Genomic DNA, 56260 nt, shown 5'->3' on the forward strand with positions numbered 1-56260 from the left:
AGCCCTGCCACCTACGAATCAACCCACGCCACCCACCAACAGGTAGCGTGAACCAACCTCACACCAACCCTGTCCGTCGAACCGGGTCAACGCCAACAGGGCCGCATCTTCCGTGACGCATGGATTGCCGGAGTGACGAAGCACTACCCCGGCGAGCCCAAGCCCGGGTACGTCGCACCGTGGGAAGAGACACCCGACTGGGAGCGGGAGAGCGCGGCAGCCGTGTACGAGCAGGTGCGGGCGTTCGTCGAGGTCTCTGAAGGAAACACAAGCAAGCTCACGCGAGAGCAGAAGGGCCGGTTCGTGGCGCTGTGCTGGATCGCGCAGATCCACCGTCACATCCCCGACCCCAAAGCCAGCTACGTAGCTGACTGGGACGACCTGCCAGCCTGGCAGCGGGAGACTGACGCAGACATCTTTGAACGGATCGAAGACGTCAACTGACACCCGCTGGCATCTGTGCAGGCCGTGTTGCCTTCAAACGCTGTCTGAACTGCTCGTCGAGGCTAGTTCATGACAGCTCGACGGTGCCGTCCGGGTGGACCCACCAGACGTCGATCTGCGCGGCGCTGAGTGACGCGGCAACTTCGCCATATAGGTCTCGATAGCGTTGAAACTCGGGGAGCGCGATGGCGCTCTGCCAGTCGGGCTCCTTGCCGCGGAGTCGCATAGCGGCCAGGACTGCTGCTGCGAACCAATGACCGGCCTGCGTGCTTGGACTCGTGCGCTTGATCTCATGGGCGCGCCTGGAGTCGGCGTAGCTGCGACTGGGAAAGCCCTTCACCTCGATCCCGACAGTTCCACCGTCCCCCCTCGCGATTACGTCGATGCCATGTTCCCGCGCGGCGGTGTTAGCGACCGAGAGGATGCGCCAGCCTCTATGGGCCAACGCGGTGACGACTGCGGCCTGAACGTTGGCCTCGGTGTGCCACTCTTCATCGGGGCTGGCAACCGTCGTTGGCTCCTCTGGGCCAGGCGTTCCGACGTCTTGGTTGGAGATAGCGTCGGTGGCCGATCCGCGCGGCTCGATCTCGCCCCGGAGCTCGAACCCCAAGGCAGCCAGATGTCGCCGCGCTGTATGGGAGATGAACTCGGACCGTGGCACGCCCACAGCCGCTTCGAAGGCCTGGACTGCCGGGAACCAGATGTTCTTGACGCGAACAGCGTGTTTGTGGATGGCCTCGGGCGCGGCGTCGGCCAGCCGAGCCTCTACCTGGGCTCGAGAGAGCTCGTAGCGCCGCCCGTTCAGAGTGAAGCGAATCGGCGCGTCGTCGAGACGACTCATGAGCCAAAACTACGACACGCGATGCGCGGCCACGAGCATGACGAATCCTCCAGCCCTGTCGACGGCGGGGCGAACGACAGCACTTGCTGACGTGTCAACTCCGGTCGAACCTTGACCCAGCTGTTCGGGTGAAGGTTGACAACCCATCCGGTTTGGTGTGGGCGGACGTCGCGGCTGGGAGGCGAGGTGATGCCAATGGGGATCGCCGCCCTGCATTTGGCTGGCGCCCCGGGACCCGGGGCAAACTGTCGGAGTATCACCAGTAGTCTTAGCCGATCTAGATTGAGGCTCGAGCAGAGGTGGTGCGCCGTGATCAACGTCGCGACGCGACGACGTTCGAACCCGAGTCCCCTCCGATACCCGGGCGGCAAGGCCTCTCTGGCAGGCTTCTTCGAGGAGGTGATACGTGCGCTTGCGCTGAACAAGCCCACATACATCGAGCCCTATGCGGGCGGCGCCGGAGCCGGCCTTGAGCTGTTGTACCGGGGCGTCGTTGGGCATCTGGTGATCAACGACTTGGACTACGCCGTCTACTCGCTGTGGGATTCCATGCTCAACCGGCACGAGGAGTTCCTGGACCGCTTCGACTCTGTGCCGTTGACGGTCGCTGAGTGGAAGCGGCAGCGCGAGATTTTTCGGCGCCGCGACGAGCCCGGACTCGACAAGCTCGACCTTGGATTTGCAACCTTCTATCTGAATCGGACGAATCGCTCGGGCGTCCTTCGCGGAGGGATCATTGGCGGCCTTGAGCAGGAAGGTGTGTACAAGCTGGACGCACGCTTCAACAAGGACACGCTGAGGCATAGGATCACGGCGGTCGGGAAGCATCGCTCGAAGATCTCGGTGACCCATCAAGACGGGGCTGTCCGCTTACGTCACTGGTTGGCGAAGGAGAACGTCTTCGCCTACGTCGATCCGCCGTACTACGAGAAGGGCAGTGCGCTCTATCTCAACTCGTTCAACGATGATCAACACCGCGACCTGGCATCGTGGCTCAACGCCCTGGCCGACGCCAACTGGGTGCTCACCTACGACAGGGCCAACTTCATCAAGGCTCTGTACAGCGACAGGACGTCACTCGACTTCAACCTCCATTACTCGGCGCACCGGCGCGAGGTGGCGAGTGAGTTCATGGTCGTCTCGAATGCCGTAGCCAGGGCCCTGGGTCAGCAGTGAGAGTTCGCCACGCGTGCGCTGTGCGTGCGCTCGGCTACGCCTGAAGTCGCAGTCTCACCTGGCGCCTGGGAACGGGCCGCGCTGGATGATCTGGCTGCGCGGCGGCAAGCCGAGCAGGCGTTGTCCCAGCGCTCGCAACACTGACTGACCCACCCCGAGAGGCAGCGAGGCTGCGGAGTGCGCCAGTGCCACGGGGATCACGGCGTTCTCGTAGAGCCGGGTCTGCACGTGATCCAAGACCTCGCAGACGACACGGAGCGTCGGATAGTTAGCGATGTTCTCGCCAGCGGCGTCACCGTAGGGCGCCACGCCAGGCTTGGGCGGGACGGTGATTACCAGCGGATTGCCGTTGGTCGTTCGATAGATGAAGCGTCGCCCGTAGAACTCGTCAGTCCCGTACTGGTGTTGGGGCGGACGACCGGTGATGCGGTTGATGTACGCGCGCGACAGGAACATTACGTTCCCTGGCGGGATAAGGTGTGAGATCAGGTGGGCGTGTTCGACGAATCGCCCGCTCTTCTCCACCCCGACCACGAGCGGAAACGGAGCGCGCTCGTGCTCATCACAATGTGTGGCAAAGTCGGCGAGATAGTCTTGGAATCTTCGCTTGAGCGGCGCCACCACGCCATGGAGACCGAGTGGGCCGTCCGTGATGAACATCGTTCGTGCCAACGCATCAAGTCCGTGCTGTTTCTCGTTGAATAGGACCTGCATGTAACCGAGGGATGTCAACCGTTCGGCAACGAGCATCAAGCGGGTTAAGGGAGACTGATTGGAGCCCTCGGGTGTGTATTCTTCATGGGTTCGCAGAACGTCCCCTAAGTAGACGTGAGCGCCACAGACCGGGCACGACGTGCCCCGCTTGGGCACTTGGATCGCGCCGCCGGGGAGCTGCTCGTCCTTGGCGTCGCACGTCGGGCACCGTCGCAAAGGTGCGGTCGATGCCGCCGCGTCCGGACTGCCATGGAGGGCTAGCAGCATGTCGGCGAGCGTGAGTTGGGAATCCTCGTCGAACTTGGTTACCGCTAACAGGCGATCGAGCTCCTGCCGCCATGTGTCGACTCCGCTCATGCCGGCGATGGCCAGACCAGAGCCCGGCAAAGCTCCGTCGAAGGCAGCGTGTTGGTGGGCTGCGCGCAGTGCACGCGGGTTGACGAAGTCGCCAGCTCCAGCCTCGTGGAGTTTGTCGAGGTCGATGAACGACGCGGCGACGCGAACATAGCCGACCTTGATCGTGGGGTGCTCGCGTGTGGCCTCCACCTCTGCGTCTGATCCATCGACCGTGATGGCGAAACGAACGTCACGGGAGAGATCTCCGTTTGTCAGGTCCGCCATCGGAGTGCACAACGAGGTGACGAGATTCTCGTCCTCCGGAGATGCCTGCGTCACCTCCCACCTGGCGAACGCGTCGTGGACGGCTTGGCTGTTGACAACGGGAACGTGACCGAGACGTGATGCCCGTTCTGATGGATACGGCACGACTACTAGATCTCCTCGGCGGAGATTCGCGGGAGTCCCGCGGCCTCCCGCGCCTTGTTGATCATCCCGTGATCGAACATGGCCACCTGGACGGGAACGATGTACTTCCCCGAGTACGTCTTCATCCGTACGAAGCCCTGGTCCTCGACTCGCCGGATGCTCTCGGCCCACGTCTTGAAGTCGTAGTAGTGCGACAGCTCCCTCGTCTCGAGGTCCGAGTTGAGGTGTGCCACCAGCCAGTTCGAGGTGTTAGAGAGGATGCGCTGGTCGACGCTCGAGACTTCCTGAGTCGCATACACCAGACCGATCTGGTACTTCGCAGCCTCCTTGGACAGTCGAACCCAGGGGTTTCCGGCGACATCCTTGGCACCCCGCTCGAACAGGTTGTGTGCCTCCTCCACGATGATCTGGAACGGAACAGGGTCATGATCGGAACGGAAGCGCTCGTTCGCACGCGAGAGCAGGAAGTTGACGATGTTCTCCGAGATGATCTTGGCAACGTCGCCAGAACCGTGTGCCAAGTCGATGATGGCGACACGACCCTCCTGCATGTCGTCCCAGATCTGCTTCTCGACCCGCTCGATCGAGGTCGGCGTGTGGAAGTCTCTCAGCTGCCGGATCACGGCCTTTCCACTGGCGCGGTTGTTGAAGTCGGCAATGAACTTGAATGGCGTGTCCCCACCGTTCGACCGCTGGTTCCAACTTCCGTTGTTCGCCATCATGAGCATGACGCGCCGAGCAGCCTCCGGCGTGGTGGCAACGTAGTTGGATCCCTTCGTCTTCACCAGACCGGGATGCGCGGCTTCGAAGGAGTCGAAAAGAGGCTTGGTCCATCCGAACTCAACGCCGGTTGGCGCGAACGAAGCGGCAGTGATACCGCACTCGGCGATCAGCCCATATAGGCTCACGACAGCCTTGGTCCAGGTGACCCAATCCCCGGGGTCGGCGACCTTGTCTGGCTCGGACCAGTTGATCGAGGTGAACGCCTTCACATAGGCGTAACTGCCGTACTCGTCATTGACCGCAGTATTGACGAAGTCCACAACCGCATCGAAGTTCGCACGGTCGTAGAAGTTCATGGCGAGGGGGCGAATCTGGGGATCTGTTCCGCTGGCGCCCATCCGATAGATCCGCACGTGCTGCTGGTCACCGAGCAGGCGCAATCCGGTCTTGTCCTGCTTGTTGACGTTCGCGTACTCGCCTTGGGGATCGAAGATGAGCTGTCCGATCTTGGTTCTAGTAGCCGCCGCGTGCGTCGCAATGGCTGTCACCAGTGTCTTGATCGTGTTTGATTTGCCGGTTCGGGTCATGCCGAATACGGCAGTCTTTCTCGCCACGAAGTCGTCGATATGAACCTGCACATCAGCTGCGTCCACACCTGCGGCTCGCGCTCTCCGCCGCGTCGAGGCGAAGCGGACGACGCCGAGAGTTAGTAGGTCATCGCCCTTCGGCTCCGGATATGACGCCAGCCAGGAGAGGACCCTCTGCGAAGGAAGGAACACCTGGTAACGAGCAGACGACACCACATTGTCGATGTCTGAGCCGAACTCGATGTCGGTCGCGTTGGGCTCGGTGTAGAACGTGCCGATGACCTCGCAGTCGAACGCCGACTGCTGCAGCTCGTTTCGGGTCAGCTCGTCAGTGACGTCATCGAAGTCCTTCCCCGAATCTCCTGCATCACGCACGACCGCAAGCCGGGTCTGCACGAGGTCGGACTCATTTGGCAACGCTTCGGTCCCCCGCACCCGTAGCAAGATGAGCTCTTCATCATCCAACGCAAAACCTTCGGTGGTCTGCTTGCCTGCGGCTGCTAACAAGAACGCTCCGTGCGGCACTCCACCAGCCTGAGTCTTGCGCCAGTCATCCGTAAGGACGATCGCTCTGCTGTAGTCGAGGCGAAAAATGCCTCCAACAGCCGGGCAGCCGTCGTTGATGAGGGACGCAAGTGGGGTCGCCGCACGTGACGACTGGATGATCGCTGAACTCAGACTCATTCTTGACCGCACTTTCTGTGGCGCTGACCCAACCCAACATCGAACAGAGGCTACTGATGACCTCCGACATTTTCCGGCTACCGACCTGACGCCGATCGTCGCGCCCGACGATCCTCTGCCGGCACGTCCCGGCAGAGCTCCGCAAGGTCGCACTTAGAACACTTCTCCTCCCAGACTGGGAGGCGAGGGAGATCGTTCTCGCGAAGCGCGTCGCCAGCCGCCTTGATACGACTGCGGACGGCAGTGAGCAATGGGTCCTCAACCAGTTCGCGGATGGTTTTGCCCTGCTCGTCCAGGTTCAGGACCTCGATGAGATCGGCACGCTCGCCTGTCAGCTCCTGGTAGCCGACGGCGTACACGTGGAGCTGATCCCGGGTGACATCCTCGTCCTGAGCCCGTGCAGTGGACTTGAAGTCGACGATCGCCACCTCGTCACTGTCGAGGCGACGGACGAGGTCGATGCGGCCATCGACGGTGATGCCCGGCGCGACGTGGACCTGGATCTGCTTCTCGCTGTGGATCGTTCGCTCCAGGTCGGCGGCGTGCTCCGTCAGGTAGCGCTCGACCGACTTGATGGCCGCGGCGCGTAGCGTTGCCTTCAGCGCTGGATACGCGTACGGAGCATGAAGGTGTCGATCGACGAGGTCCTCGGCCGCGGTCGGCCCGACGACATCCCCGTCCAGGGCGCGTTTATGCGCTTCGGCCAGCGCGTCGTGCAGACCCTTTCCGTAGCCGAGTGCCTCATGGAGCGGCGGATTGAAGCCGTAGAGGAAGCGCAGCTTGAATTGATACGGGCATTCGAAGAGATACTTGAGTTCGGAGAACGAGAGGGTGACGTTGGGCAGCTCCTGCTTAGCGTGTGGCGCGAGCGTCGGCGTCGGAACTCCAGGCTCGCGGGTCAGGAACCAGGACTGCCGGGCGCAGTGGTCGAAGAACTGCGACCGCCTGCCATACAGCCGATTTCCCGGCACCGGGGAGTAGGACACGAAAAGGTACTTCTGAGCGCGTGTCACCGCGACATAGAACAGGCGTGTCTCGTCCTCGACAGTTCCCCGGTAGCGATCAGGGCTCGCGACCGCGGTTTCCGGGATGACATGAAAGAGACCGAGCCCGCCTTGCCGCTTCGCTGGAAAGCGATTGTTCCGAAGGCATGGTACGAACACCACCGGCCACTGCATGCCCTTGGCTTGGTGGACCGTCGAGATGATCACCGCATCGGGCGCCGCGTAGCCGACATCTGCGTCGGCGTCGGCGTAATAGTCGGGTGCCTGGTGCTCCAGCCAGTCGGCGAACGACCTGTACTTGTGTGCCGGGTCGGTGTTGAAGTAGATCACTTCGAAGTCCGAGATCGCCTGGCTGAACTTGCCGAGCTGATAGAAGACCAGCTCGGCGCGGGCGGGATCCCCGGGGACGGTGTCTTCGCGGAGCGTCAGCGCTTCGAGGAATTCCAGGTACAAGCGTTGGATGTTATATACGCCCCACCTCTCGCCGCGGTCGAAGTCGCGACCCTCGTCGAGCACGCGCATCGCGGCCGCCCAGTCTCCACCGGTCGGGAGCAACGAGGCGTCGTCGAACAGGGTCCGGAGCGCCGCTCCGTCGATCTCGCTCACGATGTAGCGGAAGACGCCGACGATCGCCTGGATCTCGGGGCTGTCGAACAACCGGTTGAGGCCTTTGATCACGAACGGAATGGCCCGGCGGCGCATCTCGTCCACCAGCGGTCCTGCGTCACGGGCCACCGAACGGAACAGCACCGCGCAGTCCGACCACGACAGGCCGCGCGGATCCCCGCTCGGCCCATCGGCGAACGCAACACCACGCATCGCCTGGATCCGGTCACAGATCCACGATGCCTCCGCATCTGGGTCGGCGAACTCGAGAGCCAGGAGGTCGCCGCGAGCGAACTTCTGATGGCCGGAAGCAACCATCGCCTTCGAGAGCCTTTCCCCGAACGGGATGAGCTCGGCCACCGAGCGACCGACCTCCACGACGCCCTCGCTTGACCGGAAGTTGTCGTCGAGGGTGACCTGCTGGACGCCGGAGTAGCGATCCTTGAAGGTCAGGATGTTGCTGACCTCACTTCCGCGCCACTGATAGATGGTCTGATCGTCATCCCCGACGACACATAGATTGGCGTCGAACTGCACGAGCCCGCGGATGAGACGTTCCTGGAGCGGGTTGACGTCCTGGTACTCGTCGACGACGACGTAGCGGATCTCGTCACGGATGTGACGCCGGACGAGCTCAGCCTCGGCATCTTCATCGGGATCGCCCTCAAGCAGCTGCACTGCGAGATTGATCATCTCGGTGAAGTCGAAGTACGCGTTGTCGTACAGCAACTTCATGTAGTCCCAGTGGGACCTCAGCACGCCGGCCGGGACCTGCCCCTCGTCGATGGTGTCTTCCCGCAGCACGCTCGTTGCTTGCATGTAGAGCTTCGAGTGGAGGAATCGTCGGAGGTGAGGTGTCCCCGGCGACAGGGTGGGGCACTCCGTCAGTCCGGACTTCCTGCTGTTGCGGTCGATGAACAACCGGGTCGTTATGTCAGTCAGCACAGAGAACTTGAAGGTCTCCGGCACGAGGCGTTGGACCAGATCGAGCGCGTAGCCATGCATCGTGCCGACGTACATCTCGGCGATACCCTGGGTGCTCACACCTTCGGCTTCGAGCACCGTGTGAATGCGCTCCTTGAGCTCTGCCGCCGCCTTTTCAGTGAACGTGAACGCGATGACGTTCCGCGGCTCGACTCCCGACTGCTTGAGGATCTCGGCGACGCGCTGCGAGATGACTTGCGTTTTGCCCGAACCCGCGCACGCGATGATCTGCAGGGGCTCGTCCAGACATGCGATAGCCGCTGCCTGAGCACTGGTGTAGGCCGTCACGTTGCCCCCTTGGCAGCGAGATGGGCAGCAGCGGACTCCTTCGCCGCCTGAACCTTGTCCACGCGCTCGTTCAGCTGCTCGGCGAGCCACACGAGGTCATCGGCTTCCCCCGCCTTCATGATCTTCGGTAGCTCCTCGAGCGCGCGCTGTTTCCAGGCGTCGCTGAACTCGTAGTGCCATGAACCAGCACAGCGCCGCTTTGCCGTCACAGCCTCCGGTTCCCCGAGCATCCCAACGATCTTCTCTGAGACGCTCTGGGGAATCAGATCCTCGATCTCCACAGCGTGACCGTGGGCGCACTTCCCTGTCCAAGTGCCGAGGCTCAGGATCTCCCGAGTCTTCGACCAGCCGAAGTCTTCGAGCTGGCTCTGGGCGCGTTTGCCGTTTTCGTCAAAGTCGAGCATCGCGACAACCGGCAGTTCAGTTGCCGAGCGGGCAAGGACCGCCTGGACGATGATCCTTTTGGCGCCCCCTGCCTCGATGACATGAATGCCCTCCATCAGCTCGGAGCGGCCCGCTGCAGCGCAGGCTGCGCGGATGAACTCAGCGTCTGTATAGCCCTCGGTGATGATCACTCCCCTGCAGTCCCCAGGGATAGCGAGTGAGCGGTCGAGCACAGTGGCCATACCCGCGTCTCGGTACAGGGACCCAAGGACGTGGGCATGGCTGCTATCACCGACGGCGCTTCGGATGCGTCTTGTAGCACCGTCCGCGTTCTTGCCCACCTCAGTGACCAGTGCCTCCCGGTCGCGTGAGATCACGTACGGCGAGTGGGTCGTGACGAGCAATGTGACGTCGATCCGCTTGGCCAACGTCCCCAACTCGTCACGAATGGCCTCCTGCGCTCCGGGATGGAGGAACGCCTCCGGCTCCTCGACCGCGAGCACCAGCGAGCGCCTACTCTGCTCTGCAAGGTACTGGAGCATTGCGACGAGAACCCCGCCGCGCAGACCGGTTCCCTTGTCGGAGAGCCCTGTCGTGATCACGTCGCCCAGGCGAACCTCCACGGAGGAGAGCGTTCGTTCCACGGTGGGGACATCGGGCACGAGTTCGGCGAGAGTCACTTCGGGGAAGATCACTGACACTCGTTCGCGCACCTGCGTGCGCAGCGGCTCCAACAGCTTCGTCTGTAGGTGTTCCAGGTACTTGCTCCGTGCCTCCTCCGCCGCGGCCAGCGCGTCGCCGAGGTGATCGCCAATTACCAGCTGCAAGATTTCGCGGAACTTGCCCCGAAGCAGAGACTCCAGATCCTCACCGCTGTGGATTACGGCGAAGCGAACGACGCTTCGCAACTGCTCTTCGAGCTTCTTGTGTTCCTCGCTGTCCGCGGGAAGTGATGCCGCTCCGGCGCCTCTTGCGCCGAATGTTGTCTGACGAACTCCCCCGGCAAACGACGCGACAATCCGGACCTCACGATTGTCGGCGTAGGTCTTGCCGGCCTTCCCCTTCTTGACGGCAAGCTCATACTTCTTCGCCCGTCGGAGCAAGGTGGACTCCGTCGCAGTGGTGCCGACATGGAACGTGAGGGTGATTCGCGTGACGCGCGGTTGGCCGACGCCCACGGTCGACGCGGGCCGATCGCGGTCGGCTACATACTCGGCATCGGGGTCAAGCACCAACTCAATCGCCCTGATCAGATTCGACTTGCCGCTGTTGTTCGGACCGACCAGGTAGTTCACGCCGGAGGTCAGGTCGAACTCGTGCTCACCAAAGAAGCTGCGAAAGTCCTTGATCCGGACATGTGTCAGCTTCATACTTCGAAGACCTTCATGACCTCGTCGCCGTAGTCGTTGATGACCTTCACCGCGATCTTGTTGCCGTCAGCCGGGGCCGGGAACGGGCGCGAGACAGTCTGGTACATCGACTCCCAGGCGTCTGGATCGATGTCCGACTTCAGCGCCGTCTTCAGCCGCTTGTACGGGTCGTTCCCGCCAGTGAAGTAACAGTGCCGGACGAAGAACGACTCGCCGTTGTAATCGGTGTCGATCATCCACAGCGCGATCTGGCTGGTGTCGTTGCTCCGTACCTCACCAGTCGTTGGATCGTAGATGTCTACGCCCTTCAGGTCGACGACGTAGCCGCCGGCAGTCTTCGAGATGTCGATGTCGGGCTCACCGAAGACTGTGAAGAGGTTGCCGGCCCCGGTCTTCTTGAGCTCCTCACCCATGAGCAGGTCGGCGTTCATCCGCACCATCAAGACTGGAAGCTTGCCGAGCAGGCGTGCGCCTTGGACCTGGGCGAAGCCCTCGTCGGTCGCCTCAACAGTCACGCCGTCGGTCTCAGTGACGTTCGTGACGTTGGGATCAAAGGCAAAGCCGAGGATGCAGAGCAAGTCGACGTTGTCGGCCTGGATCGCCTCCTTGGCCGCGTTCTTCACGTACGTCGCACTCACGGTTCCGTACTGCGGGCCGACGGCGATGCCGATCCTGGACGGCTTGGCGTGCTCGCCCGTCGGAACCTGTTCACCGATGGCCTGAACGTACGAGCCGGCATAGGTCTCGAACGCCGCGAACTTGATCCGCTCCGCCTTGGTGCCGTTCTGGATACCGGCCTTCGCCAGGTTATCCAGGATCGACTGCTCGAAGTTCGGAGAGTCTGCGTCCTTGGCCGCTTCGGTCTCCGACGTCGGCTCTCCCCAGTCCTTGAAGGTGAGCGCCCTGTGCGGGCTGAGCGACTCCACCGTGAACGGCCCAGCTACCCGCACCTTCTTGGAATCCTCGAACGGCTTGTCATATAGCAGTTCGAAGTCGGCATAGCGCTTGATCGCCGCCGTGATCTCCTCCCGTGTCATCCCGTCACTGATATCGGGATTATTCGCGATGGCTTTTAGCGTCACACGCTGGATACGATCACAAACGAACCCGTGTCGAATATCGCCGCTGTATGACGCGCAGGGAAGCGCATGCACCGAGAGTTCCTGCTCCTTTCTGGCGCCCTCAATCGAATCGGCCAGCAGGTACCACGGGTAGCGAGCCGCCATGATTCGTTGGCGCGCAAGCGCCAGCGCCACGCGAGACGTGTCGATCGTGATCCAGCGCCTTCCCCATTGCTCGGCAACATATGCCGTGGTTCCGCTGCCACAGGTCGGATCGAGCACCAGATCACCCGGATCAGTGCACAGCTGGATGCAGCGCTCGATCGCCCTGGTTCCCGTTTGAACGACATAGATCTTTGGATCTCCAAAGCCACTCTGACGGGTGTCGTCCCAGATATCACTGATCGGCTTGTAAGGAAAGTCATCGAGATAGCGCAGGAACGTTAGGCTGTTACCCACGCCTAGCAGCCTGCCGGCAACTGCGAGTCGGTTCATGCCCGTCAAGTCAGTTCGGAACGTACCCCCGCGAGGCGTGTAGGTCTTCCCCTGGTATTCATAAGCTCGGAGGTCGGCACCCTGGGCGGGACGCTGGTTTGTCAACGGGTTCGGGCGATACGCCCGAGCGCCGGGAGGTAGGGGCTCCAACTCAGACGCCTCTGCCTTGGTCATTGAACGACGGGTGCCATCAGCCAACTCCACGTAGCGGAGGTTCTGGTCATCGGCCACGGTGCGCGTCGTGTACTGCACCCGATACTTGATCTCGTCCTTGCTGCGGGCAAACCACAGGATCACGTCATACGTGTTGTCCAGAAGCTGACCACCCTTGCCCGTGGTCTTTCGAAAAACAACCTGGCTCACAAAGTTTGCGGAGCCGAATACCTCGTCCATTAGCGCGCGGACGAGGTGAACATTCTCGTCGCCGATCTGCACGAAACACGATCCCGATTGCGTCAGCAAGTCTCGGGCAACAATCAACCGCTCTCGCAGGTAGGACAAATAGGAATGAATGCCCAATTCCCATGTGTCGCGGAATGCCTTTATCTGCTCCGCCTCGCGAGCTGCGTCAACAAGATTCCCGTCACGCACGTCGCGCTTGCGTGCTGAGACCTGCCAGTTGGAACCAAACTTTATGCCATAGGGCGGATCGATGTAGATCATCTGGACCTTGCCGCGGAGCTTCTCGCGTTCGGCGAGAGATGCCATCACTTGGAGGCTGTCGCCGAGGATCATGCGGTTGGACCAATTCGCGTCGTGCTCGTAGAACTCGATCTGCTGGAGGTCGTCCAGCCCATCGAACATGTCGAAGAGCGTGAGCTCTGGCTCGTCCTCGACGCGTTCGGCGGTCCGACGGAGGTTCTCGATCAGGACCCGGGGGTCGATCTTCTCCTGGATGTAGATCGGGGGCGCGTCGGTGACGAGTTCGTCGTCGTATCCGGCCACATCCTCAGCAGGTGGATACTTGCCCCGCCACACCAGCTGCGGGTCGAGCGACTCGTCACGTGCGTAGCGCACCTGCCGGACCTCTTCGAGGACGGCACTCTCGTGGAAATCGACCGTGTCGGCGGTCGGGATGTTGGCCCGCTTCTCGTCGTGAGTGATCGAGTTGACCGGGGTCGGGCCCTTGGAGGTGTTACGCGCCACGAGCGCTCCCATCACTGCCGGTCTCGTTGAAGTCGAGAAGGTCGGGGTCGCCGATGATCGGCGCGTCGTCGTACAGGGCCTGGATCGACTCAGCGATACGGACCTTGAAGCTGTTGGGGTCAGTCATCTCGATGTAGCCCCAGCGACCGAACCCGCCGTGGTTGTTGACCGACGTGCACCAGGAGTCCCGGGCCGTGGTCGCCTTCTGCTGGGTCGGCCCGGGGCTCTTCTGGCTTCCGGACACCTCGATGATCAGCGTCCGCTCGAGATCGGATTCATCGTGCTTGATCAACCGAACGAGGAAGTCTGGGAGGTAGGAGTGGCTTCGCCCCTTGTGCACATACGGGATGTTGAAGCCGAGGTGGTCGTTCTTGACGTAGGAGCGCACGTTCTTGTTCAGCTCGAGTTCGCTCGCCAGAAGCTGCTCCCAGGTGTTGCCGTCCTTGCCGTCGAGGGTGACGTGCGATACCTCCGACTTCTCGGCCGTGACCACGCGCTTCCGGGTGACGAAGTCAACGTCGCCCGTTGAACCCTGTGGGTCGAACCGATTGATCATCGGGCGCAGTCGCTCTCGCCGGTTCCCGACGTGCCGGGTGATGGCATTCCAGACCTGCTCAGCCGCGAGAACCCGCGCCTCGGTGATCGTCATGAGGTAGCCCAGGCTGTAGTCGCCTTTGATCTCCACGCGCTGCTCGATCCAATCCTGGCAAATATTGACCAGCTTCGGGAAGAGCCACGGACGTTTGTCGCCAGCTGTAGTGAACTGCTCGTCGAGGATGCGCTTGGCGAGTTCGAACGCGACCTGCTGCGGCCGGTATGCAGTCGGATCACCTTCCTCGAGCTCACGCTTGCCGACGACACCGCCCATTTCGACCCACGTCGGGACGGTGTTCGGACCGATCTCGAACAACGGTGCGTTGTCCAGATCGAGCCAGATGTCCTCGTCGGGAAGCTCCACGCGGTAGCCGTCGAGCTTCGGGAACGTAATACGCAGCTCCTCTCGACCTCCGAGGGCTCGCACCTCGATCGACGGCTTGGGCGGAGTCGGGTCGACGATCGGCTTGTCGCTGGAGATGAATTGAAACGGAATGCCGTAGACGTTGGCATACTCTGGCTCGAAGTAGCCGACGTCGTTGGTCGCGTAGTTTCGGCGGCGCAGTCCGCGGCCGACGACCTGTTCGCAGAGCAGCTGGCTGCCGAAGGCTCGAACACCGAGGATGTGGGTGACCGTGTTGGCGTCCCAGCCCTCGGTGAGCATCGACACGCTGACGACGCAGCGGACGTCGGCCCCGAGCTTGCCCTTCTTGCCGACGGTGTTCATGACTTCCCGAAGCAGGTCCTGGTCCGTGAGCTTGTCAGTATCTGCGCCTGGGTTGCGCTGGCGATACTCGGCCTTGAACTTGGCGATCTCGAGTCCGGCCGCATTCTTGAAATCGTCCCTGAGCGCCTCGCCTGACTCCAGCTGAGCCGAGTCGACCAGGATGCTAAACGGCCGCGCGATCGGCTGGCCGTCGACAATATTGCTGAACAGGGCGAGCTTTCCTGGTTTGTGGGCGATGACCTCGCCGTCCTCGACGATCGCCTCGCCGGCGATCCAGTCGTAGACCAGTTTGCTCACCACCGTGTTCGGGCAGACGACGATGAAGACCGGGGGCGTCTCACCGTACGGCTTGAGAACCGTCTCCCAGTGCTCGTACGCCTTCACGTAGCTGCGGTAGAGGCTGCGCAGAGCGCCTTCGAGTTCCTTGGGCGGCAGCCAGTCCTTGACTTTGTCCTTTGCGGCACGTTTGGGCAGCCCCTGCCAGACGTATTCCCACAGCCGCAGATACGTGACGAGGTCCTCGTCCGCATCGTCGTCAACCGGGGTCCGCGGGACCTTGACGATGCCGGCCTCGATCGCGTCCATGAGCGAGAAGTCGCTGACGGTCCATGGGAAAATGTAGCCCTCGTTGTAGCCACTGCCAGAGAGATAGAACGGCGTCGCGGACAGGTCCCAGATCTGCTTGATGCCGACGTGCTTGGCGATCGCCTGGAGGCCGGAGAACCAGACACCAGCCTCCTCGTTCTCGTCGTTCTGCTCCTTGGCCCGCTTCTCGCCCGCCTGGATGGGGCGCGCGAGGTAGCAATGATGCGCCTCGTCATTGAGGACCATGATCTGCTGCTTGTCTGCACCGAGGTCGCGGAGCACTCGGCTCACCATTGCCTGCCGCGTCTCCTTGAACGGGTCGTCGGCGCGATCGCCCTTGAGCAGCAAGCGTGTGTTCTTGGCGACGCCCTTGATCTCCTTGGCATCTTTGAGAAGGAACGAGTGGTAGTTCGTGATCACGATCCGCGCGCTGTCGAGGCCGCCCTTGAGGTCCGCAGGTACCAGGTCGCGCAGATCGTAGTAGTTCTCCGTGTCCTCAGGCAGTAGAACCCGGAGACGGTCGCGAATGGTAATCCCCGGGGCGACGATAAGGAACCGGTTGGTGAACCGCGCGTCTCGCGGGGCGTACTGCTTATTAAGCGTCTGCCAGGCGATGAGCATCGCCATGACGATGGTTTTTCCCGAGCCGGTGGCCATCTTGAGCGCGGCCCGCGGCAGGCCTCCGTTGTGCGCCTCGTTCTCCGGCTCGAGCCGCTTGCGCCAGTCAGCGTAAGGCGCGCGTCGGCCCGCGACCTCGGTCAGGAAGATGGCTGTTTCGGCCGCCTCACGCTGGGCGAAGATGACGCGGTTGTCGCGAGTCGGATCAGCCCAGTGCTGGAGCAACTTCCGGCTGATCGGGGTGACCCCGGCATACTGCCCGTCACGGCGCCATTTCTCGACGTCTCGACGGACGTCGTTGATCAGGCTGTTCTTCTCACGACGCTCATGCGTGGCGTCAAAGTCGAACCCCTCCTGCTGCGACCCGTCGCCGCCCTTCTTACCCTTCTTGCTGACCGCGATCGGGACGAAGGACTCACTCGGACGCCTACCATTCTTGACCTGGCCGGTCGGCCCCTGAGGGCCGATGACATAGTGGCGATCGGGCTGCTCGTAGGGCGAATTGAGTATCGGGTTATCGATCGTCCCCGTCATGCGTGCTTCGCCTTGCTTGCTCCCACATGTGGCACCCTAGCTAACGCCAGCCGCGCACCGCTCTGCTGGACGGCACCCTGTGTCATTTTGTTCCCTCCCGTCAGGCCTCATCGGTACTAGGTAGCGCAACGTTACAGATCAAGCTCGGTCGTCGTACAGACGGTGTTCGCGGTCGTACCTGCGAATGTCGGTCTGGGGGCTCCGTGCCGTCCTGGAGGGACTGCGAAGCATGCCGTCCTATCCTGCGTGGCAGGGCCTGCTCCGGGGTTTTGACTCGGCAATCGCACAGCGGTTCGAACTTCGGCAGCGGACCCGCCCCTCTGTGACGCTCACGCCGCGACGCGCCGGTGTGAACAGGTGTTTCCCGACCACACGGGGATGCCTCTCGGGTTCAGACTCTGACCGCCACACTCGGAGCTCGGCAAATCCCGGCCTGACCCGACTTCAGGTCGGGGACGGCGATGGATTAGACCAACGATCTGTTCAGTCGTGGTTCTCCGCGCTTACTAGGCAGAATCCACGGGAGACACTGGTGGAGGAGCGTCACTGATGCGCAGCCTGGTCGGGTGAGTCCGCAGGTAACGGGTAGGTTTGGCAATTGATGACAAACGATGAGCGCATTTTTGTCAGAGTCCGCGGGTTGTGGGTTCGAGTCCCACGGGGCCTACAAGTTTTCTGATGAGTCCGGGTCTTCCTTGACGGGTTGGCTCGGGTTCTTGGTTTACGTGGCTGCGGTAGATGCTTGATGGGGCTTCGGTTGTTCTTGGCAGTGACTCAGGTTGATCGAGGTGAGCGTGCGGGAGCAGCGGTGCCAGGCAGCGGTTGTGGTGTTGTCCGATGGCTGGTCGGTGGGCGAGGTTGCCGAGGAGTGGGGTGTGTCGCGTCAGTCGGTGAATGGCTGGCTGCGGCGGTAGGGAGACGAAGGACTCGCGGGTTTGGTGGCGCGGGTGCGGCGGCTGTCGGTCTGTGCGCATCAGTTCGGCGGAGTCGTCGAGGTGAAGGTCTTGGAGTTGCGCTGGGTGGGTTCCGGCTGGGGCTTGCGTCGGATTCTGTACGACTTGCAACACGACTGGGGATCGCCGGCGCGGACGGTTCGGCTGGTGTGGTGGTGCCTGGTGGTCGGGGATTCAGCGGGCTCTGGTCCGGGGCGGGATGCTGGAAGCAGGTGGTTCTTCCGGAACGTACGCCGAGCCTATGGCCGATGTTCACAGAGCCGTTGGGATGCCGATTTCGGGGTGTTGTCCGTACGTCAATCGGTCGGGGCGATCCAGGTCCCGTAATGTTGGGTGGGCTTGAAGCCGCAGCTCTGGGACTGTGAGTCGACGGCCGTTATCGCAGGGGCCGAGTTCAGGCTCTGGGAGTTCGTATCGCGACCCGATCTAAGCGCTCTGCCAGCGCCGTTTGACTCGGTGCGGGCTCAGGCTGAATGGTCCAGAGTCGTGCGGGGACGAGCCGGTCACCCATGGCGGACGATGACGAAGGGGGCTGACGCCCTGACGATAGGCACCTGACAGAGTGTCGTCGGTCCTGCGTCGAGCGCGTGTGGCGCGACTGGGTGTCGTGATCGGACAGGGGCATGACTGAGCGGCGCGAGGTCTACGAAACGCTCGATCTGGCGTTGCGGGTCGGCGAGGTCCTCCTATCGTCCGGGGCCGGGGCAGCAGATGTGACGGCTGCCATGCTGGCGGTGACAGAGGCCTGCGGTGTGCGGCACGTGATTGCGGACGTGACGTTCGTGGAGCTCAGCCTCCGCCACCAACCGAGCAGTAGGGAGCCTGCCGCGGATCAGGTCCGTCGGGTGACCCAGCGGCCGATCGACTACGGGCACCTCACGCAGGTCGACGAGACGGTGAACCGTCTCGTGGCCGGCGATGTCACCCGAAGCGAAGCTCGCGACCAGGTCGCACGGATCCTCTCCACAGGCCACCGTCGGCGTCGCGGTGCTGTGACCATCGCCTGGGGCGTGATGGGAACCGGCGTCGCACTGACCCTGGGCAGCAGCCCCGTGGTGTGCCTACTCGCGTTCCTGACAGCCTGTGCGATCGATGGAACCCAGTTGCTGCTGCCCTTGCACCGGATCCCGTCGTTCTACCAGCATGCGGCGGGTGGCTTCCTGGCGACGCTCATCGCGGTCATCGCCTCGACCAGTGTGCTGGACGTGAACCCGTCTCGCGTCGTCACCACCGGGATCGTCATGCTGCTGGCAGGAGTCGGCATCATGGGTGCCACCCAGGACGCCTTGACCGGCTTCCCGGTCACGGCCAGCGCCCGGTTGATCGACGCCGTGCTGAACACGGCGGGCATCATCGCCGGGGTGGGTGCTGGGCTTACCGTCGGCGACATGCTCGGAGTAGGCCTGACCACCTTCACGCCCGGTGCGGCTGGCCTGGCGGAGGACGGGGTCACCTTGTTCGGCGCGGCTTTGGCTGCCGCGGCCTTCGCCTTCGCGTCGTATGCACCGCTGCGCTCCCTGGTAGCGGTGGCAATGGTCGCGGCCCTCGGACAGGGAACTCTGCTGGCCGTCGACAGCTCCGGGGCCGGGCGGACCTGGGGTTCGGCGGTCGCTGCTGTCACGGTCGGCGCGGTCTGCTACCTCGTTGCAGGTCGCTTCCGGGTCCCGCCGCTCGTTGTGGTGGTTCCAGCGATCGTGCCGCTCCTGCCAGGACTCGACATCTACCGGGGGCTCGCCCTCCTTGCGGAGGGCAAGGACGGTGTCCTTGAGTTGGCCTCCGCGTTAGCCATCGCGCTCGCTCTGGCGGCTGGGGTGATTCTCGGTCAGTACCTTGCGCGGCCGCTCAAGAGTGAGGCGCGTCGACTCGAGACCCGGCTCGCGGGGCCACGCATGGTTGGCCCGTTCCGAGGTCGCGGTGCCAGCGACACGTAGCCCCCATCCCGCTGGGGTCTTGCTCCTCGCCAGCTGCATGACGACGTAATCGGCAGCTCGCATTCCTAGGTCTTCCGGCGAGAGGGTCAAGAGCGCTTGGGATTCAGTAACTGTCAATCCGACACGAACAGGTGAGGGCCGAGTCGGTGTGGGAGGCAGGCCGCGGCAGGCTGACTCTTCACACTGTTGCCGGCCGCATCGAGCCGGGCCGCGAAGATCCCCCCAGCCCACTCTTGCCGGGCGACACCATGACGATTCCGCCGTCGATGCCGCCCTTGCCGGGCAACCCGATGGTGTACCGCTCCTCGCCGGAGGTCTCGTACAGCCGGCCGTCGTCGCCCAGCGCTCCGTCATGATTCCTGCCCTCGGTTAAAATGATCTACTCGGCCGCGTCCGCTCTACGCCGCCAGGGCGAGGATGGACAGCGGTCACCGATGCTGGGATTCAAGTAGGGATCAGGCATATCGGAGGAGTAGGCCGATGCGCGGGAGGATGTCGGACTCGTCGAGCAGGGATTGCTGGGTGGACGAGTACTTGTCCGTGCAGGGCCGCACGGTCCGCTGCCGCCGCAGCCTGGAGGCGGGTGGACTGCCGATCGTGCATATCCATGGCTTCGGCATTTCGGGCAGCTATCTCATGCCGACAGCCCGCCTGCTTGTAGACCAGTGGGTCAACGTGGTGCCCGATCTGCCTGGCTACGGGCGCAGCGAGCGGCATGATCATGTGCTCGACATCCCGGACCTGGCCCGTGCGCTGATCGCCATCCTCGACCGGCTGCGTGTCGATCAAGCCGTGCTGGTGGGTAATTCGATGGGCTGTCCGATCGGCCTGGAGGTCGCACACGCGGCGCCGGACAGGGTGCACAGCCTGATCCTGGTCTCTCCTGCGGGCGGCCTGCAGAATCAGCCGCTCACGCGTGCCATCGGCCAACTCTGTCTCGACGTAGTGCGGGAGAGCCCGAGGATGATCCCGGTCGCGCTGCCTGACTATCTGCGGTTCGGACCGATCAATGGCCTCCGGCTGTTTCATCAGCTCACTCGCTTCCCATCCTTGGAACGGCTGCTCCACACACCGGTTCCGACCCTTGCTGTACTGGGCGGACGAGACCCCCTCATGCCACCCGCACATCGAGTACGAGAGGTTGGCCAGGCCGCAGCCGGTCATGTCACGGTGGTCCAGATCGACCAAGCAGCGCATGCCGTCAACTTCAGTCACTCCAGCGAACTCGCGTACGTGATTACCGCCTGGCTGAACGACCAAGACATCTTCGCCAACGCAGAGTGCCCGGCGGGCATCCGGCTGCTTCACATGCGACGCGACGACTAACCACCGGCCCTCGCGAACCTGTTCCACTCCTACCGGCCCGCGCCGTCAGGTCAGTGATGGATGCGCCCTGCTGAGCGAGGCGTAGTGCTGGAGGAACAGGGCTTCGGTTAGGGACATGGATTCTAGTTCGGTGGGGGAGAGGCTTTCGTTGGGGGCGTGGATTAGGGCTTGGGGTTCTTCGACGCCGATCAGGATTAGTTCGGCTTGAGGGTAGGTTTCCTGGAAGACGTTGCAGAGGGGGATTGAGCCGCCCTGGCCGAGGCTTGTCATCGGGCGGCCGTAGGCCTCCTGCATGGCGGTGGCCATTGCGCGGTACGCCGGGCCGTCCGTGGCGGCCTCGAACGGGGCGCCGGCGGCTTCGATGTCCACGGTGACGTGCACGCCCCAGGGGGCGGCGGTGGTCAGGTGGTCGACGAGGGCGCGCTGGGCGACCTCAGGCGGCAAGCCGGGCGGGATTCGCAGGTTCAAGCGTGCGGCGGCCTTGGGTACGACGGCGGCGGCCGAGCCGACCACTGGTGGGCAGTCGATGCCCAGGATGGTTACCGCCGGCCGGGCCCACAGCATGTCGGACACACTGCCGTCTCCGAGCAGCGAGACTCCGTCCAGGACCCCGGCGTCCGCGGTGAACTGGTCTGTCGGGTACGGCGCGCCCGACCAGGCGCGGGTGTTGTCCAGCCCGGTGATCGTGGTGTTCCCCTTCGCGTCGCGCAGTGAGGACAGCATCGACACCAGGGCGGCAAGGGCATCGGGCGCGGGACCGCCGAACATCCCGGAGTGGATCTCGGAGGCGAGCGCCTCGACGGTGACGACGACGTTGACCATTCCGCGAAGGCTCACGGTGGCGGCCGGGTGGCCGACCGCGGCGTTGCCGGTGTCGCAGACCAGGATCGCGTCGGCACGGAGGAGGTCTGCGTGTTCCGGAACGAACGCCTCGAGGCCGCCGGTCCCCTGCTCCTCGGAACCCTCGACCACCAACTTCAAGTCGACCGGGAGGTCGTCGCCGAGAGCCCGCAACGCTGCCAGGTGCATCACGATGTTGCCCTTGCAGTCTGCTGCGCCACGGCCGTACCAGCGGCCATCGACCTCGGTCAGTTCGAACGGGGGCGTGCGCCAGGCAGCGTCGTCGAGCGGAGGCTGTACGTCGTAATGGGCGTACAGCAACACGGTCCGGGCCCCCGAAGAAGAGCACTTCCTGGAACCGACGACGGCCATGCTGCCGTCCGCGGTCTCTTCGAGATGGGCGTCGGCGAACCCGATGCCCGCGAACTTCTCCAGGACCCACTGCGCGGCGCGCTCGCATTCAGAAGCGGGATACTGGCGGGGGTCGGCCACTGATCGGATCGCGACGAGCTCGGCGAGTTCGTCGCGTGCCATCGGCATCAGCTCCGCGATGCGCTGCCGGAGGTCCGCCATCTCAGGTGCCTGCCACGTCGTCGGTCTTGAGGTCGTCGACGAACTGCTGGAAGTCGTTCAGCTCGTCGGGACAGTAGATCTTGATGATCAGCAACTGACCGCGAACGATGGCGCTGTCCGCGATCACCGGCCGGATCCCCGGCCCGGCGGCGCCGTTCGTCAGCAAGGACAGGAAGGTTCCCTTGCTGAGCGCCTCGTTCGGGTTGGCGCAGGTTGCTCCGCCGTCGTTCCCGAGCACGCGGACGATCTGGTCCCGATCGGGGGTGCGGGCGCCGGCGGCCGCGAGCGCGGCGATCAGCTGGTCGGCCTTCTGGGTGGCCTCGTTGGTCTGCTTCTGGGAGTGGAAGGTGAGCAGCCCCACGATCAGCAGGACGCCAAGGACGATACAGGCCGTGACGTAGATCCACGTCCGTTCGCGTCGGGGCTGATTCTCAACAGGTGTGGTCATGACGGCGGCACCGCCTCAGGCTCAGGCTGTCTCCAGGAAGGCTTGCGGAACCGGTAGAACAGGAAAGGAACGAGCAGGCCCAGACCGAGGGCGCCGCCGGCGACGATCAGCAGGTACAGCCAGGTGTTGCCGGACTCGAACTGCGAGGGCGGGATGAACCCGACCAGCAGCGCGGCGAGCGAGGCCGCGAACCCGATGCCGCACAACCCGACGAGCATCGGCGCACGGTAGCCACGGGCATGGTCGGGGTCCTTGCGTCGCAGCTGGACCGCGGCCACGAACATCAGCAGGTACATGATCAGATACACCTGCGTGGTGATCACCGAGAAGACCCAGTACGCGCTCGACACATTCGGGATGAGCGCATACGCGAGGCCGATCACGGTGGTGATCAGGCCCTGGACGACCAGGATGTTCTGCTGGACGCCGTTCTTGTTGAGTCGCTGGAGGTACGGCGGGAGGTATCCCTCCTGGCGGGAGATCATCAGCAGGCCCTTGGAGGGTCCGGCCAGCCAGGTCAGCATGCCGCCGAGGGACGCGGTGACCAGCATGATCCCGACGATCGGGGTCAGCCATTGCCAGCCGAAGTTGGCAAACACCGCGTCGAAGGCCTGCATGACGCCGGCGGTGAGGGAGAGCTCCTTGGCGGGGACGATCCAGCTGATCGCCAGCGCGGGGAGGATGAAGATCGCGAGGACCAGGCCCATGGCCAGGAAGATCGCCTTCGGGAACTCCTTCGGCGGGTTCTTCAGCGAGGACACGTGGACCGCGTTCATCTCCATACCGGAGTACGACAGGAAGTTGTTGACGATCAGCACGAGACTCGACAGACCGGCCCAGGCTGGGAAGATGTTGTCCGACGTCATCGGTGCGGCCGACGGGTTTCCCTGGCCGAGGAAGACAATGCCGAGCGTGACCAGGACAACGCCCGGGATCAAGGTCCCGATGATCAGACCGCCGCTGGCCAGACCGGCGACGCCCTTGGTACCGCGCGAGGAGACCCAGACGCCGGACCAGTAGACGACGATGATGACCGCCGCGGTCCAGACGCCACTGCTGGCGAGGTCGGGATTGAACACGTATGCGAGGGTGCTGGCAACGAATCCGAGCAGGCTCGGATAGTAGAAGATCGTCATCGCGAACTGGCACCACACAGCCAGGAAGCCCATCGGCTTCGAGACGCCTTCCGAGACCCAGTGGTAAACGCCGCCGTTCCAGCCGGACGCCAGTTCCGCCGACACCAGCGAGGTGGGCAACAGGAACACGATCGCCGGCAGCAGATAAAGGAAGACGCACGCCAGGCCGTAAACCGCCATCGTCGGTGCCGCCCGAAGGCTGGCCACCGAGCTCGTCGTCATCATCCCCAGTGCGACCCACGAGATCCACTGCGTACTGGCAGCGCGTGTGCGTCCGGCGGCAACGGTTTCGGCACCGTCGGCAGGTACGTCCGCTGCGCTCATGACATTCCTCGAGGTCGTGCTCGTGTGTCCATAAGAGAGCCTCCGGCTCGGGCCTCAGTCAGTTGGCATCTGACGACAGTCTGGAACCGGCCGGTTTGCCCGAGCCTCATCCATGCGGGATGAACTGCCGGGGGGCTTCGCATCAGTCGTTCGAGCAGGCCTCTACTGAACGATTCGAAGGTCGCGCTCGGTGTTGTTGAGCCGACGGCCGCCGGTCCCGGTGACGGTCACGATGTCCTCGATCCGGACCCCGAACTCGCCGGCCAGGTAGATACCGGGCTCGACCGAGAAGCACATCCCGGGCACCAGCGGCTGCTCCTCACCCTCGATCATGTACGGCGGTTCGTGGGTCGTCGTACCGATGCCGTGTCCGGTGCGATGGATGAACCGCTCGCCGTAGCCCGCGTCGGTGATCACCTTCCGCGCGGCCCGGTCGATCTCCTGACAGGCGACGCCGGGCCGGACTGCCTCCACGCCTGCCTGCTGGGCCGATCGCACGATCTCGTGCACCTCACGGGCCTCGGCGGACGGCTCGCCCACACAGACCGTGCGGCTGGTGTCCGACCCGTAGCCGTACATCAGCCCGCCGAAGTCGAGGACCACCATGTCTCCGGCCTCGATGACGCGGTCACCGGCTTCGTGGTGAGGGTTGGCGCCGTTGGGGCCCGAGCCGACCACGGTGAAGTCGACCTGCTCGTGCCCGAACTCCCGCAGCAGCCGCGCCAGATCGGCCGCGACGTCGGTCTCCTTCCGGCCGCTGAACCGGACTCCGACGATCTGCTCGTACGTCGCATCCGCCGCGGCACCCGCCGCGTCCAGCCGGGCGAGTTCGTCGGCGTCCTTGACCGCCCGGAGCATCGGCAGGCTCCGCGTGAGCGAGCGGTACGAGCAGCCCGGCACCGCCTCCTGCAACCCGAGCAGGTGCATCGCCCATGCAGAGTCGGCGATGCCCATGATGCCGGTCTTGCCGAGGTAGCGGGCGGCCCTCGCGAACGGGTCCTCTCCGTCGGCCCAGTCCACGATCGTGAGGCCTGGCGCGCCGACAGCCCCTTCGGCGTCCGGCCGCTCGAGGGTCGGGACCAGCAGCGTCGGCTCCTGGCCCGGGGTCAGGAAGAGAATCGTCAGCCGCTCGGTGATGGCGGTGGGCTGGTATCCGGTGAGCCAAACCAAGTCGGGCCCGGGCGTGATGAGGAGCCCGTCCAGCCCCGCGGCATCGGCGTCGGCCGTGACGCGTCGCATCCGGGCCGAGTAGTCCTCGGCCGTGAACGGAACCGGTGCTGTTGTCATCTGTTCCTCCTGCGATGCCTTCAGGTCTGCTCTGGGTTGAGGCGTCCAGCTGATGCCGAGGTCGGCAGGGTGTGGGTGTGGGCGGCCGCTGCTGCGGCGGCGTCGTACAACGTTCCGGTCGCCGCGCGGTGCCGTCCGATCACGAACGCCATCAGTACGCCGAGGAAACTGAAGATCGCCATCATCCAGGCGGCCGCGGCCAGGCCCGAGGCCAGCGCATCACCGTGCGGCTTGCCGTCGGCGGTCTGGTTGCCGATCACCGTGCTGTAGATGGTGGCGGCCAGCGCGGTCGCCACCGCGGCTCCGACGTACCGGGCCATGTTGGAAACACCGGAGGCTCCGCCTACCTCTTTCTCCGGCACCGATGCCGTTGCCGCCGCCGAGGCGGGACCGTTGGACATTCCCATGCCCACTGCGATGGCGATCAGCGGCAGCAGGAACGCGGAGTACCTCCACGAAGCGCCGACGAAACCCACGATCACGAATCCGAGCGTGGTGAGGGCGAACCCGGCGCCGATCGTCTGCCGGCCGCCGAACTTCGCCGCCAGTCGTGGTACGAACGGCGCCACGGCGACGAGACCGACCGTTGCCGGCAGCGTCGCCAGCCCGGCCTGGAGCGGGCTGAAGTCCAGGGCGGCGGGATCCTGGAAGTACAGGCTGAGCAGGTACATCAGCCCGTTGATCGTGCCCGCACCGATCAGAATCGCAATCGTCGAGCCCACCAGGACGCGGTTGCGCAGCAGTGACAGGTCCAGCATCGGTACGGCGACCCGTCCCTCGACTGCGACGAACGCGTATCCGGCGGCGATCGAGATCGCGAAGCAGCCCATTGTTGCCCAGGACAACCATCCCCAGTCGCTGCTCTTGGTGACGCCGAGGATCAGCGGTGTCAGCGTCAGCGCGATCAGCACGGTGCCCGCGTAGTCGATGGTCCTCGGTCGATCGTGGTCCCTCGACTCGCTCACCGTCGCCGCGGTCAGCACCATGCAGAGAACTGCCACACCGGCATCGATCCAGAACAACCCCTGCCACCCGCTGACCTCGACGAGTACGCCGCCGGCCAACGGACCGGCGGCCGCGCCGACGGCCGCCGCGGCGCCCCACAGCGACACCGCCCGCAGTTGCGCAGCGCCTTCGTTGGCTACCGTGAGCAGGCTCAGGCCGCACGCGAGAATGGTCGCCCCGGCAGCGCCCTGGATGACGCGTCCTGCGATCACCATCCCGCCGGACCCGGCGAGCGCGATCATCACGCACGACGCCACGAACAGCAGCAGGCCCAACTGGAAGATCCGCCTGCGGCCGAAGACGTCACCCAACGAGCCCGAGGTGACGATCACGGCGGCACCTACCAGCGAATAGCCGGTGACCGCCCACTGCAGCGTCTGGACCGAAGTGCCGGTGTCCTCCGAGATGGCGGGAAGAAGAATGCTGACCGCCGACGTGTTCGCGTTGACCACAAGCGTCGAGATGCACGTCGCCGCGAGTACCCCGCCGGCCCGCCTACTGACTCGTGCGGCGTCGCCCATGCGCTTCCTCCCGTTCCCGACCAGGCCGATCGAGGCAACGGTAGGGCGGCCACCGCCCGCCAGCCTCACCTCCTGCGGACGAGTCGTGGCTACCGAACTGAGTCGACCAGAGCGGCGCCGAAGACCCAGGAGGAGGTCTGGGTGATGAAGTCGTTCGGGAATCCGAGGGGTGCTGCGGAGGTCTCGTTCAGTCGGGCGATGGCCTCGGGTGGGAGAACGAGGTCGGCGGCGGTGAGGTTGTCGCGGAGTTGGTCGGTGGTGCGGGCTCCGATGATGGGGTGGATTGATTGGGAGCGGCTCATCGTCCACGAGATCGCTACCTGGGAAGGCGTTGTGTCGAGTTCGTTGGCGACCTCTTGGACGACTCGGGCGACGGCGTGGTCCTTGGTTGACGGGGATTCTGCGGCCAGCCGGCCCCCGGAGGCCGGGGTCGAGAGGGTGTATTTGCCGGACAGTACGCCGCCTGCGAGCGGACTCCACGCGGTGATGCCAAGCCCGAGCGACTCGGCCATCGGCAGGAGCTCTCGTTCGATGTCGCGCTGGAGCAGGCTGTACGGGACCTGCAGCCCGACGAACGGGCTCCAGCCGCGCCACTCGGCCAAGGTATTGGCGCGGGCCACGACCCAGGCCGGTGCATCGGAGATTCCGACGTACAGGACCTTCCCGGCCTGTACTGCGTCGTCGAGCGCTCGCATGGTCTCCTCGAGCGGCGTGTGCTGGTCCCACATGTGCACCCAGTACACGTCTAGGTAATCGGTGCGCAGCCGGCGCAGGCTGGTTTCCAGCGAGGCACGGAGGTTCTTGCGATGGTTGCCGGCGGCATTGGGATCGGTGCGATCGCGGGAGACCGTGTACTTCGTTCCGAGCACGAACGACTCACGACGGCCGGACAGCAGTTCGCCGAGGAACTCCTCGCTGGCTCCGTCGCGGTAGTTGATGGCGGTGTCGACCATGTTGCCGCCGGCTTCGGCGTACAGATCCAGCATCCGTCTGCACTCCGTGATCGGTGCACCAACGCCGCCCTGTTCTCCGAATGTCATCGCGCCCAGGATCAGTTCGGAGACCCGGAGCCCGCTGGTACCGAAGGTGCGATATCTCATGAGCTCGCCGATCCACTGAACAGTTCGGCGGCGCGGGCCGCGATCTCCGCCGGCGACACGTCCTCGATGTGTTGATCCAACGCCCAGCGGTGCCCGGACGGGTCCAGGAACTGGCCGGTTCGGTCTCCCCAGAAGGCGTCGTGGACCGGCTCGACGACTGTGGCTCCCGCCTGCAGCGCACGGGCCCACGCGGAGTCGACGTCGGGGACCTGTACGTGCAGTGCGGCCGGCGTACCGCCGAGCGCTCCCGGCGTGCGCTGGCCCCGGTCGGGCATTTCTCCCGCCACTGCGAGGACGGTGTTGCCGAGGACGAGTTCCACGGTCAGCGTCCGGCCGTCGGGGAGGGTGAGGCGGCTCGTCTCTTGTGCGCCCAAGGCGTCGGCGTACCAGGAGGCGGCCTGGTCCGGGTCATTGACGACCAAATGAATCGCTAACTGAGTCACGCTTTGACCATACAATGTGTATGGTCAAAGCGTCCATACATAGTGTCCGGACACTATGATGGGTGGCATGGCTTCCGGACGCACCGTGCGCTCTGCCCGTCGATCCGCTGCAGCTCCGGCCTCGGCGGAGCTGCAGGAGCGGATCTTGTCCGCGACGCGCGAGCTGCTGCGGGAGTCGCGCTTCGACAGCCTCAGCGTGGCCGACATCCTCGACGCCGCCAGCGTGTCCCGGGCCAGCTTCTACTTCTACTTCCCGAGCAAACAGGCGGTGCTCGCCGACCTGGTGCGCGAGGCGGTGGCGCAGGGACAGCAGGCCGCTCGCCCCTGGACCGACCGGGAGCAAGATCCGGTATCTGCGCTTCGGGCCGGTGTGACCGATGGCGCCCGGCTCTGGCGCGACAACGCCGGCGTTCTGATGGCGATCGTCGAGAGTTGGGGATCCGACGAACAGCTCCGCGAGCTATGGCTCGAGCAGATGAACCTGTTCACCGAGGCCGCCACCGCACGCATCGAATCCGACCCTCATGCAGGCCCGCGACTCGGCGCCTCGCGTACGCGCGCCGTCGCCGCATCCCTGACCTGGATGGGCGAACGCCTCTACTACCTCGCCGCAGCCGGCGTCCCGCCGTTCGACGACGAGAAAGTTCTCATCGACATCCTCACCACCGCCTGGACCTCGATCCTGTACGGCGATCCGCCGCAGGAGCTCCCACCCCCGCGAAAGCCCGACTAGCTAGCGCCAGAAGTTCCAGCCGTCAGGGGCCTTGGGGAGGTCGGGCGGCGGGCTCCAGCCCGGGAGCGGTCGCCATCCTGGTGGAGCGGGTGGCCAGTTCGGCGGAGGTTGGAAGCGGTATCGCTTGTCTCGAAGCTGCCAGAACACTGACCAGCCGGCCGAGGCCACAGCCAGCACCAGGAGCACCGCGCCGCCTGCGGCAAAGGGTTGTGGGTTCGGGCCCACAGTCGACCGCGTCCGGAACGCAGGGATCAGACGGAACCCCCAGCATCATCACGCCAAAGAATCCGAGCAGTCCGAAGACGCCGGATACACACCAGCCAACCGTGATGAGGATCGTGTGAGCGGGCGCATCGGAGAAGCCATGAAACACCCGTGGGTCCGGAGGCGCTGGCCAACTCACGCCATCATTACAGCCCCCGTACGCCGCCATCCGCCCCACTCCGCCACCCGTCGGCACCCAACTGTGACCTCCAAACCAAACACCCGCACACGCCAAGCCAACATCGTGCTGCGGCGGCGTGTATCGCTCGTAGACGGTTCGAGTCTTCTTGGTCAGGTTCTGGCGTAACGGGGCTTGGGACCTGAGGATAGGTCCGGGGGTGGGGAGAGATGACTCGACGTCTCGGTCGGTTGCTGGTTGGTGCGACTGTTGGTTCGTTGGTGGCTTCGCTGCTGGGGGTGGTGCCGAGTGCCCAGGCTGCGGGGTTCGCTGCGGGGAACATCGTCGTAACTCGGGTCGGGGACGGGAGCGGTGCGTTGTCCAGCGCGGCTGCTCCGGTGTTCTTGGACGAGTACACGCCGGCGGGCACGCTGGTGCAGACGATTCCGATGCCGACCGGATCGAGTGGTGCCAACCATCGGCTCACGATGAGCGGGTCGGCGACTTCTGAGGGCGCGCTGGCGCTGTCGGCCGACGGGAAGTACCTCACGTTGGGCGGTTATGACGCCGATCCGGGTACGGCGAGTGTGGTGGGCACGCCGACGACCACAGTCAGCCGGGTCGTGGGGAGGGTGGCAGGCGATGGCGCGGTGGACACCACGACCGCGATCACCGACACCTTCAGCGGCGCCAATGTGCGCGGGGCGGTGAGTGACGACGGCAGTCGCTTCTGGGTGGTCGGGTCGAACGGCGGGGTGCGGCTGGCCCCGCTGGGTAGTTCGGGAGCTACGACCCAGATCAACAGTGCCGCTCCGGTTAACCTGCGCGTGGCCGGGATCGCCGGCGGCCAACTGCTGGTATCCACGGGCAGCGGAACCACAGGGGTGTACGCGGTCGGCAGCGGATTGCCGGTGACCGGCGGCCAGACCCCGACGATTACCACGGCTGCACCGAGCCCGTACGGGTTCGTCGCGCTCGACAGGGACCCAGGTGTGCCCGGAGTGGACACGCTGTACGTCGCCGACGACTCGGCCAGTCCAGGAGGCGGAGTCCTCAAGTTCTCCTTCGATGGCACCGCCTGGACCGCGGAAGGCTCGTTCCGGCCGGCCGGCAGCGGAGTGCGCGGCCTCACTGGCTCACGGACTTCTACTGGCGTGACCCTGTTCGCGACGACCACCACCAACGCGCTGGTCAAGGTGGACGACACGGCTGCCTACACCGCGACGATCAGTGCCACCGCGACGACGCTGGTCACGGCGGCCACGAACACCGCGTTGCGTGGAGTAGCGTTCGCGCCCGCCGGCTCGGGTACGACGGCACCGGCGATCACAACCCAGCCGCAGGACACGACGGTGACCACCGGCGGTACGGCGACCCTGACTGTCGCCGCCTCCGGGACAGGACCTCTTTCGTACCAGTGGTTCCAGGGCGTCGCGCCGGACACCGCCAACCCGGTAGGGACCGGCGCGTCGTTCACCACCCCGGCACTCGCCACGACCACGCAGTACTGGGTGCGCGTCAGCGGACCGGGTGGACAGGTGGACAGCAGAACCGCAACGGTGACGGTAGGTGCGGCCTGCTCGGCTAGTGCGGTGACTATCGGGTCGGTGCAGGGCACGACGGATATCAGCCCGGTCGCAGGGGCGACCGTGACGATCCGCGGCACCGTGGTCGCCGACTACGAAGGTGCCTCACCAGCACTGCGGGGCTTCTACCTCCAGGACGCCGGTGACAACAACGCGTCCACCTCGGACGGGATCTTCGTCTTCGACAACGGCTCCAACCTGGTGGCCAACGGGGACACCGTGCAGGTGACCGGTCCGGTTTCGGAGTTCCAGGGCCAGACACAGGTCACTGCTGCGGCGACCGGCGTCGAAGAGTGCGGGACGAGCGGCACCGTGACGCCGACCGATGTGACGCTGCCCAGGGCAAGCGCAACCGATCTCGAGCCGTACGAAGGCATGCTGGTGCGCTTCCACCAGACGCTGACCGTCACCGAGCACTTCCAGCTCGGCCGGTTCGGTCAGGTCGTGGTGTCGTCCGGTGGGCGGCTGCGTCAGCCGACTGCCGACATCCGCGCCACCGACCAGGCCGCCGTGCAGGCCGCGCAGAACGCCAACAACCTCAACCAGTTGATCATCGATGACGCCACCCAGGCGCAGAACCCCGATCCCATCGTCTTCGGACGGGGTGGGCAGCCGCTGTCGGCAGCCAACACGTTGCGCGGTGGGGACACGGTCACCGACCCGGTCGGCGTGCTGACCTACACCTGGGCCGGCAACGCTGCCAGCGGCAACGCCTACCGGCTGCGCCCGATCGGCTCCCTGTCCGGTACGGCGGTGTTCAACGCCGTGAACGAGCGGCCAACGGCGCCGCCCGCGGTCTCCGGTGGGATCCAGGTGGCCAGCGCGAACCTGCTGAACTTCTTCAACACGTTCACCGGCTGCCACCTCGGCACGCAGGGTGGGACGACCGACTGCCGGGGCGCCCAGGACAACACCGAGTACCAGCGGCAGTTGGCCAAGGAGGTCGCGTCGATCCGTTTCCTCGGCGCCGAGGTCGTCGGTTACATGGAGATGGAGAACGACGGCTACGGGACGGACAGCGCAGTACAGGCGCTGGTCGACGCGCTCAACGCCGCTGACGGCCCGGGCCAGTGGGCGTTCGTCAACCCGGACGCGGCGACCGGAGTCGTCGATGTGGCCGGCAGCGACGCGATCAAGGCCGGGCTGCTGTACCGGACGGCAGCAGTGCAACCCGTCGCCGGTGCCACGTTCGTCGACAACAATCCGTTGTTCGAGCGGAATCCCGTGGCGCAGACCTTCCAGACCTCGAACGGTTCGAGGTTCACGGTCGTCGCCAACCACTTCAAGTCCAAGGGTTCCTGCCCCACCTCGGGTCCGGACACCGACCAGGGTGACGGGCAGAGCTGCTGGAATGCGCACCGCACACTGCAGGCCCAGGAACTGGCGTCCTGGATCGGCAGCACGGTCGTGCCCGGTGCGGGCGACCCCGACGTACTGATCGTCGGCGACCTCAACTCGTACGCCGGTGAGGACCCGATCGCCGCGCTCGAGGCGGCCGGCTATGTCAACGAGGTCAAGGCGTTCCAGGGCCAGGAGGCGTATTCCTACGCGTTCGACGGGCAATGGGGCTACCTCGACTACGCGCTCGCGTCACCGTCGCTCGTCGGCCAGGTGACCGGTGCCGGCGACGCGCACCACAACGCCGACGAGCCGTCGGTGCTGGACTACAACACGGACTTCAAGACGGCAGGTCAAGTCCAGTCGCTCTACGCTCCGGATCGCTTCCGCACCAGCGATCACGACCCGGTTCTCGTCGGGCTGAACCTCGGTACGCCCGCGACGATCAGCGGCACCCCGCCTGCGGGCACGGTCGGCTCGCCGTACTCCTTCGCGTTCACCGCCACCGGCGCCGTGAGCCTGGCGTCCGGTTCGCTGCCACCCGGCCTGGCCCTGGCTTCGGACGGTCAGATCAGCGGTACGCCGACGCAGGCCGGCACGTTCGCGTTCAGCGTCCGGGCCACCAATGAATTCGGTACGTCGGCCGACCTCGCCGCCACCATCACCGTGGCAGCGGCCGCGACCACGACGACCGTCACGTCGTCGGCCAACCCGGCCACGATCGGCGCGGCGATCCGGTTCACAGCAACGGTTTCCGGGGCGCCGACGGGTGGCACGGTGCAGTTCAAGGTGGACGGTGTCGCGCTCGGATCCCCGGTCGCGGTCGTGAACGGGGTCGCGACCAGCGCCCCGACCAGCACGCTTGGGCTCGGCGCGCACGCGGTCACCGCGAGCTTCTCCGGTACAGATTCCTACCTGGCGAGCAGCGGGTCCCTCAGCCAGCTCGTGCAGTACGGCGTACGCGTGCTGTCGCCGACCTCCGGTGGCAGCGTGAAGGCCGGCACGATCGTCCCGATCCGGTTCCAGCTCGTCGACGCGGCCGGGCGGCCGATCCCGCTCCTGACCGCGCTGCAGCTGCTGGTCAGCGGAAGAATCACGGTGTCGGCCGCCGGCGCGCAGTCGTTCCCGCGAACCGTCCCGGTCTACAACCCGCTCGACAGCACGTTCCTGCTGCCGTGGAAGACCGCCAAACGCAACCTGGGCACGGTGACCATCAGCATCACGATCACCTACCCCGGAGCCCCGAACCAGGTGGTGACGATCCCGATCAAGCTGACGTAGGGGCCGAGATGGCAGTGCAGTGGGTGTTGGCCGCGGCCTCGTTCTTCGCGGGGCTCGCGGCGGGGTTCCTAGGCGGGTTGTGTTTGATCTTGCGCCCGGTGCAGGCCGAGATGGGCGGCCGTGAGTTTCGTCGTCTCGAACGTCTGGAAAACCCCGCAGTACAAGGTGATCCTGGCGTGGGACCCCGACGCGCTGCCTGCCAGCTGGAAGGCGGACAGGCAGCGCTACTTCACCATCAACTGGATTCAGCTGGTGACGACGTGGTCAGCCTTCATCCTGTTCCTCATCGCTCTCCTTGAATTGCCACGCTGACCTGGACGGGGTCGAAGGCTATGTAGCCGGTGAAGTCGCCGCCTACGCGTTCGATGGCGGAGTGCTTCGGGGCGGGGTAGGTCCAGGCCGCGTCGGAGAGGGTGCGGCCTGGGGTTGTGACGTCGAAGTACTCGGCGTGGCCCTTCCAGGGGCAGACGTAGGGCTTGGTGGAGGGGCGGAGTACGCCGATGGTGAGTGCGGCCTGGGGGAAGTAGTGGTTGCCCTCGATGACGACGACCTCGTTGGCAGGGGCCTCTGCCAGCAGAGTTCCGTCCGCGGTTGCCTTGATGTCCATGCTCACGGGCGGACCCGGATGATCGTCTTGCCCCTGGTTCGTTCGGTCGGGTTGAAGGCGGCGACGGCGTCGTCGAGGGTGGCGACGGTGCCGATGTTCGTCTTCAGGCGTCCGTCGCGCACGCGCTGGACGATCTCGATCAGCTGGGCGCGGTCGGCCTCGACCACGAAGTCGATCGCCAGACCGTCATCGGGCCGCGACTCGGGTGGCCCGACGACGGTCACCAAGGTTCCGCCGGGGCGGACCAGCGCCGCGGACTGCTTCTGGATGTCGCCGCCGATGACGTCGAACACCAGGTCGACCCCGCCGACGTCCGCGAGCGAGTCGTTGCCGAGGTCAACAAACTCCTGTACGCCGAAGTCCAGCGCGGCGTTGCGGTCCGCGGCGCGCCCGGTGCCGATCACGTACGCGCCGAACTCGCGCGCGAGCTGCGTCACGATCGACCCGACCGCGCCGGCCGCGCCGTGGACGAGCACGCTCTGACCCGACTCGAGCCGGCCGTGCTGGAACAGCCCCTGCCACGCCGTCAGCCCCGAGATCGGCAGGCTCGCTCCGACCGTGAAGTCGACGTCGCCCGGTAGCGGGGCGAGGTTGCGGGCCTCGATCGCGACGTACTCCGCCATCGTGCCGTCGCGATGCCAGTCCGCGAGGCCGAAGACCCGCTGCCCGACGGACAGACCCGTCGTACCGTAACCGAGGGAGTGGACGACGCCGGCCAGCTCGTGCCCGACGATCGACGGCCTGCGGTCGCGGTCGGCGCGATCGGTCCAGGTCGACGGCCACGTCGCCTCGGTCGGTACGTAGCCCGACGCGTGAATCTCGACGACGACGTCGTTGATCGCCGCCGGCGGCTCCGGACGCTCGGTCAGCGTCATCCCGGCTGTCCCCGCGGCCTCATCCGTCACAACGATCGCCCTCATCACGCACCTCCGGGTAGTTATTGGACCAATTCGTCCACAGTAGTACTGGATGGCTGTGGCGACAAACAGCCGGCCGGATCAGTTCTCGCGGGGAGCCCGCTCCGGGACCGCCGCGCCGCCCGGATGGTCGGGGTCGACGATGGTCTTGTACGACGGGTGGTCGGCGATGTAGTCGGCGATGAACGGGCAGAAGTTCGTCAGCCGCCGTCCGGTGGCAACGATGTCGTCGAGCGCGGTCTGGACCAGCTGGTTCGCAATGCCCTCGCCGCGGTGGGCCTCGTCGACCTCGGTGTGCGTCAGTACGACGCGGTCCTGGCGGAGCCGGTATCCGACCCGGCCGACGACCTCGTCGTCGAGGACGGCCTCGAAGGCGCCGTCGGTGGTGTTGTTCCTGATCTGCAGCGCTGTGTTCAACGTGCCGTGCCTTCCCTGCGTCGATGGTCCGTAATGGACTATATAGTCCAACACAAGCTGACGCTGCGCCATTCGGAGAGACCGGCGCGGTCCGAAAAGGTACCGTGGGATCGTGACTCGACCGGGAAGCGCGACCGTAGCTCCGCCTCGCCAGTTGACGGCGCGCGGCCTGGCGACCCGGGCGCGAATCGTCGACGCGGCGGCGGACCTGATGTACGTGAAAGGCGTGAATGCCACGACGCTCGACGATGTCCGGGCGGCGAGCAGCACGAGCAAGTCGCAGCTCTACCAGCACTTCGCCGACAAGGACGAATTGGTCCGGGCGGTCGTCTCGCGCCGCGCCGGCCAGGTCCTCGAGCGCGAGCAGGGATACCTGGAGCGGCTGCGGTCGTTCCGCGGCCTGCAGCGCTGGCGGGACGCTTTGGTCCAACGTAACGCGCTCCAGAACGGCGCGTACGGGTGCGCGCTCGGCTCGATGGCAAGCGAGCTGTCGGATCAGGACGACGAGGCCCGCCAGACGCTGGCAGAGGCATTCGCGGAGTGGACCGGCTTGATCGCTGCCGGCCTTCGGCGGATGCAGGACGCCGGCTCGCTGAGTAGCGCAGCGGACCCCGAGAGGCTCGCCGTGGGCCTGATGGCGGCGTTGCAGGGCGGCTATCTTCTCGCCGAGACCCAGCACGACATCACGCCGATGGAGACCGCGCTCGACATGGCGCTCGACCACATCCGGTCGTTCCTCACCACGTGAACTCAGCGGCTGGCGAAGGTGTCGATGCGGTCCAGGGCCATGTCCAACGCGTCGGCCATGGGCTGCGGGTCGTGCGCGTTCTGAGCGAGCATGTATCCGCCTTGAAGAGCGGCCAGTAGCCCGGTTCCGAGCTTGTGCGGGTCGGCGTCGACGGTGAGTACGCCGAGATCGCGCAGGCGTTCGAGCGTCTCGATCAGCAGCTGATGCCACCTCTCGAACGCGGCTGCCAGTGCTGTGCGGGATCGCTCGTCGTCGTCGGGTAGCTGCGCGCACAGCGCGCCGAGCGCGCATCCGTACGAGCCGTCCGGCCGCGTGTTCGCCTGGACGAGCGCGTCGCGCCAGCGCCGCAACCCGCCGAGAGTCGTCACACTTGCCAGCAGGCCCTCCTCCCTGGTGAGCACCAGCTGCGACTGGGCCTCGATCACACCGTGGATCGCGGTCATCACACCCGCCGCGGCTGCGCGAGGAGATCGCCGTACGACGGGTTCTTCTCGACGAACCGGGTGACGACCGGGCAGTAGTTCATCACCTTCGAGTACTTCGTGCGGATGTCGTCGAGCGCACCGCCGACGAGCGCCCACGAGAGTCCCCGTCCGCGGTATGTCGGCTCGATCACTGTGTGCGTGATCGACAGCTTCGAGCCGATCACGTGGTACACGAGGAGCCCCGCCTGCCGGCCGTCGACGAGGAGCTCGTAGTACTCGTCGTCCGCGTGGTGAACCACGGTGATCGATGGCTCCTGCGGCGGCGCGTCGTCGGCGGCCCGGTCGATGGTCAGGAGGTCCGCCAAAGGCGCTTCCCAGCCTGCGCCGAACGCCTCAGCGGGAAGCTCGGCCTGCCAGGTGAGGCCTGAGCCGGCCTGATTGCGGAAGTGAAGGACCAGACGCCAGTCGCCCTCGGTGGGGTCTGCGTGTACCTCCACTCGCACGCTGCTCGGAAGCGAGTTGAGCGTCAGCGGACGCGTCTCCAACGGCAAAACCGTGCGCCCTGGTACGCCGGACCCGCCCTCCGGCAGGGTGTCGCCGGGATCTGTCGTACTCCGGCTCGCCAGCGTCACGTCGAATCCGTTCAGCAGCCGCGCGGTGACGCTGACGCTGATCCCCGCGCCGCCCCCGCCATCCCCGCCGGACACCGTCAGCTCGCCGTCGGCGAGAGAGAAACCCGTTCCATCGGGCCGAACAACCTGATCACTCATCACTACGTCCTCGTGCCGCTCGTGTCCACGTATGGACCATATGGTCCAATGTATCGCGCGGCTCGCGAGGACACCAACGCGGGTTGTCGGTGGGCTCAGGGAGGCTGGATCTGACGAGTCGCCGGTGCGGAGGAGGAGTGATGGGTGCGGAGTTTCAGTTGGTGGTCGACTGTGCCGACGCCGATCTGATGGCGAGGTTCTGGGCCCGGGCGTTGCGGTACGAGTTTGCGCCGGCGCCGGCCGGTTTCGCTACCTGGAACGACTTCTATCGGCGGTTGGGAGTGCCGGAGGAGGAGCTCGGTGACGGGGCGGATCGGATCAGCGACCCGGACGGAAAGGGGCCGGATATCTGGTTCCACGTCGTGCCGGAGGGGAAAGTGGTCAAGAACCGGTGGCACCTCGACATCCACGCCAGCGGTGAGTGGTCGGACCCCATCGAGGCGCGGATTCAGCGTGTTGATGCCGAGGTGGCCAGGCTGGCGGAGCTGGGTGCGACCATCACCGGGGCGTTCGAGGAAGGGCTCGACCACTACGCGGTCGGGATGAAGGACCCGGAAGGCAACGAGTTCGACATCAACTGACCGCTCAATTCGGCCAGCTGGGGTTACGGCCGAGGTAGGCGACGATGCGGTCCAGGGTGTTGTCGCCGGTCCAGGGGATGTCGGCGGCGAACGGCGTGCCGGGGGCGCGACGGACGTCGCCGGTGGGGACGATCTGCGCGACTGTGGCCGCGGCTTCCAGCGTCGCGGGCTCGAATGTCACCGTCTTGCCGATGGATTTTGCGACGTCCCAGCTGTGGACGATGTAGTCGATGAAGTGGAAGCTGACGGCCTGCGCTCCCGGAAACGCTGCGTCCGGTCCGAACTCGGCCAGCGGGAACGTGCGCTCGGGGACGCCGGGCTGGGCGAACGCGTCGAGCACGTGTTCAGCGGACTCGACGTACGCCTTGACCGGGTCGTCGCCGAGGTCGCGGAGCTTCCAGGTCGACGGCTCGGACTCGCCCCGGGAGGCGGCGGCGAAACCGTAGTGCTGGGTGGCCATATGGGCGAGCAGACCGTACAGCGTCCAGGCGCGGCACGGGGTCGGCTTGGACAGATCGGCGTCGGTGACGGTGGCAACCAGCTCGATGCTGGTCCGGACGGCTTCGGCATCTAATGCGACGTAGTCAACGATAGGCATGCGCATATCGTAAGCCCGCGCATATGATTGCGCCAGTGCTACCTTTTCAGCTATGGCAACCGAGCGCCCCGATCTGGCTGCGATGCTGTACCCGCTGGTGCGGGAACTGATCGCGCTCGAGCTGCCGGTGCTCGCCGCACACGACGTCTCCATGTGGGGCTATTCGGTCCTCACAGCTCTCGACGACACTCCGGTCCGTACCCAGGCCGCCCTGGCCGAGGCGATCGGTGCGGACAAGTCCCGCATCATCGGCACACTCGACGAGCTGCAGAAGGCCGGCCTGATCGAGCGCACTCCGGACCCCGACGACCGCCGAGTCCGCCTGCTGTCCATCACCGCCGAGGGCCGCCGCGTCCGCCGGGCCGTCCGCCGGGGTATCCAGGCCAAGGAGACACAGGTGCTCGACACCCTCCTGGTTCCCGACCGCAAGGCCTTCATCCGCATCCTGCAGCAACTTCACGCCTCACGCTGACGATGGAGGCGGTTCCCTCGCCCGGGTGATCCGCGAGCGGCCGTGGCTCAACAGACTGGCTGCATGAGACGAGCGGTGGTCGCGTGGGCGGTGGCGTACGGCGGTCTGCGGGTCTGGTTCGCGACCGGCCACGCACCGACCTGGAAGCTGCCCGGCAACGATCTGCTCATCCCGCATTGGGTCGCCGTCGCCGGCTGCGTCGTCACAGCCCTGGTTGCTGTCACCATCCGTCCAGGGCGCTTGTTCTGGGTCCTGGCCGCCGGCTGGGTTGCCGCGGCGGCCTTCATCCTGCTCGACGTCGTCGCTGCCGTCCTGCCGGGCCTCGGCATCCCGTTCGACCCACTCGGCATGCTCTGCCGCCTCGGAGCAATCCTGGGCGCCGCACTACTGGCGCTCACGGCGAGAGCCCATCAAACAAGCCGGAAACCGCTGCCGCCCTGGATCGCGACCACAGGCGCCTGCCTCGCGACAACAGGCTGCCTGACGAGACTCGCGGCGCAGGCAGCAGTCGGCTTCGGCACAACGCCGTACGGCGGCAACCTCTCGCTGGTCCTCTTCGAAGGCGGCTTCCTGCTCGTCGGCACGCTCCTCCCGTTCCTGCTGGTCCATCCGCTCGGCCGCCGCTTCCCGCGCTGGATGCTGCTGACACCCGGATACGCACTCGGCGTCGGCATGACGGCGTACTTCGGGGTCGGTCTGCTCCAGATGATCGTCAACGTCGTCCAGGGCAGACCGGCGTACGACGATGTCGGGTTGCCGGAGGCGTTCTTCTGGGTGGCGGTGCCGGCGTACGTCGTCTGGGGCGTCGGCCTCACCCTCGCCGCCCGCGGGTACCAGTTCGCGACCGCGAAGACAACCGATCCGAAGCGTGATCTTCAAATCACCCACGGTTGAACCGGATGGCCCGCGCAATCGTTCCAACCAGGTGCGGGCCTGGCCAGGTTGTGCAGAATGGTGGCGAGTGAGTGATGTCCGACAGAGCAGGAGCGCCGATGGCCGACGACCGGGCGGCGCTGCTGCGTGAGCTGCACGACGTGCATGCTCCCGCGCTGTGGCGGTTCGTCGTCCGGCTGACCGGGGACGACCGGCTGGCCGAGGACGTCGTCCAGGAGACTCTGCTCCGGGCGTGGCGCCGGCCGAACATCCTGGCCGAGGACGAGGCGGGGGCCCGGGCCTGGCTGTTCACGGTGGCGCGCAACCTCGTCATCGACGACCGGCGCAGCGCGCGGGTCAGCCGCGAGGTTGCCAGCGACGACCTTCCGGAGAAGCCGAGCGCCGACCACGCCAACGCAGTACTCGACGCATGGCTGGTGGCGGAATCGCTGGCACAGTTGTCCGAAGAGCATCGGCAGGTCATCGTCCGCGCGTACTACGGCCGCCGTACGGTCACCGACATCGCCGAAGAGCTGGACATCCCGTCGGGCACGGTGAAGTCGCGGCTGCACTACGGGCTGCGCGCGCTCAAGCTCGCGCTGCAGGAGAAGGGGGTGACCAGTCAGTGAGCGACCCGTACCGGGAGTGGGACTCGGCGTACCTGCTCGGGGCGTTGTCGGCGAAGGACCGCCGCGCGTACGAGGAACACCTGCGGACCTGTGCCGAGTGCTCGGCGGAGGTGGCATCGCTGGCCGGCGTCCCCGGCGTACTCGCGGCTCTTCCGGCCGAGCGGGCGCTGGCCACAGTCACGGCCGAGCCGCCGAACTTGTTGCCGGGTCTGGTCCGCAACGTCCAGCGCGATCGGCGCAAGCAACGCATCCGGCTCGGCGCGTTGATCGCCGGTGTCGGGGTCGCGGCCGCCGCGATCGGTGCAGTCGTCGCGATCCCGCTGACCAACGACGAGCCGCAGGGCGACTACGTCGTACTCGCGCAGACCGTGAGCAGCAAGCTGTCCGCGGACGCCCGGCTCGTGCCGGAGCGCTGGGGTACGACGATCGAGATCAGCTGCCGGTACGACGAACTCGCGACGCCGAGCGAACGCGCCCGCGGGTACGAGCTGTACGTCACCGACGCGACCGGCAAGGCGTCGCTGATCGCGAGCTGGACGTCGTCGCCCGGTACGACGGTGAAACCGGCCGCCACGACCAAGCTGCAGCGCGGTGAGATCAAGGCGCTGGACATCCGCAGCTCGGAAACCGGCCGGATTCTGCTGGCCGTGCACTTCTGAGTCGGTTCCGGACACGAATGATCACGCGCTGTCGGGGCACCTGAAGGTCACGAACGGTTGTCGCTCGAGAGGCTGCCGATCCAGACCCCGGTGTTCAGGGACGTGCACCGGGGTCGCGGCATGGCCGCGCCCGGTGTGACCTGGTTGGAAGAAAGTTCCGCGGAACCTGTAACACTCACCCCGTTATCGGCGATACACCCTGTGTAACGCCACTGAGGTTCCCGTCCCAGGTCAACCGCCCGAAGGGCCTGGGGCGGGATCCTCTCGTTCGTCTGAGGCGCCACGGCGGCGTTATGCACACGTTGGCCCCCGGTGATGCTCACCCGGGGGCCAACGTGTGTGTTCCCTCCCTAGGACACTGTCTGCGTGCCTTCCGACTCCGGCAACGCGATCCGGTCCGCCGGCAGGCGTTCCGTCCGCTCGTTACCGTCGTCGCCCTCGTACTGCACCAGGGCGGTCCATCCCGACTCCTCATGGTCGCGGCCGATCAGCCAGCCGCGATGCCACTGGTCGTCAACACGCACGACCACATGGCTGGGCAGAGGGAGACGGGACACCAGCTCGGTGCCGGGCTCGAACTCAGTCATGGCCGAAGGCTAAGTGCTATCGACGCTGAGCGCTTCCTGAAAGCGTGTTCCCTCATACACTTCTCAGACTCCGGACGACAGTCCAAACGCTTGTACGGCGCCGTTCACCTTCAGCGCACGCCCGCCCGGGATGTGACGAACCCAACCCTGCTGCAACGCGTGTGAACACAACGCCGCGCCCACCGCGCCGGCCAGATGCGGCCGGCGTTCGGTCACGTCCAGGCAGGATCTCAACGCCGGGCGCCCGCGTCGTACCTCGACCTCGACGCCGAGATTCTCCAACCAGGCTTCGCCTTCCGGCGTCAGCGCGATCCCGTCCGACCAGTCGATCAGGCCGCGCTCGGTCATCGCATCGGCCAGGGCGACGCCGAGTTTGCCGGCCAGGTGGTCGTAGCACGTCCTAGCTCGCGCGAACGCGTCCCGCTTGCTGACCGCCGACAGGCTGTTGGCAACCTCGGTACGTCGTGGCGCCAGCGCCGCGAGTCCCTCGAGCAACTCGGCCGTGTCCGGTCCGGCGAGCTTCACGTACCGGTGCCGCCCCTGCCGTACCTCGGTCAGCAGACCGCCGCCGACCAGCAGGTTGAGATGCTCGCTGATCGTCGGCCGCGACACCTTGGCCAGCTTCGCCAGCTCGGTCGCCGTCCAGGCCCGCCCGTCGAGCAAGGCCAGGCAGACCGTCGCCCGCGTCCCGTCGGCAAGCATCCGCGCCCAACCGGCCAGCTCCTCACCTTCGGCACTCATACCGTCCATCATGCCTCGGCAACAGTTAGGCGGCCGCCGAATCGTCCGGTGCCTACCGTCGATTCACATGACCCATCTGACCATCGAACCTTCCATCCTGTACGTCGGAACGCCCGTTGCCCTGCTCAGCACGGTGAACGAGGACGGGACCGTGAACCTCGCGCCGATGTCGTCCGCGTGGGCGCTCGGGGACGTCGTGGTGCTGGGGATCGGCATGACCGGTCAGACCGCGATCAACCTGCGCTCCCGCCCGGACGTGGTGATCAACTTCCCGTCGCCTGCGCAGTGGGAGGCCGTCGAGCGAATCGCCGGGCTGACCGGCCGCAATCCGGTGCCCGAACACAAGCAGGCGCGCTTCCGCTTCGAACGCGAGAAGTTCGCCGCTGCCGGGCTGACTCCGGTCGCGGCAGAGCTCGTCGCCCCGCCCCGCGCGGCGGAATGCCCGATCCAGTTCGAGGCAACCGTCACCCACGCCGAGCTAGATGCCAAGGGCAACTTCCTCATCGCCCAGGCAGAAGTTCTGCGCGTCCACGCGGAGGAGGCGGTGGTGGTGCCGGGGACCTCCCATGTGGATCCGGCGGCCTGGTCCCCGCTCATCTACAACTTCCGCCACTACTTCGGCCTGGCCGAAGAACTCGGCGAATCCTTCCGAACGGAAACGCCTAAGAAGGCCGGCTAGACCAGCCGGAGGCGGTCGGTCTCTTCGTTGTTCAGGTGGACGTCGAGGGATGTGAGGACGTCGGGGAGGTCCTGCGGTGGCACGGTGCGTTGCGTCGTGCGGCCGTCGGCGTGCTCCGTGGTGAGGGTGTCGCCGACCAGGCGTCGTACGACGCCGTCCGCCACTCGCATCACCACCGGGCGCCCGGTGAACGGGGACTTCGGGTGGGTGGAGACGTAGTGGTGGTAGACCTCGTAGTCGATCGGTCGCACCGGCTCGTCGTTGGATGCGTGCTGCGGCTCCCACCCGTCGGCGGTCTTCTTCGACAGCGTCCACACATCACCGTCGAGCGTCAGCCGATGGTCCCACCCGGCCTGGTCGACGACGACCCCGTCCTTCAACGGAGTCGGATACAGCTGACCAGCCCCGAACCCGACGTCGGCGAGGAACCACGACCCATCAACCCCGACCTTGAGCAGGGCGTGCGTACGCGGGCCGGCTTTGTGCGGTTGCACTCGGCCGACCCGCCGTACGACGTCGAACCCGAGCTGCTCGAGCGCCGCACCGAACAGCAACGCGTGCTCGTAGCAGTACCCACCACGCTGCCGACCGACCAGTTTCGCCTGGATCGCATCGAGTCCGATCCCGGGATGTGTCCCGAGGATCACGTCGATGTTCTCGAACGGGATCGCCAGCACATGCGCCCGATGCAGGCTCCGTAACGCATCCGCCGACGGCGCCACCCGCGCGTGCCCGATCCGCGCGAGGTAGGCGTCCAGGTCAAGGCTCTCGATGTTCCACATGGCCCCTAGCCCAACACTTCAAGTCTACTTAAGGTCAAGTTCGGTGAAGAGCGTGAGCTGAATGCCGCCAGGCGTTTCGAGCCGCGCGTTGAGCGAGTTCCACGGCGTCCGGGTCGGCTCGGCGATCACCGTCGCGCCGGCGTCGGCGAGCTTCTGCGTCGTCGCCGCGGAGTCCTCCACCTCGAACGCGACCCGGTACTTTCCCGCAACCCGGCGCCCGACCTCGACCGCATCGATGAAGTCCGCCTGTCCGGGATCGGCGATCTCCAGCGTGGCCCGCTCGACATCGAGGATCGTCACCCGCCCGTCGTCCGACGAGTACGACGCCCGCTCCGGCAGCCCGAGCACATCCCGATAGAACGCGACCGCCTCGTCGTAGTCGTCCGCCGTGACCACCAACCGCAGTTCCTTGACCGTCATGCAATCAGTATCTACAACCGCGAGACCTGGTAGTGCGAGATGAGCCAGCCGTCATCGGTCCGCCGAAGAATGACGAACAGGTTGACCGGAAGTGTCGGCCGGTCGGTGAACGTGAAGTCGACGGCCAGGTAGCCGAGGACGATGTCGTCCGCGAGTTGGCGGGTCTCCAGCAGTTTGTACTGCGCAGAGAGGCCGATCGGCTGCGAATCGTAGTACTCCGCCACGGCGTCGCGGCCCACGCCGTACGGATGCAGGCCTTGGAAGATCGCGTCCTTGGTGAAGAGCGCTGCCACGCGGTGCGGATCGTGGTCGTCGATGCCTGACTTCCACTGGGCGAGGACGTCGTACAGGATGTCGTTCATGTGAGTTCCTTCGGTTGGCGGCGGACCAGGAGTGCGGCGGTCGCGGCGAGTGCCACGACGCCGGCGCTGACCAGGAGCGCCTGGTGATATCCGTTGTGAAGCAGGGGGCCTACGGCCAGCGGCCCGATGATCTGGCCGAGGCTGTAGCCGGTGGTGAGGACGGCGACCGCGTGCGGTACGTCGAGTTCGGCGCCGATCGCGATCGCGAGGTTGGCGACGCCCAGGAACGTCGCACCGAACAGTGCCGCGGAGATCAGGGCCGCCGCGACTCCGTGGACGAAGGTCGGTAGCGCGATGCCGACTGCCTGGAGCAGCAGCGCGACCAGGAGGAGCGTCGATCGCGACCAGGAGCGGCTCAACCAGGCCCACAGGGCGGTCGACGGCAGGGCGGCCAGGCCGACGACGATCCACGCGCCGTTGCCGACGGCTCCTGTTGCAGTCTCGTTGATCGCGGCAACCAGGAACGTGCCGGCGATGATGTAGCCGATGCCTTCCAATGTATAGCTGGCCAGCAGGGCGTTGAAGTGTCGCGATCTGGTGCCGTGCGCAACAGTTGCCGAGCCGCCGGATCCGGTCAGGTGCCACGCCGGAATCGTGCAGGCGATGGTGAGTGCGGCCGAGAGCCACCACGCCGTACGCCAGTTGCCTCCGGCAAGTACTGCGCCGGAGAGCGCGATGCCGGCGCCGACTCCACCGAAGGTCCAGCCGACGTGGTGACTGTGCAGCCGGGGGAGTACGGCGCTGACCGCGATCACGAAGACCAACGCACTCGCGATCCCCGCGACCAAACGCAGTCCGATCCAGAGCGATCCGCTCCGACCGAGCGGCATCAGAGCCAGCGTCGCGGCGAGGACGAGCATCGACAGCCGGAGTGTCCAGCGTGAGTGGACCAACCGCGGTACGGCGATCGCGGCCAACGCGCCGGCCAGGTAGCCGGCGTAGTTGGCCGTCGCGAGCGCCGCACCGAGGCGCGGCGACAGGCCGGCCTGGGCGTGCATCATCGGCAGGATCGGCGTGTACGCGAACCGGCCGATCCCCATCCCGCCGGCCAACGCCGCGGCCCCTCGCCCGGCCAACTGCCAAGCGGGTCGACCGACCGTCAACCTCTCTGTGACCGCGGCAGTCGTCGACATGTCAGTGGCCGGCCTGCTGGCCGCCGTCTACGTGCAGGACCTCGCCGGTGACGAACTTCGCGGTCTCCAGGTAGGTGATCGCGTCGACGATCTCCTCGATCTCGCCGAGCCGGCCGACCGGGTGCAGCGCCGCCAGGAACTCGTGCGTCTCCTCCGGGTGCATCGGCGTACGGATGACGCCGGGCGCCACCGCGTTGAACCTGATCCCGCGCGCGGCGTACTCGATCGCGAGCGCCTTGGTGGCCGAGTTCAACCCGCCCTTGGTGAGCGACGCGAGCGCGGACGGGACCGTGCTGAAGGCGTGCTCGGCGAAGCTGGTGGTGATGTTGACGACATGCCCGCCGTCCTCGTTCTCCAGCATCGCGGCGATCGCGGCGCGGGTGGTGTCGAAGAAGCCGCGCAGGTTGATCCCGGAGATCCGGTCGAAGTCCTCGTCGGTGTACTCGGTGAACGGCTTCGCGACGAAGATGCCCGCGTTGTTGACCAGCGTGTCGATCCGGCCGAACGTGTCGAGGCCCTGCTGGATCACCCGCGCACCGGCGCCCGGCTCGGCGATGTCGCCCGGCACGGTCAGTACCAGCGGGTCGTCGGAGCGCGTGATGGTGCGCGAGTTCGCGACGACGGCGTAGCCGAGCTTGCGGTACGCCGTGACCAGGCCGGCCCCGATGCCCTGGGACGCTCCGGTGATCACGGCGACTTTCTGGTGGTTCATGGTTCCCCTTCTCGTGGTTGTTAGTTCGATGGTGGTCGAACCATGCGAGCTTTTCCACGACCGCTTTGCTCCCAGCTGGGAGGCTCGGCCTACTACGCTGTGGCAGGTGGAGCTGCGGCAGTTGCGGTACTTCGTGGCGGTCGCCGAGGAGCTGAACTTCGGCCGGGCCGCAGCCCGGTTGCATATCGCCGGCCCGTCGTTGTCGCAGCAGATCAAGTCGCTCGAGCGGGACCTCGGCGTGCTGTTGTTCGAGCGCGACCGCCGTACGGTCACGTTGACCGCCCACGGCGAGACCTTGCTGCCGCAGACGCGGGCGTTGCTCGAGCAGGCGGACGCGCTGCGGCGCACGGCGCGGGGCTTCGCGGCGAGCGAGCCGGTGCGGTTGGGGTACGTGAGTTGGCGGCCGCCGGATCTGGCCGAGCGGGTGTCCGGGGTTGCGCAACTGCTGGTCGACGCCTGGGTGATGCCGTCGCACACACAGGCGGCGCGGGTGGCGGACGGGAGCATCGACCTCGCGATCTGCTGGGTTCGTGCGACCGACCTGGCCGAGCAGGAACTGTCCGGCCGGCTGCTCGGGGCGGACCGCTTGTTCGCGGTCTCGGCCGGCGTCGAGGCGCCGGTCCGGGCGCGGGACACGGTCGTGCTGGTCGACGCGGACACCGAGGCGTGGGCCTCGTGGAACATCTACGCCGTCGAGTTCGCCCGCGCGACCGGTGCCGCGGTCGAGCGGATCGAGGACCACGGGATCACCGGCCCGGCCTTCTTCGATCACGTACGGCGGTTGGGCCGGCCGATCGTCAGTTCGCCGAAACGGGATGCGACACCGTTGCCGCGCGGTTTCGTCCGCAGGCCGGTGATCGAGCCGGTTCCGGTCTGGACGTGGGCGCTGGTGGCACGGCAGGACGAGTCGCGTCCCGCCGTACTGGCGGCTGTCGACGCCCTGACCCGGGACGTGAAGGTCGACTTCGACCCGGCGACATCCTGGCTACCTGCGGACGATCCGTTTCACCAGGCCTGAGACAGGGCTGTCGTGCTCGGTGTCAGGCGGTAGCCGGCGTTGGCCGAGAACTCTGCTGACAAAGCGAATCGGTCACCGCGCACCAGCGTGTGGCGCCACTCGACCAGGCGGTTCTGCGCGGTGCCTTGGCGGACGATCGAGAAGACCGCGGCGTCGGCCGGGCAATGCAGGAGCACACGCTCGGACGGGCTCGGGTTCACGGCGCGGATGTCTTCGCGGCCGTGGTCCAGGCTGATGCCGGTGCGGGTGGAGAGCTCGTTGTAGAGGCTGGTGTGGGTGAAGTCGGCGTCCAGCAACGGTTCGGCGAGGGTCGCGGGGAGCCAGACGCGGTCGAGCGCGAGCGGCTCGTCACCGGCGTACCGAAGGCGCTCGAGGTAGAGCAGTGGGGTGGAGCCGTCGAGGTTGAGTCGGGCCGCGATCACGCCGTCGGCGCGGACGTCGAGCGCGCGTACGGCGCTGCGCTGGGGGAGGCCGGACTCCTCGACCGACGAGAACAGGCTGTAGAGCGCGCCCATCGGCTGCCGGATCTCCGGCACCGTCGCGACCCGCGGCTGGCGTCCGCGCTCGGCGATGATCAGCCCGTCGGTGCGGAGTTGAACCAGCGCCTGGCGAACGGTGTGCCGGCTGACCTCGTACTCGTCGACCAGTGCGAGCTCCCCGGGGAAGGCGTCGTCGAACTCGCCGGAGCGCAGCCGCCGGACCAGATCCTCCTGCAGCTGCTTCCACAGCGGACCCCCGCCAGCACGGTCCAGCCTGCCCACGCTCATCCGTTCCTTCCGGGTTGCCAAATGTCCGGTCATCTCCTACCGTAAATGTGCGTACATTTCGGCGGGAAGGACCGGGCTCAGTGGTGCACCTTGAGGTTAGGCCACGGCACACCTCTACTACTGCCCCGAAACCGCCGTCCCGGATACCCGGCCTGGCTGCTGTCCTGGTGATCACCGCAGTGGCGGTCCCGCTCGGGCGGCTGGTGCCTGTCGTGGGCGGACCTGTCTTCGGGATCGTGCTCGGTGTGATCGCCGGTCTGTTCATCCGGCCGCTCCGCAGCGAGGCCTGCCGCCCGGGGTACGACTTCGCGTCGAAGACACTGCTCCAGCTGTCGATCGTCGTACTGGGAACCGGGCTGTCTCTCCAGCAGGTCGCCCGTGTCGGAGTCTCGTCGCTGCCGGTCATGCTCGGCACGCTCGCGCTGGCTCTCGGCGGAGCGTGGTTCTTCGGGCGGCTGCTCGGCGTACGCGGGGATACCCAGACTCTGATCGGTGTCGGTACGGCGATCTGCGGTGGCTCGGCGATCGCCGCCGCGACCGCCGCGATCGGGGCTCGGCGTTCGTCGGTCGCCTATGCGATGGCGACGATCTTCACGTTCAACATCGTCGCGGTCCTGACGTTCCCGCCGCTCGGCCACCTGCTCGGCATGAGCTCGGAATCCTTCGGGCTGTGGGCCGGTACGGCGGTCAACGACACGTCGTCCGTCGTCGCGGCCGGGTACGCGTACAGCCAGGCTGCCGGGGACCAGGCGATCGTGGTCAAGCTGACCCGTTCGCTGACTCTGATCCCGATCGTGCTGACGCTGGTCGCGCTGAAGATCCGGCGCGAGAACCGCGCGGCGCGTGCGCTCGACGCTGCCGGGGAGGGTTCGTACGACGGCGCCACGACCTCGATTCGCAAGCCGCTGCCGTGGCGCAAGCTCGTCCCGCTGTTCCTGATCGGGTTCATCGCCGCCGCGGGGCTTCGCTCGGCCGGCGTCGTACCCGAGTCCTGGCTGCCGACCCTCACGATCATCGGCAGCACACTAATCACATCCGCACTAGTTGCAATCGGACTATCACTGCGACCGCGCGAACTCCGCGACGCAGGACCCAGACCGCTCCTGCTCGGAGCGATCCTGTGGGTCCTGGTCGCGGTCGGAAGCCTCGGGCTTCAGTCTTTCTCGTAGGCTGCCTGGCGGTCCTGGACTGCCTTGATGCGCGGTACGTCGAGCTTGTTGGAGCGGTCGAAGTTGTAGATGCCGTTCTCTTCCTGGAAGACGTCGGTCAGCTGCGTGTAGCAGTAGCCGAACATCAGCTCGTTGTCGAGCAGGGCGTCGACCAGGCCGGCGAAGCGGGTGTAGAACTCTTCCTCGTCCGCGACCCGCTGGCCGTAGCCCCACGAGTCGGCGGAGTTCCCGCTCTTCCCGGCGGCGGCCTTCTCGGCGTTCCACCAGATGCCGCCGAACTCGCTGCAGAAGTACGGCTGGCCGTCGTACGCGAGCGAGATCGGCTTGCCCTCGGGGCCGCCGGTGTTGCCGTACGGCTTGTTGTTCACCAGGTCCGCCATCTGCTCGGCGAACTTGGCCGGGTCCTGCTCGTAGTTGTGCGAGTCCCAGACGTCGGTCTCCGGCACGCGGTGGCTGTAGCCGGACGCGTCCAGCACCGGACGGCTCGTGTCCGCGGCCTTGGTGGCCAGGAACATCGCCCGGGTGACGTCGTCGAGCTGGGTGATCCGGTCGTGCAGGAGCTGGTGGGTCTCGTTCAGCGGGCACCAGCCGACGATGCTCGGGTGGCTGTAGTCGCGCTCGACCGCCTCGAGCCACTGCGCGACGTACGACGCCGTCGGCTGCTGGTTGTCGGTGTCGGTGTGGCCGACGCCCGAGCCCCAGTCGCCGAACTCGCCCCAGACCAGGTAGCCCAGCCGGTCCGCGTGGTACAGGAAGCGCTCCTCGAACACTTTCTGGTGCAGGCGTGCGCCGTTGAACCCGGCCGCCAGGCTGAGCTCGATGTCGCGGACCAGCGCCTCCTCGGACGGCGCCGTCATCAGGCTCTCCGGCCAGTACCCCTGGTCCAGCACGAGCCGCTGGTACACGTGCTTGCCGTTGATCAGGATCGCCTTGCCGTTGATGCTCACCGAGCGCAGACCGGCGTACGAGTCGGCCTGGTCGATGATGTTGCCGTCGGCATCGATCAGCTCGAGGTGTACGTCGTACAGGTGCGGGTCGGTGGTGTCCCAGAGGCGGACCCGGTCGGCCGGGACCTGCAGGGTCAGGCGCGGGGCGAGGTCGAGGTCGGCGCGGACCTCGGCAGTCGTGACTTCGCCGTCGGTGTCCTTGAGGGTGGCGCGGATCTTGTGGCCGGGCTTGTTCGCGGAGACCGGTACTTCGAGGTGGAAGCTGGAGCCGGCGACGTCCGGGGTGATGCGCGGGCGCTTCAGGTGCACCGTCGGCACTGCTTCGAGCCAGACGGTCTGCCAGATGCCGGTGGTGCGGGTGTAGAGGCAGCTGTGGTTGAAGTACAGCTGGCTCTGCTTGCCGCGCGCCTGCGGACCGCGGTGGCTGTCGCGCGCGCGGACGACGATGGTCGCCTCCTCGCCGGGGGCGGCGACGTGGCGGAGGTTGGCGCTGAACGGTGTGAACCCGCCGCGGTGCCGGACGACCTCGACGTCGTTCACCCAGACGGTCGCATCGTGGTCGACCGCCTGGAAGTGCAGCACCGCCTCCTTGCCGGCCCAGTCGGCGGGGATCGTGACCGTGGTGCGGTACCAGACCGCTTCCAGGAAGTCGACGTCCTCGACCCCGGACAACTCGGACTCCGGCGCGAACGGTACGACGATCCGCTGCGTCAGCTCCCGCTCCCGCAGCCCGCGCTCCAACCCGGAGTCCGACCGGTCGATCTCGAACTGCCAGTCACCGTTGAGATTCACCCACTCCGGACGAACGAACTGCGGACGCGGATACTCCGCACGAGGCTGCGACATGAACTCTCCCGTGAAGCTGATCTGGTGGCAGGACACGAGCACTTTACAACGTTGAAATAGCCCGGGCAACGGTCAGTTTCTGCGGCGCTGTGACCGCTGGTCATGACCTCGAGGAGGGGTACTACACGAACTTCTGCGTCTCGCTGGGGAAGAACGGCAAGTACGGGTACTACACGGACTGCGCGTACTAGTGCTCGGGCGGCACCTGCTGATCGGACGGCTCCGGTCAGCCGCTGGGGCAGGGGAAGCCGGAGCCGTCGAGGCCGTCGCTGGTTTTGGTGGGGGTGTCGAACAGAACCAACGCGCCGCCGGCCGCGCCGAGGACGGCGGTGACCAGTAGGAGAGCTGCGAGCGCTTGGAAGGCCGGACGGGATCGCGGCGTGGCGGCGACGAAGTAGGCGGCTGCGATCACGCAGAGGACCAGCCCGGCAACGGTCACCGCGCCGACGTGTGGAAGGGGCGGCACGTGCTGGCACTTTGTGGCGACTACGGTGTGTAGCCAGTTCTGGCGCTCGTGGTACCGGATCCAGTAGGCGATGACTGCCCCGGCCAACGCCAGCGCGCCGATCGGCAGCGCCGTGGATCGTCCGGACACGGGCTACCACGCTAAAGGGCCGAAGGGTCCACCTTCGTGAACAGCGCGGCATTGAGGAAGTCGGGACCGAACGTGTCGGCGCGGTCGGGGTTCACGGCGCGGAGGTCGACCGGGGTGAGGGTGCTGAAGATCCTGCGGAGGTCTTGTAGGGAGAACGTCATTCCGCCGTAGGTGTCGCCCGTCATGACGACGTCGAGGTCGGTCGGGGCGTCCATGCGTTCCGCGGCGAAGGTGACGATTGCGAAGTGGCCGCCGGGGCGGACGTGTGGGAGGACGCGCTCGAGGTAGGTGATGCGGCGGTGTGGCGCGATGTGGTGGAAGCAGCCCGAGTCGTAGACCAGGTCGAACGGGCCTGCGGGCAGCGGATCGCGGAGTACGTCGAGAGCCGTCAACGACACCGATGCAGGCATGGTCGGACGGATCGTGTCGAGGAGCTCGGCTGCGAGATCGACGCCTTCGACGATTGCGCCCTGCTCGGCGAACCACCGGGTGTTGCGGCCGCCGCCGCACCCGACGTCGAGCACGCGGGCGCCGGCGAGGTCGCCCAGCAGGCCGCGCTCGTTCCAATCGACCATCGGCTCGTCCGGCAGCGGGCTCGTCAGCGGATGCCCGGGAGTCGTGAGCAACCCGGTCCAGTACTCCGCGGCGGACGCGTGCGATCGATCACCCCGACCGCTCGCCCCCACCACCTGATCAAGGACGTCGAGCAATTGATCGACCGTGTGGAGGCGCGCCATGCTCAGAGAACCTTTCCGTAGCAGCGGGCAAGTGGCTCGTTGACGTACTTGCCCCACGGAGCCGTCCGCGCGTAGCCGCTCGACTCGTACAGCGCGATCGCCTCCGGCTGCTGCTCCGCAGTGGTCAGCCGGATAGCAGGATGCCCGGCCGATCGGGCCGCCTCCTCCAGCGCAGCCAGCAACTTGCGCGCATACCCACGACCGCGGGCGCCCGGCATCACGTAGACACGCTTGATCTCCGCATCACCCGGATGAGCGGTGCCCGGCCCGAACACCTGCAGGGCGCCGCACCCGACAGCCTGTCCATCGTCGTCGAGCGCCACGAAGTACCGCGCGCCGTCCTTCACCTGGGTCCGGCCCTCGGCGCCGTTCCGCGTGACGAGTTCGTCGAACGCCGCCTTCAACAGGACGGCCAGCTCGGCGTCTTCCGGTGATCGTTCCTCCACGTCTGCCATCCCGCAACAAAATCAGATGAGGGTCCGTGGCGCGACCGAATACCCTGCCGTCGATGTCGTGTTCCTGAAGGCGTAGGCGCGCCCGCCGAGCCGATCCCGGAGTGGGGTCGGCGGCTGGGTCGTGCGTACGCCGCGCTTCGACTGTTCTGTCGATCGCGACCTTCAGGAGCACTGCTGTGCCCGACCTTGTCCTGCGTACCATCGACGGCGCCGGAGACCTCCTCGTCGAGGAGCTGCGCGGTATGCCGTCCGTCTGTTCGATCCGCCGCCTGTCCGCCGACACCGTCGCCTGTACGGTCGACGGTCCACTCGACGAACTCCTTGCCTGCGGCCTCTATTTCTCGGCCGGTCCACACACCTGGATGCGGCGCTTCGGTCCGCTGGAACGGTTGCCCTGGTCAACAAATCCGGTCGTTGCCGAGGTCATCGTCCGGCTGGCGAAGATCCAGCCTGGTCATCAGGTCCTCGACCCGTTCTGCGGTACGGGAACGATCCTTCTGGCGGTACGCCGTCGTACGCCGGCCGCGCACGTCGTCGGAACGGATCACGACCGGCACGCGCTCGGGATCGCAGCCACGAACGGGTGCCGCCGGCTCGCCCGAGCCGAGGCGGAGGCGCTTCCGCTGGAAGACAGGAGCGTGGATCGAGTCGTCACGAATCTCCCGTTCGGCAAGCAGGTCGGCAGTCATGAGCTCAACCGCACGCTCTACCCAGCGGTCCTGCGCGAGCTCGATCGAGTCCTCACCGCAGACGGCCGCGCCGTTCTGCTGACCGAGGACAAACGCCTGCTCGAGAACGCGATCCACCGGCAGCGGGGTCTCAAGGTGGTTCGCCAACGCCTGCTCAAGTACAACGGCGCTACCCCGACGGCCTACATCCTGACCCGCACGAGGTAGCCATCATCAGCCAACTCGCGATAACATCGCCAAATGACGATGAGTGCTGTGAGTGAGGACCTGGCGGTCGCGGCCTGTTTGTTCCATGGGTTCAGTGACGGGTCGCGGCTGGCGATCGTGCGGCATCTGGCGTTGGGCGAGCATCGCGTTGTCGAGTTGACCGAGCACCTCGGGCTGGCGCAGTCGACGGTGTCCAAACATCTCGCCTGTCTGCGGGACTGCGGTCTGGTCGAGTCGCGTCCCCAAGGGCGGGCATCGATGTTCAGCCTGTCGCACCCCGAGGCGACGATGGACCTGCTCGCCGCGGCCGAACGCCTCCTCGGCCTCACCGGCGACGCCGTCGCCCTCTGCCCGAACTACGGCCTGACCGCCGTCAGCGACACTGAAACCGCGGAGCCGAGCCATGTCTGAACCCCTTCAGCTGGGGCGAGCCTGGGCCGTCGACCCCGCCGAACGCCGCCGCCTCGGCCGTCGCGCACAGCTGCTGGCCGGCGCCTCCGTCACCTACAACGTCATCGAGGCCGTCGTCGCGATCACCTCCGGCCTGGTCGCCGGCTCGGTCGCCCTGGTCGGATTCGGCCTGGACTCGGTCGTCGAGGTCTCCAGCGGCCTGATCATCCTCTGGCAGTTCCGCCACCCCCTGCCGGAGTCCCGCGAACGCCGAGCCCTCCGCCTCCTCGCCTTCTCATTCTTCGCCCTGGCCGCGTACGTCGGCTTCGAATCCGTCCGCACCCTGATCACCGGCGCCGACCCGCACACATCGCCGGTAGGCATCGGCCTCGCGATCGCGTCCCTGATCGTGATGCCGTTCCTCTCCTGGGCCCAGCGCCGAACCGGAAAGGCCCTGGGATCGAACGCCGTCGTCGCCGACTCGACCCAGACTCTCCTCTGCACCTACCTCTCGGCGGTCCTCCTGGTCGGCCTGCTCCTCAACGCCACCCTCGGCTGGTCCTGGGCGGACCCGATCGCCGGCCTGATCATCGCCGGCGTAGCAGTCCGCGAAGGCGTCGAGGCCTGGCGGGGCGAGGGCTGCTGCTCACCCCTCGGCGGCCCCTGCAAGGCCGAGTAGCCGCGCACCGTTCTCCCAGCAGACCGCCCGCAGCCAGTCGTCACCGAGGTCCAAACCCTCGAGAACCCCGAGCTGCACGGCGTACTCATAAGGAATGTTCGGGAAGTCGGTCCCCAGCACGATCCGGTCCCGGAGGTCGCCCAACCGCGGGACCAACGAGCGAGGGAACGGCATCATCGCCTCGACGAACGGCGTCAGCGCCATCGTCGTGTCCAGATGCACGTTCGGGTACGACGTGAGCGCGAGATGCTCGGCGTACTCCGGCATCCCGAGATGAGCGATCACCGCAGTCAACCGGGGATGCCGCCGCAGCACTTCACCCATCGGCCCGGGACCGGTGTGCCGGCCAGGGATCGGGCCCGAGCCGCAGTGCACGACCACCGGCGTACCGGCCTCGGCGAGCTGGCCCCACACGTCGTCCAACTCACCGGACCGCGGATCGTAGTCGCCGACCTGCACGTGGACCTTGAAGATCCGCGTCCCCAATTCCAACGCCTCACGGACGTACCCGGCCGCCGAAGGCTCCGGAAAGAACGTCCCGCTCGTCACGCATCCGGGCGTCACCGCCGCGAAGTCCCGGGCCCACTCGTTCAACGAGGCGGCCATCCCCGGCTTGTGCGGATACACCAACGCCGGAAACGCCCGAACCCCCAACGCATCCAGCGTCTTCAACCGCTCCTCGACCGACGTCCGGTAGGTGATCGGCCAGGCGGTCCCGTAATGCTCCGACGCCTGGTCGAAGTACGCCCAGACCGCATTCATCACCCGGTCCGGCAGGAAGTGCACATGCACATCCACCAACCCGTCCAGCCCGAGCCGCCGCCACCACGCCGGTACTTCTGCGTCACGCACGCCCTCTAGCCTGCCTGATCGGCCAGCCAGAGGTCGGTCAGGCCCTTGAAGTGGGCGTGGAACTTTTCCTGCTCGTGCTCGGGATACGTCGCGAGGACCGTCTCGCGCAGTAGCCGGTCGAAGTCGGGGCCGGCGACCCAGTCGCGGACGCGGAGGTCGAAGTCGCCCAGATGAGCCGCACACCACTCGTGGTACTTCGTGGTCTCGAAGTGCTCGTCCGCGAGGGCCAGGTAGGCCTCCAGCTTCGCGTCGTAGTCCAT

General features: G+C 66.1%; 55 protein-coding genes (1 of these 55 cut by a window edge). 20 read left to right on the forward strand and 35 right to left on the reverse strand.

Translation table 11 applies throughout. From position 1 onward, the window contains the following. The first annotated feature begins 132 nt into the window (after window positions 1–132). Window positions 133–444 (forward strand): hypothetical protein, encoded by a 312-nt coding sequence (locus ABT313_RS43695; protein WP_350866840.1) that lies wholly within the window; start codon window positions 133–135, stop codon window positions 442–444. A 67-nt stretch (window positions 445–511) separates the two neighbouring features. Here the strand turns inward: ABT313_RS43695 and ABT313_RS43700 are convergent, their stop codons facing one another. After that, the gene (locus ABT313_RS43700; protein WP_350866842.1) at window positions 512–1285 is read right to left on the reverse strand and encodes a hypothetical protein; all 774 of its coding nucleotides are present in this window, start codon (window positions 1283–1285) and stop codon (window positions 512–514) included. 309 nt (window positions 1286–1594) lie between these two features. Between ABT313_RS43700 and ABT313_RS43705 the strand changes: the two genes are divergently transcribed. Continuing rightward, window positions 1595–2461 (forward strand): DNA adenine methylase, encoded by an 867-nt coding sequence (locus ABT313_RS43705; RefSeq protein ID WP_350866844.1) that lies wholly within the window; start codon window positions 1595–1597, stop codon window positions 2459–2461. A 54-nt stretch (window positions 2462–2515) separates the two neighbouring features. Here the strand turns inward: ABT313_RS43705 and ABT313_RS43710 are convergent, their stop codons facing one another. From ABT313_RS43710 to ABT313_RS43735, 6 genes are all read right to left on the reverse strand, one after another. Next, window positions 2516–3850 carry a hypothetical protein gene (locus ABT313_RS43710; protein WP_350866846.1) on the reverse strand — a complete coding sequence of 445 codons (1335 nt, stop codon included), beginning with the start codon at window positions 3848–3850 and terminating at the stop codon, window positions 2516–2518. 95 nt (window positions 3851–3945) lie between these two features. After that, complete coding sequence (locus ABT313_RS43715) at window positions 3946–5934, reverse strand: helicase HerA domain-containing protein (RefSeq protein WP_350866848.1); 1989 nt, start codon at window positions 5932–5934, stop codon at window positions 3946–3948. A 77-nt stretch (window positions 5935–6011) separates the two neighbouring features. Beyond that, on the reverse strand, window positions 6012–8816 hold the full coding sequence (locus tag ABT313_RS43720; RefSeq protein WP_350866850.1) for an ATP-dependent helicase: 2805 nt from the start codon (window positions 8814–8816) through the stop codon (window positions 6012–6014). Further along, the gene (locus tag ABT313_RS43725; RefSeq protein ID WP_350866852.1) at window positions 8813–10570 is read right to left on the reverse strand and encodes an ATP-dependent nuclease; all 1758 of its coding nucleotides are present in this window, start codon (window positions 10568–10570) and stop codon (window positions 8813–8815) included. The genes ABT313_RS43720 and ABT313_RS43725 overlap by 4 nt, the downstream gene beginning before the upstream one ends. After that, a complete protein-coding gene (locus ABT313_RS43730) occupies window positions 10567–13272 on the reverse strand; it encodes a site-specific DNA-methyltransferase (RefSeq protein ID WP_350866853.1) in 2706 nt (901 codons plus the stop codon). Before ABT313_RS43730 ends, ABT313_RS43725 begins: the two co-directional genes overlap by 4 nt. Continuing rightward, complete coding sequence (locus tag ABT313_RS43735) at window positions 13262–16330, reverse strand: BPTD_3080 family restriction endonuclease (RefSeq protein WP_350866854.1); 3069 nt, start codon at window positions 16328–16330, stop codon at window positions 13262–13264. Before ABT313_RS43735 ends, ABT313_RS43730 begins: the two co-directional genes overlap by 11 nt. 794 nt (window positions 16331–17124) lie before the next feature. Here ABT313_RS43735 and ABT313_RS43740 point away from each other — a divergent pair. Continuing rightward, window positions 17125–17244: a helix-turn-helix domain-containing protein gene (locus tag ABT313_RS43740; protein WP_350867022.1), complete on the forward strand. Its 120-nt coding sequence runs from the start codon at window positions 17125–17127 to the stop codon at window positions 17242–17244. Window positions 17245–17906: 662 nt separating this feature from the next. Continuing rightward, complete coding sequence (locus ABT313_RS43745; RefSeq protein ID WP_350866855.1) at window positions 17907–19214, forward strand: threonine/serine exporter family protein; 1308 nt, start codon at window positions 17907–17909, stop codon at window positions 19212–19214. A gap of 178 nt (window positions 19215–19392) precedes the next feature. On the opposite strand, the gene ABT313_RS43750 is transcribed toward ABT313_RS43745, so the two are convergent. After that, window positions 19393–19593, reverse strand: a complete 201-nt coding sequence (locus ABT313_RS43750; RefSeq protein WP_350867024.1) for a glutaminase — start codon at window positions 19591–19593, stop codon at window positions 19393–19395. A 143-nt stretch (window positions 19594–19736) separates the two neighbouring features. On the opposite strand from ABT313_RS43750, the gene ABT313_RS43755 reads away from it, so the two are divergent. Further along, window positions 19737–20540: an alpha/beta fold hydrolase gene (locus tag ABT313_RS43755; protein ID WP_350866856.1), complete on the forward strand. Its 804-nt coding sequence runs from the start codon at window positions 19737–19739 to the stop codon at window positions 20538–20540. 45 nt (window positions 20541–20585) lie between these two features. Here the strand turns inward: ABT313_RS43755 and ABT313_RS43760 are convergent, their stop codons facing one another. From ABT313_RS43760 to ABT313_RS43790, 7 genes are all read right to left on the reverse strand, one after another. Continuing rightward, window positions 20586–21953 carry a dipeptidase gene (locus ABT313_RS43760; protein ID WP_350866857.1) on the reverse strand — a complete coding sequence of 456 codons (1368 nt, stop codon included), beginning with the start codon at window positions 21951–21953 and terminating at the stop codon, window positions 20586–20588. A gap of 1 nt (window position 21954) precedes the next feature. After that, window positions 21955–22401: a hypothetical protein gene (locus ABT313_RS43765; RefSeq protein ID WP_350866858.1), complete on the reverse strand. Its 447-nt coding sequence runs from the start codon at window positions 22399–22401 to the stop codon at window positions 21955–21957. Then, window positions 22398–23861 (reverse strand): glutamate/gamma-aminobutyrate antiporter GadC, encoded by a 1464-nt coding sequence (gene gadC, locus ABT313_RS43770; protein ID WP_350866860.1) that lies wholly within the window; start codon window positions 23859–23861, stop codon window positions 22398–22400. The genes ABT313_RS43765 and gadC overlap by 4 nt, the downstream gene beginning before the upstream one ends. Window positions 23862–24023: 162 nt before the next feature. Further along, window positions 24024–25148 carry an aminopeptidase P family protein gene (locus ABT313_RS43775; protein ID WP_350866861.1) on the reverse strand — a complete coding sequence of 375 codons (1125 nt, stop codon included), beginning with the start codon at window positions 25146–25148 and terminating at the stop codon, window positions 24024–24026. A 20-nt stretch (window positions 25149–25168) separates the two neighbouring features. Continuing rightward, window positions 25169–26674, reverse strand: a complete 1506-nt coding sequence (locus ABT313_RS43780) for an MFS transporter (protein ID WP_350866863.1) — start codon at window positions 26672–26674, stop codon at window positions 25169–25171. Between the two features lie 89 nt (window positions 26675–26763). Further along, complete coding sequence (locus tag ABT313_RS43785; RefSeq protein ID WP_350866865.1) at window positions 26764–27774, reverse strand: aldo/keto reductase; 1011 nt, start codon at window positions 27772–27774, stop codon at window positions 26764–26766. After that, a complete protein-coding gene (locus tag ABT313_RS43790) occupies window positions 27771–28217 on the reverse strand; it encodes a VOC family protein (protein WP_350866867.1) in 447 nt (148 codons plus the stop codon). Before ABT313_RS43790 ends, ABT313_RS43785 begins: the two co-directional genes overlap by 4 nt. A gap of 67 nt (window positions 28218–28284) precedes the next feature. Between ABT313_RS43790 and ABT313_RS43795 the strand changes: the two genes are divergently transcribed. The 3 genes from ABT313_RS43795 to ABT313_RS43805 all read left to right on the forward strand — a co-directional run bounded on the left by ABT313_RS43795 (window position 28285) and on the right by ABT313_RS43805 (window position 33849). Next, window positions 28285–28950 (forward strand): TetR/AcrR family transcriptional regulator, encoded by a 666-nt coding sequence (locus ABT313_RS43795; protein ID WP_350866869.1) that lies wholly within the window; start codon window positions 28285–28287, stop codon window positions 28948–28950. A 612-nt stretch (window positions 28951–29562) separates the two neighbouring features. Then, the gene (locus ABT313_RS43800) at window positions 29563–33537 is read left to right on the forward strand and encodes an ExeM/NucH family extracellular endonuclease (protein WP_350866871.1); all 3975 of its coding nucleotides are present in this window, start codon (window positions 29563–29565) and stop codon (window positions 33535–33537) included. A 120-nt stretch (window positions 33538–33657) separates the two neighbouring features. Further along, entirely contained in the window at window positions 33658–33849 is a 192-nt protein-coding gene (locus tag ABT313_RS43805; RefSeq protein WP_350866873.1) for a hypothetical protein, read from the forward strand. Here ABT313_RS43805 and ABT313_RS43810 read toward each other — a convergent pair. From ABT313_RS43810 to ABT313_RS43820, 3 genes are all read right to left on the reverse strand, one after another. After that, window positions 33821–34144: a DUF427 domain-containing protein gene (locus ABT313_RS43810; RefSeq protein ID WP_350867026.1), complete on the reverse strand. Its 324-nt coding sequence runs from the start codon at window positions 34142–34144 to the stop codon at window positions 33821–33823. The two genes, ABT313_RS43805 and ABT313_RS43810, sit on opposite strands and share 29 nt — an antisense overlap. Window positions 34145–34146: 2 nt before the next feature. After that, window positions 34147–35064: an NADP-dependent oxidoreductase gene (locus ABT313_RS43815; protein ID WP_350866874.1), complete on the reverse strand. Its 918-nt coding sequence runs from the start codon at window positions 35062–35064 to the stop codon at window positions 34147–34149. Between the two features lie 78 nt (window positions 35065–35142). Next, window positions 35143–35478 (reverse strand): GNAT family N-acetyltransferase, encoded by a 336-nt coding sequence (locus ABT313_RS43820; protein ID WP_350866876.1) that lies wholly within the window; start codon window positions 35476–35478, stop codon window positions 35143–35145. 112 nt (window positions 35479–35590) lie between these two features. Here ABT313_RS43820 and ABT313_RS43825 point away from each other — a divergent pair, with 112 nt between their 5' ends. After that, on the forward strand, window positions 35591–36226 hold the full coding sequence (locus ABT313_RS43825) for a TetR/AcrR family transcriptional regulator (protein WP_350866878.1): 636 nt from the start codon (window positions 35591–35593) through the stop codon (window positions 36224–36226). A 2-nt stretch (window positions 36227–36228) separates the two neighbouring features. On the opposite strand, the gene ABT313_RS43830 is transcribed toward ABT313_RS43825, so the two are convergent. After that, entirely contained in the window at window positions 36229–36669 is a 441-nt protein-coding gene (locus tag ABT313_RS43830; protein WP_350866880.1) for a TetR family transcriptional regulator C-terminal domain-containing protein, read from the reverse strand. Then, window positions 36669–37421, reverse strand: coding sequence for a GNAT family N-acetyltransferase (locus ABT313_RS43835; RefSeq protein ID WP_350866881.1), 753 nt, complete (start codon window positions 37419–37421; stop codon window positions 36669–36671). The genes ABT313_RS43830 and ABT313_RS43835 overlap by 1 nt, the downstream gene beginning before the upstream one ends. A gap of 140 nt (window positions 37422–37561) precedes the next feature. On the opposite strand from ABT313_RS43835, the gene ABT313_RS43840 reads away from it, so the two are divergent. Further along, window positions 37562–38002 carry a VOC family protein gene (locus tag ABT313_RS43840; protein ID WP_350866883.1) on the forward strand — a complete coding sequence of 147 codons (441 nt, stop codon included), beginning with the start codon at window positions 37562–37564 and terminating at the stop codon, window positions 38000–38002. A gap of 4 nt (window positions 38003–38006) precedes the next feature. On the opposite strand, the gene ABT313_RS43845 is transcribed toward ABT313_RS43840, so the two are convergent. After that, a complete protein-coding gene (locus tag ABT313_RS43845) occupies window positions 38007–38600 on the reverse strand; it encodes a TIGR03086 family metal-binding protein (protein ID WP_350866885.1) in 594 nt (197 codons plus the stop codon). A gap of 52 nt (window positions 38601–38652) precedes the next feature. On the opposite strand from ABT313_RS43845, the gene ABT313_RS43850 reads away from it, so the two are divergent. From ABT313_RS43850 to ABT313_RS43865, 4 genes are all read left to right on the forward strand, one after another. Then, window positions 38653–39072, forward strand: coding sequence for a MarR family winged helix-turn-helix transcriptional regulator (locus tag ABT313_RS43850; RefSeq protein WP_350866887.1), 420 nt, complete (start codon window positions 38653–38655; stop codon window positions 39070–39072). Between the two features lie 63 nt (window positions 39073–39135). Further along, the gene (locus tag ABT313_RS43855; protein WP_350866888.1) at window positions 39136–39966 is read left to right on the forward strand and encodes a hypothetical protein; all 831 of its coding nucleotides are present in this window, start codon (window positions 39136–39138) and stop codon (window positions 39964–39966) included. A 98-nt stretch (window positions 39967–40064) separates the two neighbouring features. Beyond that, entirely contained in the window at window positions 40065–40574 is a 510-nt protein-coding gene (locus tag ABT313_RS43860) for a sigma-70 family RNA polymerase sigma factor (protein WP_350866890.1), read from the forward strand. Next, a complete protein-coding gene (locus ABT313_RS43865) occupies window positions 40571–41233 on the forward strand; it encodes an anti-sigma factor family protein (protein ID WP_350866892.1) in 663 nt (220 codons plus the stop codon). The genes ABT313_RS43860 and ABT313_RS43865 overlap by 4 nt, the downstream gene beginning before the upstream one ends. Before the next feature lie 350 nt (window positions 41234–41583). On the opposite strand, the gene ABT313_RS43870 is transcribed toward ABT313_RS43865, so the two are convergent. Then, window positions 41584–41820 carry a hypothetical protein gene (locus ABT313_RS43870; protein WP_350866894.1) on the reverse strand — a complete coding sequence of 79 codons (237 nt, stop codon included), beginning with the start codon at window positions 41818–41820 and terminating at the stop codon, window positions 41584–41586. Between the two features lie 63 nt (window positions 41821–41883). After that, window positions 41884–42561 carry an ArsR/SmtB family transcription factor gene (locus tag ABT313_RS43875; protein WP_350866896.1) on the reverse strand — a complete coding sequence of 226 codons (678 nt, stop codon included), beginning with the start codon at window positions 42559–42561 and terminating at the stop codon, window positions 41884–41886. A 67-nt stretch (window positions 42562–42628) separates the two neighbouring features. Here ABT313_RS43875 and ABT313_RS43880 point away from each other — a divergent pair, with 67 nt between their 5' ends. Then, on the forward strand, window positions 42629–43240 hold the full coding sequence (locus ABT313_RS43880) for a flavin reductase family protein (RefSeq protein WP_350866898.1): 612 nt from the start codon (window positions 42629–42631) through the stop codon (window positions 43238–43240). Here the strand turns inward: ABT313_RS43880 and ABT313_RS43885 are convergent. Genes ABT313_RS43885 through ABT313_RS43905 form a run of 5 tightly spaced genes read right to left on the reverse strand, consistent with a single transcriptional unit; the run spans window position 43237 to window position 46649 of the window. After that, window positions 43237–44022, reverse strand: a complete 786-nt coding sequence (locus ABT313_RS43885) for an arylamine N-acetyltransferase family protein (protein ID WP_350866900.1) — start codon at window positions 44020–44022, stop codon at window positions 43237–43239. The genes ABT313_RS43880 and ABT313_RS43885 overlap by 4 nt on opposite strands. Window positions 44023–44046: 24 nt before the next feature. Beyond that, complete coding sequence (locus ABT313_RS43890; protein WP_350866902.1) at window positions 44047–44442, reverse strand: VOC family protein; 396 nt, start codon at window positions 44440–44442, stop codon at window positions 44047–44049. An 11-nt stretch (window positions 44443–44453) separates the two neighbouring features. Next, window positions 44454–44804: an SgcJ/EcaC family oxidoreductase gene (locus tag ABT313_RS43895; RefSeq protein ID WP_350866904.1), complete on the reverse strand. Its 351-nt coding sequence runs from the start codon at window positions 44802–44804 to the stop codon at window positions 44454–44456. Then, the gene (locus tag ABT313_RS43900) at window positions 44801–45880 is read right to left on the reverse strand and encodes a YbfB/YjiJ family MFS transporter (RefSeq protein ID WP_350866906.1); all 1080 of its coding nucleotides are present in this window, start codon (window positions 45878–45880) and stop codon (window positions 44801–44803) included. The genes ABT313_RS43895 and ABT313_RS43900 overlap by 4 nt, the downstream gene beginning before the upstream one ends. Window positions 45881–45938: 58 nt before the next feature. Further along, window positions 45939–46649: an SDR family NAD(P)-dependent oxidoreductase gene (locus ABT313_RS43905; protein ID WP_350866907.1), complete on the reverse strand. Its 711-nt coding sequence runs from the start codon at window positions 46647–46649 to the stop codon at window positions 45939–45941. 106 nt (window positions 46650–46755) lie between these two features. Here ABT313_RS43905 and ABT313_RS43910 point away from each other — a divergent pair, with 106 nt between their 5' ends. Next, complete coding sequence (locus tag ABT313_RS43910; RefSeq protein ID WP_350866909.1) at window positions 46756–47667, forward strand: LysR family transcriptional regulator; 912 nt, start codon at window positions 46756–46758, stop codon at window positions 47665–47667. Here the strand turns inward: ABT313_RS43910 and ABT313_RS43915 are convergent. Continuing rightward, window positions 47655–48434: a GntR family transcriptional regulator gene (locus ABT313_RS43915; protein WP_350866911.1), complete on the reverse strand. Its 780-nt coding sequence runs from the start codon at window positions 48432–48434 to the stop codon at window positions 47655–47657. The two genes, ABT313_RS43910 and ABT313_RS43915, sit on opposite strands and share 13 nt — an antisense overlap. Window positions 48435–48517: 83 nt before the next feature. Here ABT313_RS43915 and ABT313_RS43920 point away from each other — a divergent pair, with 83 nt between their 5' ends. Further along, a complete protein-coding gene (locus ABT313_RS43920; protein ID WP_350866913.1) occupies window positions 48518–49603 on the forward strand; it encodes a YeiH family protein in 1086 nt (361 codons plus the stop codon). On the opposite strand, the gene ABT313_RS43925 is transcribed toward ABT313_RS43920, so the two are convergent. From ABT313_RS43925 to ABT313_RS43940, 4 genes are all read right to left on the reverse strand, one after another. Beyond that, the gene (locus ABT313_RS43925) at window positions 49588–51396 is read right to left on the reverse strand and encodes a glycoside hydrolase family 2 protein (protein WP_350866915.1); all 1809 of its coding nucleotides are present in this window, start codon (window positions 51394–51396) and stop codon (window positions 49588–49590) included. The two genes, ABT313_RS43920 and ABT313_RS43925, sit on opposite strands and share 16 nt — an antisense overlap. A gap of 226 nt (window positions 51397–51622) precedes the next feature. Further along, on the reverse strand, window positions 51623–51991 hold the full coding sequence (locus ABT313_RS43930) for a hypothetical protein (protein ID WP_350866917.1): 369 nt from the start codon (window positions 51989–51991) through the stop codon (window positions 51623–51625). Window positions 51992–52002: 11 nt separating this feature from the next. Then, window positions 52003–52728 (reverse strand): class I SAM-dependent methyltransferase, encoded by a 726-nt coding sequence (locus tag ABT313_RS43935; RefSeq protein WP_350866919.1) that lies wholly within the window; start codon window positions 52726–52728, stop codon window positions 52003–52005. Between the two features lie 2 nt (window positions 52729–52730). Beyond that, the gene (locus tag ABT313_RS43940) at window positions 52731–53183 is read right to left on the reverse strand and encodes a GNAT family N-acetyltransferase (protein ID WP_350866921.1); all 453 of its coding nucleotides are present in this window, start codon (window positions 53181–53183) and stop codon (window positions 52731–52733) included. A gap of 176 nt (window positions 53184–53359) precedes the next feature. Between ABT313_RS43940 and ABT313_RS43945 the strand changes: the two genes are divergently transcribed. From ABT313_RS43945 to ABT313_RS43955, 3 genes are read left to right on the forward strand one after another with little or no spacing between them, the layout of a single operon-like run. After that, on the forward strand, window positions 53360–54079 hold the full coding sequence (locus ABT313_RS43945; protein ID WP_350866923.1) for a TRM11 family SAM-dependent methyltransferase: 720 nt from the start codon (window positions 53360–53362) through the stop codon (window positions 54077–54079). A 33-nt stretch (window positions 54080–54112) separates the two neighbouring features. Next, a complete protein-coding gene (locus ABT313_RS43950) occupies window positions 54113–54490 on the forward strand; it encodes an ArsR/SmtB family transcription factor (protein WP_350866924.1) in 378 nt (125 codons plus the stop codon). Then, window positions 54483–55148, forward strand: coding sequence for a cation diffusion facilitator family transporter (locus tag ABT313_RS43955; protein WP_350866925.1), 666 nt, complete (start codon window positions 54483–54485; stop codon window positions 55146–55148). The genes ABT313_RS43950 and ABT313_RS43955 overlap by 8 nt, the downstream gene beginning before the upstream one ends. Here ABT313_RS43955 and ABT313_RS43960 read toward each other — a convergent pair. Beyond that, window positions 55116–56000 carry an amidohydrolase family protein gene (locus tag ABT313_RS43960; RefSeq protein ID WP_350866926.1) on the reverse strand — a complete coding sequence of 295 codons (885 nt, stop codon included), beginning with the start codon at window positions 55998–56000 and terminating at the stop codon, window positions 55116–55118. The two genes, ABT313_RS43955 and ABT313_RS43960, sit on opposite strands and share 33 nt — an antisense overlap. 5 nt (window positions 56001–56005) lie before the next feature. Then, on the reverse strand, window positions 56006–56260 hold the 3' portion of the coding sequence (locus ABT313_RS43965) for an ATP-grasp domain-containing protein (protein ID WP_350866928.1). 981 nt of this gene lie beyond the right edge of the window; only the last 255 of its 1236 coding nucleotides appear in the window; its start codon lies off the right edge, out of view — the gene reads right to left on this strand; the stop codon is at window positions 56006–56008.

Origin of the sequence: Kribbella sp. NPDC000426, assembly GCF_040300265.1 — a bacterium.
Lineage (GTDB): Bacteria > Actinomycetota > Actinomycetes > Propionibacteriales > Kribbellaceae > Kribbella.

Excerpts from the sequence above, each read along its gene's own strand:
- ABT313_RS43700 (WP_350866842.1), bottom strand. The coding sequence starts at position 1,285 with ATGAGTCGTCTCGACGACGCGCCGATTCGCTTCACTCTGAACGGGCGG.
- ABT313_RS43715 (WP_350866848.1), bottom strand. The coding sequence starts at position 5,934 with ATGAGTCTGAGTTCAGCGATCATCCAGTCGTCACGTGCGGCGACCCCA.
- ABT313_RS43725 (WP_350866852.1), bottom strand. The coding sequence starts at position 10,570 with ATGAAGCTGACACATGTCCGGATCAAGGACTTTCGCAGCTTCTTTGGT.
- ABT313_RS43735 (WP_350866854.1), bottom strand. The coding sequence starts at position 16,330 with ATGACGGGGACGATCGATAACCCGATACTCAATTCGCCCTACGAGCAG.
- ABT313_RS43745 (WP_350866855.1), top strand. The coding sequence starts at position 17,907 with ATGACTGAGCGGCGCGAGGTCTACGAAACGCTCGATCTGGCGTTGCGG.
- ABT313_RS43760 (WP_350866857.1), bottom strand. The coding sequence starts at position 21,953 with ATGGCGGACCTCCGGCAGCGCATCGCGGAGCTGATGCCGATGGCACGC.
- ABT313_RS43765 (WP_350866858.1), bottom strand. The coding sequence starts at position 22,401 with ATGACCACACCTGTTGAGAATCAGCCCCGACGCGAACGGACGTGGATC.
- gadC (WP_350866860.1), bottom strand. The coding sequence starts at position 23,861 with ATGAGCGCAGCGGACGTACCTGCCGACGGTGCCGAAACCGTTGCCGCC.
- ABT313_RS43775 (WP_350866861.1), bottom strand. The coding sequence starts at position 25,148 with ATGACAACAGCACCGGTTCCGTTCACGGCCGAGGACTACTCGGCCCGG.
- ABT313_RS43780 (WP_350866863.1), bottom strand. The coding sequence starts at position 26,674 with ATGGGCGACGCCGCACGAGTCAGTAGGCGGGCCGGCGGGGTACTCGCG.
- ABT313_RS43785 (WP_350866865.1), bottom strand. The coding sequence starts at position 27,774 with ATGAGATATCGCACCTTCGGTACCAGCGGGCTCCGGGTCTCCGAACTG.
- ABT313_RS43795 (WP_350866869.1), top strand. The coding sequence starts at position 28,285 with ATGGCTTCCGGACGCACCGTGCGCTCTGCCCGTCGATCCGCTGCAGCT.
- ABT313_RS43800 (WP_350866871.1), top strand. The coding sequence starts at position 29,563 with ATGACTCGACGTCTCGGTCGGTTGCTGGTTGGTGCGACTGTTGGTTCG.
- ABT313_RS43810 (WP_350867026.1), bottom strand. The coding sequence starts at position 34,144 with ATGGACATCAAGGCAACCGCGGACGGAACTCTGCTGGCAGAGGCCCCT.
- ABT313_RS43815 (WP_350866874.1), bottom strand. The coding sequence starts at position 35,064 with ATGAGGGCGATCGTTGTGACGGATGAGGCCGCGGGGACAGCCGGGATG.
- ABT313_RS43830 (WP_350866880.1), bottom strand. The coding sequence starts at position 36,669 with ATGACCGCGATCCACGGTGTGATCGAGGCCCAGTCGCAGCTGGTGCTC.
- ABT313_RS43835 (WP_350866881.1), bottom strand. The coding sequence starts at position 37,421 with ATGAGTGATCAGGTTGTTCGGCCCGATGGAACGGGTTTCTCTCTCGCC.
- ABT313_RS43840 (WP_350866883.1), top strand. The coding sequence starts at position 37,562 with ATGGGTGCGGAGTTTCAGTTGGTGGTCGACTGTGCCGACGCCGATCTG.
- ABT313_RS43845 (WP_350866885.1), bottom strand. The coding sequence starts at position 38,600 with ATGCCTATCGTTGACTACGTCGCATTAGATGCCGAAGCCGTCCGGACC.
- ABT313_RS43850 (WP_350866887.1), top strand. The coding sequence starts at position 38,653 with ATGGCAACCGAGCGCCCCGATCTGGCTGCGATGCTGTACCCGCTGGTG.
- ABT313_RS43855 (WP_350866888.1), top strand. The coding sequence starts at position 39,136 with ATGAGACGAGCGGTGGTCGCGTGGGCGGTGGCGTACGGCGGTCTGCGG.
- ABT313_RS43860 (WP_350866890.1), top strand. The coding sequence starts at position 40,065 with ATGGCCGACGACCGGGCGGCGCTGCTGCGTGAGCTGCACGACGTGCAT.
- ABT313_RS43870 (WP_350866894.1), bottom strand. The coding sequence starts at position 41,820 with ATGACTGAGTTCGAGCCCGGCACCGAGCTGGTGTCCCGTCTCCCTCTG.
- ABT313_RS43875 (WP_350866896.1), bottom strand. The coding sequence starts at position 42,561 with ATGAGTGCCGAAGGTGAGGAGCTGGCCGGTTGGGCGCGGATGCTTGCC.
- ABT313_RS43880 (WP_350866898.1), top strand. The coding sequence starts at position 42,629 with ATGACCCATCTGACCATCGAACCTTCCATCCTGTACGTCGGAACGCCC.
- ABT313_RS43885 (WP_350866900.1), bottom strand. The coding sequence starts at position 44,022 with ATGTGGAACATCGAGAGCCTTGACCTGGACGCCTACCTCGCGCGGATC.
- ABT313_RS43890 (WP_350866902.1), bottom strand. The coding sequence starts at position 44,442 with ATGACGGTCAAGGAACTGCGGTTGGTGGTCACGGCGGACGACTACGAC.
- ABT313_RS43895 (WP_350866904.1), bottom strand. The coding sequence starts at position 44,804 with ATGAACGACATCCTGTACGACGTCCTCGCCCAGTGGAAGTCAGGCATC.
- ABT313_RS43905 (WP_350866907.1), bottom strand. The coding sequence starts at position 46,649 with ATGAACCACCAGAAAGTCGCCGTGATCACCGGAGCGTCCCAGGGCATC.
- ABT313_RS43915 (WP_350866911.1), bottom strand. The coding sequence starts at position 48,434 with ATGAGCGTGGGCAGGCTGGACCGTGCTGGCGGGGGTCCGCTGTGGAAG.
- ABT313_RS43925 (WP_350866915.1), bottom strand. The coding sequence starts at position 51,396 with ATGTCGCAGCCTCGTGCGGAGTATCCGCGTCCGCAGTTCGTTCGTCCG.
- ABT313_RS43935 (WP_350866919.1), bottom strand. The coding sequence starts at position 52,728 with ATGGCGCGCCTCCACACGGTCGATCAATTGCTCGACGTCCTTGATCAG.
- ABT313_RS43940 (WP_350866921.1), bottom strand. The coding sequence starts at position 53,183 with ATGGCAGACGTGGAGGAACGATCACCGGAAGACGCCGAGCTGGCCGTC.
- ABT313_RS43950 (WP_350866924.1), top strand. The coding sequence starts at position 54,113 with ATGACGATGAGTGCTGTGAGTGAGGACCTGGCGGTCGCGGCCTGTTTG.
- ABT313_RS43955 (WP_350866925.1), top strand. The coding sequence starts at position 54,483 with ATGTCTGAACCCCTTCAGCTGGGGCGAGCCTGGGCCGTCGACCCCGCC.